Source organism: Psychrobacillus antarcticus, assembly GCF_029533155.1.
GTDB classification, from domain to species: Bacteria; Bacillota; Bacilli; order Bacillales_A; family Planococcaceae; genus Psychrobacillus; species Psychrobacillus antarcticus.
Window position 1 is genome coordinate 1 of record NZ_JAIZDB010000005.1, and the last position, 57,671, is coordinate 57,671.

Here is a 57,671-nt window from a genome sequence, read left to right on the forward strand (position 1 = left end):
GCATGCACTGACCCCCATTTTCTAGACACATGAATGGGGTGTTATAAAATGAGAAAACAATTTAGCGCGGAAGAAAAGTATCAAGCCGTTCTACTCTATTTATCGGGTCGCTATTCTTATCGAGAAGTTGCCGCTCAAACGAATGTAGACAAAAAATCAGTGATCTTGTGGGTAGGTCTGTATCAAACACATGGTAAAGAGGCATTAAATCCAAAAAGCAGTTTTACTTTCTATGAGACAGCGTTTAAACTAGATGTACTAAAATATCGTACAGAAACAAATGCCTCATACATTCAAACCGCTGTTCATTTTAATTTAACCTCCCCTTACACGGTTCAACGCTGGGAGGAAAAATTTGAAAAAGCAGGTAGTGATGCCTTTGTATCTTGGAAAGAAGGATCATCTACTATGCCCAAAAATATAAATTTTACAGATGGAAAAATGAAAGTATTAGAAGCGGAACTAGAACGCTTACGTATGGAAAATGCTTATTTAAAAAAGTTGAATGCCTTAGTTCAAAAAAAGGACAAATCACCAAACAACACAAAGCACAAGTAGTCTATGAACTAAGGCTTAAATTTCCTGTAAAGGCATTGGTAAAACTCGCTGGTATTCCACGCAGCACGTATTATGACTTGGTCAAACGAATGAATCAACCTGATCCAGACGCCGACTTAAAGGTTGAAATCCAAGAGATTTACGAGGAACACAAAGGCCGTTATGGATACCGCCGTATTGCCGATGAATTAACGAAACGTAAGCAAATAGTAAATCATAAAAAAGTGCAACGAATCATGACAGAATTAGGATTAAAATGCCTTGTCCGCATGAAGAAATACAAATCTTATAAAGGGAAAGTGGGTAAAATTGCACCAAATATTCTAGATCGCCAGTTTACAGCTGAACAACCAAACGAGAAATGGGTAACCGATATTACAGAGTTTAAATTATTCAGTGAAAAACTCTATTTATCACCAGTATTAGATTTATTTAATGGAGAAATTATTACGTATACAATTGGCTCTAGACCAACCTATTCACTCGTTTCAGGTATGTTAGATAAAGCTTTAGAATATTTACCCGAGAATCATTCCCTTTTAATACACTCTGATCAAGGCTGGCATTACCAAATGAAGCAGTATCGAGATGTCCTTAAAAAACGTGGGGTTATTCAAAGTATGTCACGCAAAGGAAACTGTTACGATAATTCAGTCATGGAGAATTTCTTTGGGATTTTGAAATCTGAGTTTCTCTACTTAACAGAATTTGAGAGTATCGATCATTTTAAACAAGAACTCCAAAATTATCTAGAGTATTATAATCATAAAAGATTGAAGTCTAAATTCAAAATGACTCCGGTAGAATACCGTACTGCTTTTGAGCAAACTGCTTAACAAAATAATCGTGTCTAACTTTTGGGGGTCACTACAGGAAGAAGCATAGCGCATGACTGAGGAGGCTCGGCCTCGCCCGCGGAAAGCGTCCACATGTAACGGAAATCAGTAGTATTATGCATTCTTAAAAGTTCTGTAAAACCAGTGTTCATGCTGTATTTTTATATACTTTCTTATCTTTTAAGAAAAACCGGAAAAAAAAACGCCCGGTCCTCTAGGATCTAAACCTGTTTCTACTGTTTTCGAAGGGCTTTGTACAGATTTATTGCTATATAATTACCACTTGATTTTTTAAAGATGCTGGTCGTGACTGAAGTCACAACCAGCATCTTTTTTTCTCGGTAATCTTATGGCTATTAACTGTCCGTCGCCCTTCTACAACTTTTAGAAACGGGTTAGTTCATTTCTTGGGTAACTAGAGAAAAGATACTATCCTAATAATGGAGGATAGATGATGACAGTCTAAGTACGCGACATCTTGGTGCTCCTGCGCAAAGCTCGTCGCAAAATAAAAAAACATTTCGCAACGACTGCCTGACCCGCATCGTGCGGGCCTGAAGATGCAATTTCGTTCGCTATTTCGCTTCTTTATTTAGTAAACACTTACTAATTCTCTTTTTACCACTATATAAAAGAAGATCTCATTTCTTCCTCATTTATTCAATAGTCTATTTTATCCCTATATTAACTTTGTCTACTCTTATCGTCTTAGCGATAAGCTCTGCTAATCTTCTTATCGAGTACTACTCACTTAATTGATTGGAGTGAAAGGTGGCGACTCCAGCGGGATGAGGGAGACAGATGAGACATCACATCGACGCGCAAGCGACGGTGATGGCTCATCGCTCACCCCGCGGAACGCGTCCACCTGAAACGGAAATCAGTAGTATTATTCATTCTTTAAAGTTCCATGAACCCAGTGTTCACATACAATTTTATTTACTTTCTTTAATAAAAACCAAGCAAAACAACGCTCGGTCCTTTAAAGCCAAATCTTATTTCTGTTACTCTTTATAGAATTTATCCAGAAAGGAAACAGTATCAAACATATTTGTTTTACTTGCGCCTTTTACTAGAATAGTATCATTCTTCTCCACTATCTCTTTTAAGAGCTCATGCATTTTATCCTTATCGGTAAAATGATACGTATTTTGTGTAGGAAAACCCCTTGAGTTAGCTTGAGCTCCAATTTCTTCTGTACGATATCCGTATGTGATTAACACATCAACTCCCTGCTCGTATATATAATCGCCAACTTTACGATATTCCTGCTCCCTTAAATCTCCCAATTCTCGCATTTGACCGATAATAGCTATGTTACGATTCTTCCCTATATTTATTAGTACATCAATGGCAGCCTTTACGCCTTGGGGATGTGAGTGAACCGTGTCATCAATTACGGTTATATTATCTTTGCAATCATATACTGTTAATCTTCTTGGTGGTTTTCTAAAAATTAGACCCGCTTTAATTTCCATTGGTGTAAACCCTAAGTAATCGGCGACCGCAATTGCATTCAACGCATTGTAAACATGATGCTCCCCTAAAATAGGTATAAACATCTCAATTTCTTGACTCTGTAGCTTTATCTTAAAGCTCATGCCATTGTCCACATATTTAACCCCGTATGCTCTATAATTGGCAGGTAATTTAATCCCAACGGTCATAATCTTCCCTTTAAATTGAGTTGTCTCCAAATGCTTCGAATTTTCATCATCTTTATTGATTATTAAAATACCTGTTTGATCCATTCCGTGAATTAGCTCAGACTTTGCATGTGCTACTTTTTTAATGTCCCCGTCAAAGTTTCCAACATGTGCAAGTCCAATATTCGTTACAACACTAATCGTTGGTTGGATAATACTACAATGCTCCGTAATAACACCTGGATAGGCCATCCCGTATTCGAGTACAACTGCTTCATGTGTTTCATTAATTTCCTCTGCATGTTTTTTTGTATGCTCCGTTGTATTCCAATAATCTTTTGACTCAAAAATGGTCCATTTTTTAGCCAATATAGATGCAAGAAATGCTTTAGATGTTGTTTTCCCAGCACTCCCTGTTATAGCAATAATCGGTAATTCCTTTTTGACCTTTTTATTTTTCTTTTGTGCAGCGACTATTTCTTTTTTTATTTTCACTTGATTTTCGGCTACATACTTAGCGTATTTTATCGAATTGATCACTACGTCTAATTCTAAATAGAAAGCTGGTGGGCATCCTGGACGCCAGTTCACCTCGTAGATCCAAGTTTTTAGGTTTTCATCTAATCCAATGTCTATTCCTATTTCGTCAATTACTTCCCCGTACTTTTCCATTTGAATTTGATCTAGATGATTAGCTAAAGACAAAGAAAAGTGCTCCAACAAGCGTCTAATATTAAAAGCTTCTTCCTTAAATTCTTGTTGTAAAAATGGGTCTAAGTAATTCGTAAATCCTCCATTATTTATATTTGCAATAATTGATCCACTAGGTGCAACTCTTGGATAAATAGTGGTGACTACCCATTTACCCTCTCCGTTCTTTTGAACATGTAGCCTGAAGTCAAATACTTGACCAGATTTTGTAGTGGAATTTATATATGGTTGGACTATAAAGGTTCCAGCTGACAACCTTCCGTCGAGTAAGTTATTTAACCTTTCTTTTGTATATGTTTGATCTTCTACGTCCTTTCTTACTACATAACTTTCCCCCACTTTACTGATGAAATAAATTCCCTTTCCCTTTCTTCCATCAATTGGTTTAAAGACTACCTTATGAAAGGAAGAGATGAATTTATGAAAACTCTCCACATTCTTGACAATTTCAGTGGGAATTAAGTAGCTAGAAAATTCCTTTGCCTGTTTAAGTCGTTCATTTATATTCCATTTGTTCCCTATCGAGTTGGTTGTAAATGGAATTTCACTTTTTAATTTGTTAATAATTTCTCTAGATTCCGCTAGTTTTTCAGGACTTCCGGCATTATAAATTACGTCTGGAAAAGGCATAACTCTCTCATGCCAGCTTCCATTTTCATACACTTGACCTCGTATTGTACGATTCACAAAATTAACTGTGCCTGGTGAAAAATAAAAAAATTTAACCCCCTCCGCCCTTGCAACGACCGCATAAGCATAAGACTTAATAACGGTTGTGGGATTCCTGCGATGATGTAGCATTCCTATTGTTGTCATTCAATTTCTCCTGTCTTTATAGAACTTTCGTTTTATAATTTTTTACATAGCTATATATGTATTAAATTCAACAACATAGCTCTGTACATGGACAAACGTTCAGTTTATATAAATTATCAACTAAAAATCCCTAAGATTTTTTCCTAGGGATCAGTTTCGTCACTACCATTTTGGCTCTATAATAATTTTTCTCTTGAGCATTTCGATTTCTAACAGTTGTATAGCACAGATACTAGTGACATCTATGACTTTGCAGATGGACGTTTTTTCTAATCTCACTACGTCACATGGGGCGTTAGTTAGATCGCCTTCCATATCTAAAGGACGTAGTAATGAAAGAGTTGCACTACAATTTTCTAAGTCCACAGACTCAATCCGAAAAAACTTTGTTTCAATGCCCTCCATAGCATTATGCAAACTCAAGAGGTCTCCCTTTTGTGTAACCAAGAGGAAGGGAATCGTATCGGTGCCTACTAACTTTTCAAGTAGGCTTCCAAAAAACTTTGTTTGTGAATTTTTCAGTAAATCCTGGAGTAATTTTAGTTCGAAAAGTGCATCACACATACAATGATTACTTTTTCTTTCACTGTTCAAGTAGTTACTCACTCCCTCCCTACCTTGGTATCCTTATCATATTAAAAATTTTCCAATAAGAGCGGGTAAAACTATCTACTTTTTATTAAAAGGGTTCGATATAAAACTTAATTTCCTTAGCAGCACGTAAAGCAATTTCTTCCGCTTGATCTTCTGATTCAGAAACTGCAATGATGCAAGCATATCGGTCTCCCATGGAATATGGTTTCTTTAGAACCGCCCCTGCGACTGGCTTTATATAAACATATTTTACTCCATCATGCTCTAACGCTCGTTCCTTCCCTTTGACTTTTAGTAGTTTCCCTCTCGATTGAACGGTTAAATATCTAGCGTTTACGTATTTGTTCCTTGTTTTTGTGAATTCAGGTTCTTTTCCTAAATAAGTATTTAATATTCCTTTCAATAGATTAATGCCTGTACCTTCTTCTATAATTTGGTTCATGACACCTCCGGACATTCTAGGATTTATTTCAATTAGCTTCCATTCATTTTGCACTAGCTTCATCTCCATATGACATGAGCCGCTTGAAAATCCTAGTTCTCCGACGATGGTTAAAATATGAGAAGTAAGGGCTTTATATAAAGTTTCTTCTAAAATTGCCGGGTACTTATAAGCACTGACAATAAATTTTCCATTGTAGTCGATGTCCTGCTCCATTACCTCCATAAGTTTTAGTTCATCATTTTGGATGACCAACTCAATGAGATACTGTGATCCTTCTAAAAACTCTTCTATTAGTAAGCTACTATTAGGATATTTATCCCTCAATTTGTGGATAGTATTCGTCAGCTTGACAGGCGTTTTGACCATTAATACATCCTTTGAGCCGTTTGAAACAGGTGCTTTTATGATTAAAGGAAGATGGGATTTACACTTTAAATTTTGCAGGGAATCCTCTGGGTGGATTATCCAATATGCAGGAGTTATCGGGAGATGCTTTAATGTTTCTCTTAACCTTATTTTATTTTCCATTATGCTTAATGGTCGCAAGGAGACTGGTTCTAATCCTAATGTTTTCGAAAGACAAGCTGCATAAGAAACATACGGATCAATGAAACTAACACAAGCACATATTTGTTTTCCAATTTTCTGTAGCAAGAAGATTTCATTCATGACTTGTTGCTCGTTTAATAAGTCATCGATAAAAATAACTTGATTTACCTCTAAGAAATCAAGTTGGCTATGCTTATTAGTGAATAAGATAACTTCGTATCCCATTTCCTTGGCAATCGTTAACGCCTCTTTACTTGTACCAAATTTATAAGTTCCAATAAATACAAGCGACTTCATCATGCTAACCACCAATTCATCTATATTCGTTGTGTAATAGGATATGACGAGAAAGCGCTGGAGTTACATTCTATTAAAAAAAGTGTGCATAAATTATGCACACTTTTGACTTATTTGATTGAATCCATTACAAGCATCGCTGCTCCTAGCATTCCTGCTTCATTGCCAAAAGTTGCACGTCTAACCTGGACTGGTTTAAGTTTCAATGGTTCTACTTTAGCAAGAAGCTCTTCCCACCAGAAATCTGCAGAATCGGCTACACCGCCCCCTATTACGACACATTCCATATCTAGTACTGCTTGAAGACTGGAGATGACAATTGCAAAGTCAGAAAGGAAACGTTCACGAACCGCTACTGCTCCAGCTTGGCCATTTGCAGCTAAACGGAATACATCACGAGGCTTCGCCAATTCATTGGTTTCTGCATTAATGACATTCCCCTCGTGGATAAGTCTATTGATAGCCGTTCCAGATACGTACTCTTCACTACAGCCAGGTCTGCCACACCCGCATACTATCCCATTTGGATATAATATTAAATGACCGACCTCACCACCGCCACCATTTGTTCCATTCATTATTTTTCCATCAAGCACTATGCCCCCACCAAGCTTTGTACCAACTGTTAGGCAAACGACATGTTTTAACCCTGCTGCCGCACCAAGTCTAGCCTCTGCTAGCGCAGCACAATTGGCATCGTTGTTTATTTCTACTGGAAGGCCAGTTGCCGCTTGAAGTAATGCTTTTACAGGCGTTCCTTGCCACCCGGGCATTTCTGTTTCAAATGTGATGACACCTGTTGCTGCATCTACCATGCCTCTTGTTCCAATGCCAATTCCTGCTATTTCTGGAACCTCGTTCTTCATCGCAAGAACCTGCTCTTCTAAATATGGATATAATGGCAATACAGTAGGTATCGTCTTATCTACTAGAACTTCACCCTGTTCGTTTACGACACCCAACCGTATTTTCGTTCCCCCAATGTCAACACCTAGTACTTTCTTCAATTCTCTATCCCCTTTTTAAAAGCGACCACAAAGGCTTCATATGGACGAATTTCTACTATTTCGTTTGTTTGTACTGTACCATAGTTCGATATGATAAGTTCTTGTGATTTCGATGCCACATCACAGTCTTTCCATTCTAGCTGTTCCGTTTGATCGGAGAAATTTGCAACTACTAACCACTCCTCATCAGCCGATACCCGTTTATAAACAAATAAGTTCGGATGATCAGCAAGTAAAAGTTGGAAGCTGCCGTGTGTAATAATGTCATGCTGCTTTCTGAGCTGTATTAGCCTTTGATACGTATAAAAAATAGAAGTGGAGTCATTTATGGCTTGTTCTACATTTATCTCGTCAGTATTAGGGTTCATTCGAATCCATGGAGTACCTGTCGTAAAGCCACCCTCGACGGTCCATTGCATAGGTGTTCTGGCATTATCTCGACCTTTTGCATAGATGCCGGTCATAATATCCTCATGTGAAATTCCCTGTTCAATTTTTTCCTTGTACATATTCAACGTCTCAATATCTCGATAATCCTCAAGCTTTTGGAATTCGACATTCGTCATTCCAAGCTCTTCCCCTTGGTAAATATACGGGGTACCTTGTAGCATATGAAGGCAGATGGCTAACATTTTTGCAGACAGTACTCGGTATTCACTATCATTACCAAAACGGGATACTACCCTTGGTTGATCGTGGTTGTTCCAATATAAGCTATTCCAGCCCACTTTATGAAGGGCATGCTGCCACTTTTCGAAATTTCTCTTTAAATCGATTAGCTTTAACGGCTGTACATTCCATTTTCCATTTGGTCCACTATCTAAATCCATATGCTCGAATGTGAAAACCATATTGACTTCTTTATTATCAGGATTTGTATACGTACGGGCATCATCGGTTGTCGCTCCAGGCATTTCACCTACTGTGACCACATCATATTTACTTAATACTTTTTCATTCATCTCTTGCAGGTAAGGGTGAATTTTTGGTCCATTAATAAAATATGGACTTCCATCCCCGTATATATTATTCGGATGCACGATACCATCTGGTAACTGCGTATCCTTTGATATAAAGTTGATGACATCCATGCGGAAGCCGCCAATCCCTTTTTCCAGCCAATACGTCATTAGTTGGTAAACTTCCTCCCTCAGAGGCTGATGCTCCCAATTCAAGTCTGGCTGCTTTTTGGAGAACAAATGTAAGTAATAAGAATCCATGTGCTCGTCTTTTTCCCAAGCTGATCCTGAGAAAACGGAGCCCCAATTATTAGGGGGATGCCCTTCCTTTCCATCTCTCCAAATATAGTAATCACGGTATATAGAATCCCTAGAAGACTTAGATTCCACAAACCACTCATGCTCATCTGAACTGTGATTAACAACTAAATCCATCACAATTCGTATGCCATGCTTTTTGGATTCCTCTATTAGCTGTTCCATATCTTCCATTGTTCCAAATTCCTGCATAATTGTTCGGTAATTTCGAATATCGTAGCCGTTGTCATCATTCGGAGAATCGTAGACTGGACTCAACCAAATAACATCAATACCTAATTTTTGAATGTAGTCTAACTTGGAAATAATCCCTTGGATATCTCCAATACCATCCCCATTCGAATCCATAAAGCTTCTTGGATATATTTGATACACGACACTTTTTTTCCACCAAGGATCCATTTGTTGCCCCATTTTTCCACCGTCCTAAATATAACTTAATAGAGTTATTTTAATCTTCCCACAACAATTATGCAAGCGCTTGCACACCTTAATATAATATGATTTACTGCAGGTCTACTCTAGTTCGAATTCCTCTATAAAAACGGCAAACTCGATATTTGTTTCTCCGTCTATGGAAGAACTTCTGTTTTCATGTCTTTCAGGAAATATTGGTTTATCTGAGCTATCATATGTGTTCCAATGAAAATTATACAATGGGACTTTTAGAGAGTCAGTTAATGAATTAATGACTGCTAGCCACTCTTTCGATAGTTTCATACTTCCAAATAAATTTTCTGACAGAGTAATAGTTTGCTCTAGTTGCAAACCTGGTTCGTAATGTTCTTTTACACCAGTAATATGAAACCCTCTTTTATTGATTAAGTAGAACTTCATATAGTCGACTTGATCCTGGGGTGGGTAGTTCCAAAGAGCATGGTAAGTTGTTGGGTCCTCACTTTTTATCTTCCAAACTTTTATATCACCACTTGTCGAAACAAGAACCGCATTCCATTTACGATTGTTCCGTTCCCATAAACTTAGCCCATAAATTTCACCCTCTGCAGTAAAAGGAACAAACACATGACGGTCATCTAAAAAAATTGTATCTTGGATTACACTGTTCGAAACATACGAAAAATGATTAGTCATCTCTTCAACTACCTGTTCATCTGTTGGAAATGATGCTGGACCTGAATTGTAATACCAGTAACTTGTGGAAAATAATATAACCCCGATTAGCATAGACGCAATCAATATAGACTTTTTCACTTATTTTCTCTCCTCGAACAGGGATTGCTCGGTTTGATAATAGAGCTGCTTTTCCTGTGAAGTTATTAATATTCCTTTTCCGTTGTTCTCTATATAAATAGTTGTACTAAGCCCACTTCCCCATTTCGGAAAAGTATTCGCTAGCATATAAGGAAAGCGTTCAGTTGTTTTATTTGGATCCATAAATGTCTCGTTGTACCAACTATCACTGTAGTAATCTTGTTGCTTAGCACTGTGTATGGAGGATATTAAGTTTGCCTTAATAAGAGAGATTTCGTTTGCCGTTGGATGCGTTTTAATAATATAGGCATCCTCCACATTAGAAATATATGTACTTGGGTCATCTCGAGGATAAAGTAGATAGTTTACCAGTATTCCTACCAATAGGAATATCATTAATATAAAATTAGCCCCAAAGCCTAACCAAGCAAATAGTCGGTACTTTTCCCAGGTTAATTTATTCTTTCTTAAAAGCCAGTACAAAATCCAAACACCAAGAGGAAGGATCGAAATCTGCACTACTTGGCCAAAAAAGTCCAAATTAATGGAAAATGTAAAAAGACCTATGAGAAGAACTACGATTATTTTCCATATCGCAGGCTTTTCCAATTGAGTTTTATATAGACGCGAAGCAATTATACCCGTTACAATCCATCCTAAAACAATCATTAGCTGTTCAACAATATCGCCACTCCACCAAATAATAACTCCCTCTTTTCTCGATTACATATATCCTTTAATTCTACATTGCTTCCAATATTTCCTTCAAAGATTTATCCACGATTATTGAACTAAATTGAAAGTACACCTACAAAATTATTGAATTTTGTAGGTGTTTAAAGGTTTAGTAATTTAATTTTTTCTTCCAGTTTAAAGAGAATAAACTAGAAGAAATCGTAATAATAAAGAGCACAATTACAATAATGAAACGATATAGTAAGAACCAGTCAAATCATATAGGTAACTGAATAATGTTGTACCTACTGCTACACCTAGCGTAGAAGCTGACATAATTTTTGTATAAATAGATGCATAATCACGTCCACCAAATACAGATCAAAATAGCAATAGAAAAAAGAGAGACAGCAAAGCCAGGCTGTCTCTCTTTTCATATGTTCAAATCGCTTTTTTAGTCGAAAACTGACTGTTATATAAATCTGCGTAGAAGCCTTCTTCTTTGATGAGCCCCTCGTGAGAACCTTGTTCAATTACTTTCCCTTCGTTCATCACCAATATTAAATCAGCATCTCTAATAGTAGAAAGACGATGGGCGATAACAAAACTAGTTCTTCCTTCCATTAAACGATTCATCGCTTGTTGGATAAGTAGTTCCGTTCGAGTATCTACACTCGATGTCGCTTCATCTAAAATCATAATAGGTGGATTTGCAAGAACAGCGCGAGCGATTGTTAATAATTGTTTTTGCCCTTGTGAAATATTGGATGCTTCTTCATTTAAAACAGTGTCATAGCCATCCGGTAAAGTACGGATAAAATGGTCGGCACGTGCCGTTTTTGCAGCCGCGAAGATTTCTTCATCTGTTGCTCCGTCTTTCCCAAATGCAATATTTTCTTTAATCGTCCCATTAAAGAGCCAAGTATCTTGAAGCACCATCCCAAATGTTGTACGAAGATCGGTTCGGGACATTTTTCTAGTATCGTGTCCATCAATTGTGATTTCCCCATTGTTTAGTTCATAAAATCGCATCAATAAATTAATCAAGGTTGTTTTACCAGCCCCAGTTGGTCCAACAATCGCTACAGTTTGACCTGGTAACACATCAATATTCATATCCTCGATTAATAGCTCATCTGCGTAACCAAAATCTACTTGTTTAAATGTAACTGCGCCTTTTGCTTTAGATAGACTCTCAGTTGTTACTTCTTTTTCTTCCTCTACTTCGTCCAGTAATTCAAAAACCCGTTCCGCTGCTGCAATGGTTGACTGGATGATGTTGGCGATATTGGCCGTTTGCATGACTGGCTGTGTGAACTGACGAGTATACGTAATAAAGGCCTGAATATCACCGATAGAAATGGCACGTTGGGTAACTAATATTCCTCCGACAACGCTAATTACGACATAACTTAAATTACCGATAAAAGACATCATCGGCATAATAATACCGGATATAAATTGTGCTCTGCGACCAGCATCATATAGTTGTTCATTCACTTCGTCGAACTCAGCGACCGCTTTTTTCTCGTGGCCGAAAACTTTCACTACTTGGTGCCCCGTATACATTTCTTCGATGTGTCCATTCAATTGACCAAGTGTTCGTTGTTGATCAGCAAAATGCTTTTGTGATCTTTTTAAAATTGGTTGAATGACGAACATCGATACTGGTAAACTTACAATGGAAATTAACGTTAATAGTGGGCTAATCGTTAACATCATAATGATAATACCTACGATGGTTACCACTGAAGTGATAAATTGCGTTAAGCTTTGCTGAAGTGTATTTCCGATTGTATCGAGATCGTTCGTAACACGGCTTAACGTTTCCCCATTTGGTCGACCATCATAATACTTAAGGGGAAGCCTTTCTAGTTTGCCGTTTACTTCTTCCCTTAAATCATAAACCGTTTTTTGTGCAACACTCGACATAATGTATTGCTGAATATACGTAAACAAGCTACTAATCACATACAAAGCTGCTAGTAGAAGGAGTAGTTTCCCAATTGCATCAAAATCAATTGCTGCTCCCGGTACACCTGTCATTTTGGCATATGCACCTTCGAATAATTCTGTAATTGCATTCCCCATAATTTTAGGGCCGACAACTGCGAATATGGTGCTTAAAATAGCGGCTATAAATACCGCTATTAATTGATTGCTGCGAGGTTTCAAGTAAGTTAGAAGGCGTCGTAAAGTACCTTTAAAGTTTTTAGCTTTTTGTCCGCCCATCATCATCATCATGTTTCCACCGCCGCCCCCCGCTTGATGTCCGCCTTGAGACTGCGACTTTTTATGCTTACTCATGCGATTTCCTCCTCTGAGAGCTGAGATTCAACAATTTCGCGATACACATCATTATTTTCTAAGAGATCCTCATGCTTACCGATTCCTGAAATTTCTCCTTTATCTAATACAATAATTTGATCTGCATCTGCTACGGTACTAACTCGTTGAGCAACGATGATAGTAGTTGCATTTTGGGTTTCGCCTTTTAATGCTTCACGCAAGTTTGCTTCTGTTTTGAAATCGAGCGCTGAAAAACTGTCATCGAAAATATAAATATCAGGTTTCCGAACGAGCGCTCTTGCAATCGACAGACGTTGTTTTTGCCCTCCAGATACATTCGAACCACCTTGCGAAATAACGGAGTTATATCCTTCATCCATTTTTCCTATAAAATCTTCTGCTTGAGCAATGCGCGCTGCAAGTTTTATTTCTTCTTCAGTTGCATCTTGTTTTCCAAAACGAATATTTTCTTTGATCGTTCCAGAAAAGAGAAGTGCTTTTTGGGGAACAAATCCTATTTTGGAGCGAACCTCGTCTTGAGAAGATTCACGAATATCGATGCCGTTTACACGAATCGTTCCGCTTGTCACATCATAAAAACGTGGAACTAAGTTCACAAGTGTAGATTTACCAGAGCCGGTCCCTCCGATAATTGCCGTAATTTCCCCAGATTTAGCTTGAAATGTAATATTGGATAATGCGGATTCTTCCGCTCCTGGGTAGCTAAAAGATACATGATCAAATTCAAGTGTGCCACGCTCTTTATTTGCTAATTTCGTACCTTCGTTTAAGGCGGTTGGTTTTGTGTTTAGTACTTCATTAATCCGGTTTGCTGAAACTGCAGCACGAGGTACCATAATGAACATCATGGAAGCCATCACAAGCGCGAACATGATTTGCATGACGTACTGGATAAATGCCATTAAATCACCGATCTGCATTGACCCTCCGTCAATGCGAATTCCACCGAACCAAATGATTAATACAACGGTAATATTCATTACAAGCATCATAACGGGCATTAAAAAAGCCATTACCTTGTTTACTTTAATAGAGACGTCGGTCAATTCCTTATTAGCTTTTTGAAGTCGAACTTTTTCTTGTTTTTCCCGATTAAAGGCACGGATAACACGAATTCCAGTTAAATTTTCACGCAATACAAGGTTTAACTGGTCTAATTTTGTTTGTACTGTTTTGAAAAGTGGTACACCTTTATACATGATTAATAACACAGCCCCAACTAACACAGGCATTGTAAGTACAATGACTAGTGATAATTTAGCATCTTTTGATACTGCCATAATAATCCCACCAACTAACATGATAGGAGCGCTAACGACCATACGTAGCATCATGATGACCACTTGTTGCACTTGTGTTATATCATTGGTCGTTCTTGTAATAAGCGATGCTGTGCCAAACTGATCGAAATCTTGAAGGGAAAATTGCTCTACATGTTTGAACACTTTATGGCGAATATCTCTACCAAACCCCATTGCAGCTTTGGAGGAGTAGAAGCTCGCTATGATTGATGCGACTGCTCCAAACGCCGCAACTAAAAGCATTATTCCGCCGATTTTCCAAATATAGGCTGTATCGCCGACTACTACTCCTTTATCGATAATATCTGCCATAAGAGTTGGTAAATAAAGGTCAGCCATTGATTGGATAAAAACTAATCCTAATACTGCTAGAACAATCCACTTATACACTGTTAAGCTTTTCAATAGTTTAATCATTTTGGTTGTTCTCCTTTGAAATAGTTTCATTTTCTAAAAAATCGGAGATATGGAGAAGCGTAGCTAGAAATTCATCGAATTGTTTTTCGGTAAGTGTACCCATAACGGATTCAATCGTTCGATGAACGCTTCCTTTCTGTTGAATTATTTTTTTAAACAAGGTATTTCCTTTTTCACTAAGTAATAATTGCATTTCCCGTCGATTGTCCGAAACCGGCTGTCTATGAATCCATCCGGTTTGGACAAGTCCATCGACGGCTTGACTTAACGTACTTTTAGGAATTTGTAATACCTCACCTAATTGTTTTTGCGTCATTTCTTTTCGTGGGGCAATTGTCATTAGGACAGAATATTGTGGAATCGAAAGATCATTATCTAGCGCAGTCTTATGTATAAAGCGCATCATATTTTGACTTAAACGCAGAAATGAATGTATAAATTTCGATGATTTGCTGTCAGTTAGGTTGTTACAATCCACTTTTCATCTCTCCGTTCTACGTAGAACTGTTCATTTGTGAACAGTTCTTTAATGCGTAATTTACTCTTGCTTTCAATAAATGTCAACTGGGAAGCCATGCCGGTGGAAACCAACAGGTCCATTAATTTAGCGGGCATAAAAAAGCTAGCCATATAAAAACGGCTAACTTATAAGATTTATATTATATCATTTTCAAAAGTGATGGATTCCAAAGGTGCATTAAGAAGATGTTCAATTGTTTTCACGCCTACTGCTCTTCATGCGAGCACTTCCGCTCTTTTAGTTTCTCGTTTAACAGTGCACCGCACACGATATACCCTTTATCATTCGATACGACAAATAAATTCGATTTTGGCAACTCGACCGAAATTGTTAAAAATGTATGTACTTCCATGTTGATAGGCTCCAAATTAATCTTCGGATTTCATTCCTCCTTTACCTCTACTTATAAGTTCTGTAAGAGAAAAAAAGGTTTCTTCTTTTCAAGTAAGGGAAAGATAAGTTAGTAATGCATTAAGTCGAAGAGGTGTTTTATGGTGTATAAACTATTTGCTGTTCTTGTCTTTGTAGGTGTTCCTTTAGTTTTTATAGGAGCATTTTTAAACTGGTCAGAAATGATGATGTTCTTTCTCTGCTGTGCAAGTATTATTGGAATTTCGGGATTTATAGGCAGAGCAACAGAAAGTTTAGCGATTGTAAGTGGTCCAAGAGTCGGGGGCTTGTTGAACGCCACTTTTGGCAATGCAGTCGAACTTATCATTTCCATATTCACATTGAAAGCTGGAATGGTTGGAATTGTATTAGCATCGCTAACTGGATCAGTTCTTGGTAACCTGCTACTTGTACTTGGATTATCATTTTTTGCTGGAGGTATTAAGTTTAAACGTCAAAAGTTTAGTCTGAACAGTGCAAGATACAATTCAGGATTACTTATTTTCGCTGTTATTGTAGCATTTGTCATTCCGGAAGTTTTTTCAATGACCATGAATTCCGAGAAAACATTGAACTTAAGTATTGGAATTGCCATCATATTAATCGCTTTGTATCTTGCGGGGCTATTTTTCAAACTTGTCACGCATCGAGGTGTATTCTCGTCTACTGACGAACCGGAAACGGAAACAGAAAAAGAACTACCAGAATGGACGAAAAGGAAATCGATATTAATTCTTTTCTTGGCAACCGTAGTAGTCGCTTTTGTATCGGAGCAATTAGTGCATACATTTGAAATGCTCGGGGCGAAGTTTGGATGGAGCGAGTTGTTTATAGGTGTCATTATCGTAGCGATTGTCGGGAATGCAGCAGAGCACGTTTCCGCTATTACGATGGCTGTCAAAAACAAAATGGAAGTGTCTGTTGAGATTGCGGTTGGTTCTACGCTACAAGTTGCCATGTTTGTAGGACCAATACTTGTTCTTGTTTCTTTGTTCATGCCTCAGTCGATGGCACTCGTTTTTACTTGGCCTGAGCTTGTCGCGATGGTTACTGCTGTACTTTTAGTTATTAATGTTTCCAATGATGGTGAATCGAATTGGTTTGAAGGGCTGACGCTGTTTGCGGCATATTTGATTATGGGAATTGGTTTTTATCTTCTTTAATTTTACAGAACAATAATGATAAGATAGAAAGTATATTAACGGAATGTTTGGTAGATTCTCTCTAAATATTAGAGAAAATCCTTCATTCAATTATTGATTTATTCTTAAACTAACGAGCGACCGCAACAAATTCTGTTATAAGCGCTTTTTAGCGTGAAAATACAGGAGATTTATAAAAATAAATTTTCACTTTACAACGGAGGATCGAATGATGCAGCCATGTTTCCTGATACCATTCTTATGGATAAAGTATGCTGAAGGATAGACCGCATGGCTGAACAACTATAATTTAAAGTAAAAACTACGTGGCCTGGAGAATGACCTGGTGTGAAATAAGGGGTAAGTTCTCCGATTTTCTTTAATTTTCTTGAGTCTTCTTCGTCGAAGGCTTTGGGCAGACTTTTGCTATATGATTACCGAGTGAATTTTAAGAATGCTGGTTGGTTGTGACGGACGTCACAACCAACCAGCATTCTTTTTTTAGGTAATCTTATGGCGTTTGTCTATCCGTCGCAATCCTACAACTCTTAGAAACAGGTTAGTGCATTTTTGGATAACTAGAGAAAAGATTCTTTTTATATATAGAGGAAGCTCTCAAAGATACAATTTCGTTCGCTCTTTCGCTTCTTAATTTATTAATCACTTACTATTTCTCTTTATTCCACTAGTAAAAAACGAAATCTACTTTCTTCATCTTTCATTGGATATTAGTATTTCTAATTCAAAAGCGATTACAAATAATTTTATCACTCTCTAAAATTTGACCAATCATATTATCTAAGCGATAAGGTTTGCTATATCTTTGAATGGAGTACTACACGGTATATTGATTGCAGTGGAAGGTGGCGACTCCAGCGGGAACAGCAAATGTTTTCTGCACCGAAAGCGAAGCGACAGGTGCACGAGCTGAAAGCCCCGCAGGAAAGACGTTGGTCAAACTTTATTTGACCAACGTCTTTGCGACGAGTAACCGCAGGAGCATATGTTTTCGTAGTGACGAGGAGATTGAAGCCGTGCCCACGGAGGCCAACAGGATGTTGGTCACAAAGGAGTTGAGGCCCACAGGAGGTGGGTTATGCAATCGTTGCCGCAGGACGCGGCGAACTTAGATTGCCTTCCTTTTACGATGTGGCGCTCTTAACCTTTGTACCCCACCTGAAACGCAAATCAGTAGTATCAATCATTCTTAAAAGCCCTGTAAAACTGGTGTTCATGCTGTATTTTTATATACTTTCTTATCTTTGAACAAAACACCTCCAACCATTTAAAAATAGTTGGAGGTGCTATTATTTTATATGCAGTTGGAATGGATTATGTGCTCGACTCCAGCTTTATTTATTATCGATATGGAATATGGGACAGCTTTATAGGAACTGTTGGATATCCTACATTTTTCAAATAATAATTAATGCTTCTGGCTGTGAATTCATTGGTACCAGAAGGTCCTATAATGATTTGATTGACCGGAAGTCTATTGTCATTTTGTAGTACTTTGTTATGTGTTTCTAGCTCGATATATGGCAGAAGAATATTATCTCTTGCACGGAACTTGAGCTCATGCTGATATGGCATACTCTTCGAGTTAGTCACAATAATTCTCCATTCCTTTTCCTCAGAAAAAGTAGCGTGTTTGAATAGTGGAAGAAAGTATCCAATGGTTCTTGCAACTTCCTTTGGAGTAAACTGCGGATTTTGACCGCCTTGCTCAAGGCTGAGGAGCGAGACGTTTATAATTCTGCGAATAATTCGTTCTTGCAACTTACGATTGTAAATCACCTTTCGAGGGAAAAAGTTTTCTTCACTTAAATGAAAAGACACATCAAATAAAGATGTAAAATCAAAGCCAATGGAGATGCCGTGTGGGCTCCTGCTATATCCTCTCCACTGGCTTAGTAGGTCTCCACTTTCACAAAATGAAACTACAAAAATATCTGTATCTTGTATTTCTAAAATGGCAAAAACCTCTTCCAAATATGCTCTTTTTGGATTTTCTACCGGTAATTCTTGAATAATTGTTTGTACGATACTTTCACATACCTCTAGGCCATGACTATATTCCTTCGAGTCATTCATAAACTTTATATGCGAAGCCCAAAAGGTTTTATTGCTAATTATTCCTTGTGCGCCTTCCAAATTCGTATAGTGATATAATGCTTTAATATTTTTCGTAAAGTATTTTCTAAATTCCTTACTGATTAACGGGATAAGAGCCTTCATATCAGCCCTTAATGAATGTGGTTTACTATCTTTACCTTCATCATAATCTGACATTTAAGGCACCTCTCTTTTTTCTTCTATCTATATGATAAATCTATGTAATTTATAGAGCAATTATTTAAAACCTTAGATGATAAGTTAGGGAAAAAGAAAAAGTGGTCCTTGTTTAATTAGGACCACTACTTAAGTATTAGTTAACTCGATTTTGAGGTTCTTTGTCTTCTAACACCGCTTCTATATCTTTTGCGTTCAATTGCATCATGGCAAGACGAGTTCGGATACTAGCACTGCCGATATGAGGCAGCATAGTTACATTAGGTAATGTAACTAGTGGATGATCTACCGGGACAGGTTCCTGTTCAAATACATCCAGTCCTGCAGCCCATATTTTTTTAGATACTAGCGCTTCGTAAAGAGCTTGTTCATCTACAATGCCACCTCGTGCGACATTAATGATTGCTGCAGTTTCCTTCATAAGATTTAGTTCACGTTCCCCTATAAGTCCCTTTGTTTCTGGTGTTAGTGGAGTTAACAGAACCACAAAATCAGATTGCTTTAGTAACTCTTCTAACTCAACATAAGTAAAGCCATACGTCTGTTCCGCATCAAGTTTTCTAGAGCGGTTATGATATAACACATTCATGTCAAAGCCTTTTGCCCGCCTAGCAACTGCTTCCCCTATGCGCCCCATTCCAATAATACCGAGCGTTGCACCGAAAATATCCATTCCTGTATATTGCATTGGTGACCAGGAAGTCCAATTGCCTGAACGAATTTCTTGTTCTACTTCCGTTATTCTTCGAGCTGTTGCTAATAGTAATGCAAATGTTAAGTCTGCTGTTGTCTCTGTTAATACACCAGGAGTATTTGTTACGGCGATACCATGTTCTTTTGCAGCCTCTATGTCTATATTGTTATAGCCAACACCAAAATTACTAATTACTTTTAGATTTGCAAGACTTTCTATTAATGCACGATCGATATTATCGGATAACATCGTCCATAGAGCATGTGCATCTTTAGCATTTGTTATTATTTCTTCATTTGTCATTCCAATCGTTTCACTATGCCACATTTGTACATCAAATTTTTTTCTTAAAGGCTCTACGATTTCCTCAGGTAGTTTACGTGTTATGTATATTTTTTTCAAAGATTCTTCCTCCTTTAATTTGTTCGTACGGGTGATTGTTTCGTGGATTCTCGTGATTCTCCGTAATTCGCCAAAAGTAGCGCTAAGTTAAGCATGGACGAAAGCACGAAATTTTGCAAACATATTTACAACTTTGAAATGCTACGTTATACTTTGGGCACATTAAAAAAACTACATACCGTTTTGCGCACTAGGGGTGCCCACTTTGGCTGAGATGCGAGCTTTTTGCTCCGATCCCTTAAAACTCGATCAGGATAATACCTGCGTGAGGAAGTGCGGTGACTTTCCTACTATTTTTGTATTGGATTAGTGACTGCATCTTCACGGATGTGGTCTTTTTTTATGAAAAAAAATAGGGAGGTTTTTAAATGGAATGTGGTTTGAGCCCAATTATCGGATTTCGTTTTTCGTTACATCCGATGACCAATGATTTTATCAAGGTGATTAAAGGAGCTTTAGAGGAGGCAGATACGACGAATGTGTGGATGCATACGGATGATGTGTCAACGGTCATTCGTGGGAAGCAAGTACATGTATTTAATGTGGCAAAGGCGATTGCTTTGAATGCCGCTAAAACGGGGGTGCACATTGCCCTATCCGGGACTTTTTCAGCCGGTTGTCCAGGTGACACTGCTGGAGATGTATATTTAGATAAAGGAGATATAGTTGCGAATACAGATACAACAAAGCAATATGTTTCATCCCAATTTGCACTTTACCCTATGAATAACCCAGATTATATGGACGTTATTTACCGGGAAGTAGATCGTGCTAAAGAACAAGGAGTTTTCAATGATTCCATGCATTATGCAAGCGGAATTCATGGTGATATTCATGATGTGTTTGCTTTTTATGAAGATTCCTTTACGCACGCTCGTTCCGACGAATATAAACATTTGGTCATGACGGTTTCTATGAGTATTAATAGTCCATCGCACGGAGGTATTTAATATGCTGAAGTCTTGGAAGTTAAAAGAGATTGTACTAATGTCTTTATTTGCAGTTGTCTTTGGCATTGTGTATTTATTGTTTTTGCATATCGGCAATATTTGGGCTGGATTTGTTGGCCCAATTGCATATGAATGGATTTTTGGAATTTGGTTTATCGTGTCGATTATTTGTATGTATATTATTCGAAAGCCCGGCGCTGCAGTTATTTCTGAAACAATCGCTGCAACTATCGAAGTGGTGTTAGGAAATGCGGTTGGACCTAGATTAATCTTATCCGGTGTCATTCAGGGGTTAGGGGCAGAAGCAGTGTTTGCTGCAACTCGCTATAAACGATTTGATCTATGGGTCCTGATGCTAGCAGGTGTTGGGTCTTCGGTATTTAGTTTTGCCTACGGATATTTGTTAGGTGGGTTTACGGTGTTCAGTACGGGATATGTTGCTTTAATGCTTGGTATTCGCATTTTAAGTGGTGCCCTTCTTGCCGGCGTTGGAGGTAAGGCGGTCGCGGATGGTTTACTTGCGACGGGTTCTCTTCGTGGTTATGCTATTTCACGTCCCAAAAAAGGTGATGTTCGTGCATGATGTTATTTTGTTTGAACAGGTAAACTTTCGATATCCAGATGAGGACAAGTGGATTCTAAATGACTTTTCATTTTCCGTACAGAAAGGGTCCAAGCTTGTGTTAACTGGTCCAAGTGGTTGTGGGAAAACGACACTGCTTTACTTGTGCAATCGTCTATATCCAGACAATTGCGATGGTGTTTTGACAGGTAACATTAAGCTATTTGGAAAGGAGTGTTCTTCGTTCATTCCGGGGGAAATAAATCATCGCATTGCCACTGTTTTTCAGGATCCAGATGCGCAGTTTTGTATGCAAACGGTGGAAGAGGAGCTCGCTTTCACATTGGAAAATTTGCATGTGAAGCGTGAAGAGATGGATAAACGAATAACCGAGGTGCTTGCTCTCACCAATTTGAGTGAGTTTCGATACTCTATTATTCAACAGCTTTCAGGTGGTCAGAAGCAACAAATCGCTACTGCATGCGCTCTAATTATGGAGCCAGAGGTTTTGTTGCTAGACGAACCAATCGCTCATTTAGATCCTTATACCGCTAAAAAGTATGTGCAATGGCTGAACCTGCTACAGAAAAAACGTCAAATGACGATTGTTGCGATTGAACATCGTTTAGACTTATGGGGAGATTTTTTCGATAGAAATATTTCCTTGAATAAAAGCGACATAGCTTTCCCTATTCCACAAAGGTTGACTTCCATGCAGCTAGATACTTCATTTGAAGTTACTAAAGTGGAGACGAAAACTTTTTTAAAGCCTACCTCCTTTTCTTTACAGCGAGGAGAAATTGCAATTCTTGCTGGTCCGAATGGTAGTGGTAAATCGACTTTATTAAAAGCTTTATGTCAATTGATTCCTAATAGTGGGGTAGTGGAACCTGCTTTTCTAGGCTATGTTCCGCAATCACCTGAGTTTTTATTTTTAACGAAGGCTGTACAAGATGAAGTTACATACGGCGGTGGATATGATGTGGATAACTTGATGGATCGACTAAAGCTAGTGGAGATTGCCGGTTCACATCCTTTCTCTATAAGTCATGGGCAAAAACGTAGAGTAGCCATAGCTGCGATGTTATGTGATGGAAGAGAAGTAATTTTAATGGACGAACCTACTTCCGGTCAGGATGCTGCCGCATTGTATGAGTTATTCCAACTAATTGATGAGCGTGCTCGCGCTGGAACTACGTTTTTAATCGTCACACACGATATGGAGTTCGCCTACCGTTTAGCAGATTCAATTTTATTGATGGAGGGTGGCAGTTTAACCGGGAAGTTTCCTGCAGCGGATGTTTGGGAAAATGAACAATTATTACTTGATCATCATTTACTTCCTCCGAAAGGATTGATGCGACATGAGAAGTCTTTTGCATAGGATGAATCCTTCCGTGAAGTTTCTTTTAATCACTGTTTGCATGTTCACGATGGCCTTTTTCTTTGACCCATGGACACCTCTTATATTTTGCGTTGGTGTGCTTTTGCTGCAAGTGCTGTTCAGTCAAGTTGACTGGAAGAAGTGGACATTATTTATGATTCCATTTTTTATCACAGCATTCGGTTATTTTTGGACGACACTTGTATTTGCAAAGGAATCGTCTGGTCCTATCATTTGGTCAATTGGATCTGTTGGTGTGACAGAAATTCAGCTAGATCATGCACTTTCCTTAAGCTTTCGCGTTTTAGCTTTTTCTAGCTTGTCTATGTTATTTGCGTTAACAACTAATCCCGTTACTTTCATATTGAGTTTAATGCAGCAATTGAAACTATCTCCTAAAATTGCTTATGGCATTTTAGTAGGCTTTCAGTTTTTGCCTGTGATAAAGGACGAGTTTATACAAATACAGCAAGCACAACGGTTGAGAGGAATGTTCCAGAAGAAAAATGCTTTGCAGAGGTTACTTGCATCTCGTCTAGTGCTTATCCCCTTGCTTGCGGGTGCTGTTCGTAAAGCAGAGCGATCTGCGTTTGCCATGGAAGCAAGGGGCTTTACCGGTGAGCCAAGAAGTAGTTTCTTTCGTGTGATTACAGTAGGTAAAGTGGATGCTTTGTTAGTAGCGCTGTTTTTATTCGTTTTAGTATTAAGCTGTACGAACACCTTCTGGCTTAGTTAATATAGAGATATAGAAAAATTAAGATTTTAGCCGAATGTTGAGATGTAGTGCAGTACTAGGAAATGATTGAGAGAGGAAAGGAGCGTACTTAGGTATGTGACTGACCGAACGAATGAAATTGACGACGTAATGTGCTGCATATCGACATTAGGAGGGAGTGGTGTTGGGGATGTCGTCAGTAATATTGCTTCGAGGAATTAATCTTGGTGCTAAAAATAAGGTAGATATGAAATCCTTAAAATCTCTTTTTGAAGAGATCGGCTATGAAAATGTGCAAACCTATATTCAGACTGGAAACGTAATTGTTGAACAAACTGTTATTAATGTCCCTGCTATAGAGGTAGCTCTTCGAGAGTCGTATGGATTTGAAATACCTGTAGTGGTACGCTCTAAAGAAGAATTTGACGGAATCGTCCAGCTACCAATTTTCTTCAGGGAGCAGGTATATGTCATGTTTTTAACCCAGGAAATTTCAGTGGAGCAACAAGAGATGCTAGCAGGTTTAATAGATGATGAGTTTGTTGTTTGGAAGAAACGAAATGTGATTATTAGTCTTTCGAAAAGTTATCATCAAACAAAATTTACGAATGCTTTTTTTGAGCGGAAACTAGGTATTCCCTCAACAGCTCGCAATAAAAATACTGTTAACAAAATATTGGCAAAAATGTCATAAGAATTCCTTATGCTTATTGATGACTTTTATCAATTATCTTTATCGCTTACTTTCCAATAGAATGAACGTATAGGGAGGGATTAATGATGTCATTTGTATTTCAATCAATTGATCACGTTCAATTAGCTGCTCCAAAGGGTTCAGAAGCAATTGCAAGAACATTTTACGGGGAAATTTTAGGATTTACAGAAGTAGATAAACCAGAACTTCTAAAAAAACGGGGCGGCATTTGGTTTTCATTTAGCTCTTATCAAATTCATATTGGCATTGAAGAACCATTTGCGCCTGCTAAAAAAGCTCATCCCGCATTTCTAATAGAAAACTTAGATGCTTTAAAGGCACATTTAACTAAAAGTGATGTGAGCTTTTTAGTCGATACTGACTTACCTGGAGCCGATCGAATATATGTACATGACCCATTTGGCAATCGGATTGAGATATTAGAGTGGATTTCTTAATTTAGGACGCTTAAAGACTGTATTTCATCTTACTGAAATACGGTCTTTTTGTTGCTCACTTATGAATGTATTTATGCTTAATGAAATGTCCGAAGGTTTTAAGATTTAACGCTTAACATTAATGAAGAAGAATTTCTTTGGAAAATTTGGACAGAGAATGCTGAAGCAAAAGAAGCTGGTGGTATCTATCTATTTAAAACAAAAGAAACTGCACAAAGCTATTTAACAATGCATTCTGCAAGCTTAGAAAGCTTCGGTATTACAGATATCCGTGGCAAAATATTTGAAATTAATGAAGCCCTTTCTACTATTAACAATGGTCCTATCCAAAAATAATAATAACCGGTCCGTCTTGGGTGAAACTCAGACATCCTTGAGTGGAGCTCGAACTACCTCGGGTGGAACTCGAGCTACCCCGGGTGGAACTCGCTGTCTTGGGTGGAACTCAAACATCCTTGAGTGGAGCTCGAACTACCTCGGGTGAAACTCGAGCTACCCCGGGTGGAACTCGCTGTCTTGAGTGGAACTCGAGCTACCCCGGGTGGAACTCGAGCTACCCCGGGTGGAACTCAGACATCCTCGCTTTCCTTTTTTATAGATACACTTGTCCAAGAGCAATGTGAGCTCTGTAGTCGACACCGACTTACTAGGAGCCAATAGAATTTATATACACGACCCCTTTGGTAATCGTATCGAAATATTAGAGTGGACTTCATAATTTAACATGCTTAAAGACCGTATTTCATTATAATGAAATACGGTCTTTTTATTTCTCCCTTATAAAGCGCAATAGCCTACTTTAAAATACAAAGCGCAGAATAAGTTTATTTGTAAAGAAAAAGGGAAACTCATCTATATATTATGAAGGAGGAATTTCTCATGACAAATACACCTGAAACTTTAGAATCCTTAAGATCAATTATCAAAAGTGCCAAGGTTGCGATGCTAGTCACACATAGTCAAGAAAACCGCTTAGTAGCACGTCCGATGCAATTACAAGAGGTAGAATTTAACGGTGATTTATGGTTTTTAACACGAACGGATACAGATAAATATGAAGAAATCAAAACGAATGATGACGTCAACGTTATCATCTCGGATAAATCGTATGCGTCGATTAGTGGAACAGCTGAAATTGTCGATGACCTTAATAAGAAAAAAGAATTTTGGAATAAAGCCTATGAAATTATGTTTGATATGGACTATACAGACCCTCATCTAATACTCATCAAAATAAAAGCTGAAACAGCCGAATATTGGGAAACAGGATCAACAATAAAGTCCGCATATAATTTCATGAAAAAAGTAGTAGGTAAAGAAGAACCCGTAGAATCCGGTAAAAGTACCAACGAAACCTTAGAACTTTAATATGTTAGGAATGTAATTCGCATGATTTTCTAATGTCAATTACCAGCCTTCTATACTATTAAAAATAGCAATTGCTTTATCGAACATATCTAATCGTTCGATAAAGCAATTTTTCACTTACTTTTATAGATCATCAAAGCCATTATCAATAGCATTTACTTTTACGTATTGGCGCGATTTTTGTTCAAAGAAATCTGTTTTTGTTCCATCGATATTATCTGCATATGCACGTATCCACTTCATCGGATTTTCTACATACTCAGGATATATTTCCTCCAAACCAATTAGACGCAACATTTTGTTGGCACGGTATTTAATATACCCATGCATTTCTTCTAATTCGATTCCCTCAATATCCGCTAATACATATTCTGACCACTCTATTTCTAATTCAACGGATTCTTTAAATTGTTCATAAACCCATTCAATTAGCTCATCGTTATTCAGTTCTGGGTTTTCAGAAAGAGTCGCTCTAAACAGTTCCGATATAAATCGACCATGCTCTAGTTCGTCTCGGTTAATATAGCTAATCATTGTAGAAGTCCCAACCATCTTGTTATAGCGAGCAAGATTATAGAAATAGGCAAACCCTGAATAGAAGAATAATCCTTCTAGCAAAGTTGTATACGTTAACGTTTTTAATATATTTTCTGTCGTAGGGTTTTCTACGAAGTCATTATAATACTTGGCAATATTTTTGTTTCGCTTCAGTAACGTTTCGTCCATTCTCCCAAATTCAAAGGCCTTATTTTGTTGATCAAGCGATACGATGGAAGATAATACATATGAATAACTTTCATTATGTACAGCTTCCTGCTGTGCAATGACCGCCATGATTGATTGAACCGAGGGGTCAGTTGCATAAAGTGACAATAACAGTGCTGTACGTGTTTGTGGTGCATCTAATGTTGCTAGCAAGCCAATAATTTTCAGGTAAGCATCCTGCTCCTGCTGACTAAGGCTTGCGAACTGTTTAATATCATTGGACATATTGATCTCATCTGCCTGCCAGTAGTTACCTAATAAGCGCTTGTACATCTTATGCCAGTGTGGATATGCAATATCGTTCCAATTTAATATTCCACTGGATTTGCCATTGAAAATTCCTGTCGATTTGTTTGGATTTCTAGGTTCTAACGTTTTTGCCTTCTGCATGCTCCAAAACTCCTTCTAACCATTTACTTACCAACTTCTCCTGGCTACCTCTCGGTGATTGCTCAATTTTCAAACCCGGATAACCACTGTTATAAAAACGTGCTAATTTGTCTACTGCCCTACAGTACAGCTCGTCTCCGCCAAACTGTGTATCACCTGAGCCAAATACATAGACATTATTTGGTTTGCCTTCAACTTCTCTTGCAAACTCCTTCATTTCCTCTGGTGTACTTCCCTTATCCCAAGTAAAAGTTCCGAGAAAAACAAGGTCATATTCAAACAAATTTGGCATTACTCCATAGCCAATGCAATACATATCTACGTCGATATCATCGGCTTCCAATTGCACTTTCAATAGCTCTGCTATTTCCTCGGTATTTCCGCTATAACTTAAATAACAAATGACGACTTTCATTAGCTGGAACAAGACTCACATTCTATTAACTCTACGGATGTAGAACGAACGTAATAGGTAGTTTTCAACCCACTATTCCATGCATCTAAATGTAAATCTAGTAATTCTTTTGCTTTGATCGTATTTTGTACGTATAAATTTAATGAAACACCCTGGTCGATATGGCGTTGGCGTGCAGCGTTTTGTTTAAGTGTCCAATGCTGATCAATGAAATATGCAGATTTGTAATACCATGTAGTTTCCGAATTTAAATCCGGTACAGTGACTGGGATTTTATAATCCTTTTTCTCTTCCGAGTACGACTTTTGGAAAATAGGATCAATGCTTGCAGTACTTCCAGCTAAGATGGATGTCGAAGAGTTCGGAGCAACTGCCATTAAATAACCGTTCCGTATTCCACTTTCGCTAACTTGCTTACGTAATTCATTCCACGATTCGCTGTCGTATTGACGATTGTCAAAATAGACTCCCGTTTGCCAATCTGATCCTTCGAATAATGGATATACCCCTTTTTCCTTCGCAAGCTCTGCAGAGGCTTTAATCGTTAAGTAAGCTATTTTTTCGTATAGTGTATCCGCAAGCTTTACTGCTTCATCTGATTCCCAACGAATACTCTTTAGTGCAAGTAAATGATGCCACCCAAATGTACCAAGTCCAATCCCACGGTATCTAGAATTCGTACGTTCTGCCTGAGGAACTGGAATCATATTAAGATCAATCACATTATCGAGCATTCGAACCTGAATTTTTATAAGTTTTTCTAATACATCTGCTGGGACTGCTTTCCCTAAATTTATAGACGATAGATTACATACGACAAAGTCTCCTGGTTTACGACGAGTGACAATAATATCATCCTCGATTTGAATCGACTCAAATGTTGTTGCGCTTTGATTTTGGAAAATTTCTGTACAAAGATTACTACTATAAACCATCCCAGCATGCTTGTTTGGGTTGCTACGATTAACTTCATCACGGTAAAACATATACGGCACACCTGTCTCTAGCTGCGATCGCATGATTCGCTTCATCAAATCGATAGCAGGAACTGTTTCACGAGACAAGCGATAATCACTTACGCATTCCTCGTACTTTTTGCGGAACGAACCATCTCCACGTTTTTCATCGTAATAGTCTTCTAGTGAGTAACCTTTTAGCTGACGAACTTCATGTGGATCAAATAAATGCCATTCTTCTCTAGCATCTACCTTCTCCATAAATAAATCTGGCAAGCATACACCTGTAAATATATCGTGAGCACGTAGGCGATCATCTCCGTTATTTAAACGTAGATCTAAAAATGTAAAAATATCTTTATGCCAAACGTCTAAGTAAACAGCAACTGCTCCTTGGCGTTGCCCAAGCTGATCCACACTTACCGCCGTATTATTAAGCTGTTTTATCCAAGGCAATACACCACTGGAAGCTCCAACAAAGCCTCTAATAGAAGACCCTCGGCTACGCACCTTGCCCATATAAACTCCAATACCACCACCAAATTTTGAAAGCGTTGCTACGTCCGTATTGCTATCGTAGATTCCTTGAAGACTATCGTCTACGGTGTCGATAAAACAACTAGAAAGCTGTCCATGAGGCTTCCCTGCATTAGAAAGTGTTGGTGTTGCTACTGTCATATACAGATTACTCATTGCCCAGTAAGATTCTTTTATTTTCTCTAAACGATTTTCTTGTTCATCCTTCATAAGTGTCATCGCAATAATAAGCCAACGCTCCTGAGGCAGTTCGACTATAGTTTTATCAAAGTCCTTCGCTACATAGCGATCCAATAACGTTTTAAGGCCGATATATGTAAACAAATAATCTCGTTCCTGTACGAGAATTTCAGATAGCTGCTCTAGTTCCTGTAGGGAATATGCTTGCTTAAGACGTTTATCATAAATACCCTTTTCACTTAATAGTTGGACATTACTTGCAAACTTGGTATACACAGCATCCACAGTTGTGTTTCTTCTCTCAGCTACTTGTTCGTAAACCTCCGCTAAATGTACACGGGCGGCTACAAAGGTCCAGTACGTTTCTTGTTCATCTAAAAAGCTTAATGCTTCCAGTGATATCGACTTCGACCAAGCAGCTATTGTACCTTCCGGGTGCTTTTGTAGCCACTTTTCATGTGTTTTTATAAGAGGAGCAATTTTTTCCTCCCCAAATTCCATTATTAGATTATGTAAGACTTCTTGTTTAGTTGTATTCGAGATAATTGTCATTTGAATTCCTCCTATTTTTTAATTGAAATACAACACAAAAAAGCGATGACTCAGCCATCTTCGGCTGAGCATCGCTCAAAATTAAAAGTGTAGGATACAACAAGACATATCAATCGTTCGAGATAGAGGCCTTCGCTCCCACCTCTCAACCCCCGAAGAAAGTGTTGCTCACCGATGAAGAGGCAGGTCTACTGGCTCGTGTTTCACTCGCCTGCTGGCCTTCCCACGATTGCTCGCAGTGGCTATTTCAACAGTCGTCCACACTTACAGTTGCGGGGACAGCTTCGGCATTTTCCGAATTCCCTTTTAAACCATAAAGGTACCTTTTCATCGTTAACATACTATATATTGTGTTTAGTTCATTTGTATAATCTAACATATTGTGTTTGAGTGAGCAACACTAAAATTTAAACTAATTAAGAAAAGCAGACATTTTCAACAAAATGTCTGCCTCTATTTTTTTACATGAACACGATGATTGCAAGAATTAACGCTAAAATAATACGATAAATTGGAAATGGCATTAATTTAACCCGTGAGATTAATTTCAAGAAGAATTTAATAGAAATAAATGCGCTTATAAGTGTTATTTAAATCTGTTTTCGATCAGTTCGGCAATTTGTTTTGAATTTGGAATTCCTTCATTTTTTAATTTACTAATGATGTTAGTAATATCCGTTTCATTTCTGTTCTGACTTAATTTATATGCAGCCTGGATGTCCCCTACCTTGATCTTAAATCCGACTATTCCTTTTAGTTCTTTTTCTAATAACTGGGGAGAAAGCTTATCCCATAAAACAGGATTTACACGATTTCCTTCATATTTCTCCAACATTATAGTTAATTCTTCGATTAATTCATCTTTCTCCATAACACTTGCTTTACCATATACATGCACAGCTTGATAGTTCCAAGTCGGTACATTTTCATCTTCATACCAGGAAGATGAGATATAAGCGTGTGGTCCTTGGAACATAACTAACACATCTTCACATGTTTCGAATGTCTTCCACTGAGGATTTCCATAAGCCATATGCCCAGTAATATAGGTATCACCATCTTTTTTATTCAACCCTAAAGGCAGGTGAGAGGCAATTGGTTTTCCTTCTTTTGTTGTGACAATCGTGCCGAATGAGTTAGTTTGAACAAAATCCCAAATTTCATCAATATTTGTAACCTTAAAGTATTTAGGAATATACATAGTAATTCACCTCTCCAAAATAGTTATAAGTGTTTTGGCCATGATTAAGTCTATTTGTTCCTCATCGCCCATATAAAAAGAGTGCGCTCCAGTTTGAACAAACCCCATTTTCTTATAAAAAGCAATCGCATTTTCATTTTGATCCCATACACCTAACCAGATTTTCACTTTATTGGATTCCAACGTAATTTCCATAGCTTTGTTTAGCAAATATTTACCTAGTCCATGTTTTTGAAATTGGTTCTTTATATAAATCCTCTCAATTTCAAGTGATTCATCACCCATTTTTTCAGATTGAGCATCATCGGTATTGACCTTCAAGTATCCTGCGATTTCATTGTTAAGATAAACAAAATAGAAATGTGAAGAAGTATTGAGTAATTCTTTTTCCAATTGTTTTAAGTTAAAGGCCCTTTCCAAATAAGCATTCATATTTTCGGGTGAATTCTGATCCTTAAATGTTTCATTAAATGTTTCATAACTAACTTCTTGAAGTTTACACGAATCTTCGAGCGTACACTTTTTTATCTTTATATTCATTAAATAAGTTGCCCCTTTAAACAATCAATAATTTCTCTTGTTTCCCTTTTTTACAAATTCCCAATCTTTTTCTATATTTTTTCTAACTCTATAAAGCAGATTGGAAATGGTTTCTACTTCTCTCTCGGAAAATCCCTCTAATGCAACGTTATTGGAATAATCATTTTCTCTTTTAATCAGAGGGTAAACATCTCTCCCTTTATCAGTTGGAAAAAGCTTTTTAATTTTTTTGTTATGTTTATCATCTTTCTTTTCAATAAAACCGTTAATTTCAAGTTTTTTTATAGCGCGAGCTGCTGTTGTTCGATCTACTTTTATCATCTCAGCTAACTTTTCTTGAATGATTCCCGGGTATTCACATATTCGCACAAGATACAAATATTGCCCTTTTGTAAGGTCGTATTCTTTAAATTCAATATTACTTACAGAATCTAATGCTCGTGCTATCATTCCAATTTCACGAAGTATTTCCTTCATAATAAACTCCTTAGTTCATATTTTATTGCAAATGCAATAAAAATGGTATGCGTTAAATATAGCTTAATTATGTTGCATTTGCAACAAAAAGTAAACAACTCCTGATAAAAAACATCCATTATTGAATAAGAGATAAAAATGTGTGTATTATAAATTAATTACATGCTTAAAATGTTTTCTATTGTAACTAATTTCAATCCAATTACACCTGCTAATAAAAGTAAAATCAAGAGTACTTTTTCTACTTTAAATGGTTCACCAAAGAATAGAAATTCTGAAAAGACAGTTCCTGACAAAGTTCAGGAAGGGGATGAATCCTAATGGCATGGATTTCTTTAATAATTGCAGGTTTGTGTGAAATGTTTGGTGTTGTTATGATAAATAAGTTGCATAAAGACCGTAATTGGCAAGCATTAGTGCTTTTGATTCTCGGGTTTGGAGCAAGTTTTATTTTTCTTGCCTATTCCATGAAAACACTTCCTATGGGTACAGCTTATGCTATTTGGACAGGAATTGGTGCGTCTGGCGGAGCAATTTTAGGTATGCTTTTATATGATGAATCAAAAGACTGGAAAAGACTTGTTTTTATTGGCATGGTTTTAGGTGCCTCAGTAGGTCTGAAGCTCGTCTCATAGCTTAGTAAAGAACTGCATTTTACAAGTGGCAGCTGAAAAATTAGGTATTTCACAATCAACTTTGAGCCATCAAATTAAGAAGCGTGAACAAGAGATAGGATATGCCCTTCTCAACCGCATTCATAAGAAGACATCATTTAAACAATCACTCTCTAGCGGATGTCAAATCGAATTCATATTGGCCAAAAACATCTTCATACCCTTTTACCCTGAACAATAGTTTATCATTATGATCAGTACCGGTTATTTCTAAAATAACTACCACTTTACTCGGTTTGTAAGAGGCTACATAAGCAAGGCTATCAACTTGTCTTTCAGTTTTGTTAATTTGGATATTGTAAATATCAACTTCGATCACTACCAGTTCCTTTTATGTGATGACTATATATACTAGTAGTTTCTCCCGGTTCTAGTTTGTCGATATCCCCTAAATCCTGGTACACATCATAAGTGCTAAAAGAAAAAAAGAAGTTTAAATCAGTTACTTCTTGTTCACTTGAATTATTACGCTTTAGTTCAATAAGAAAAATCAATTCTTCATATTCAGTAACAGTTTAACTACCTTTCTTTTGAGTGTGCCTTGTGACTTTCTAATTTCACTATATATACCCATATTCTAATATAACTTTGTTTTTAAAAAAGCACTGCCAAAGGCAATGCTTTTTTCCACACAACGGAGTACTGTATAAAATTTGCTGTTTTATTTAAAGAAATACGATAACCGCAAGAATTGCCGCTAAAATAATGCGATAAATTGCGAATGGAACTAACTTAATCCGTGATATTAATTTTAAGAAGAATTTAATAGAAATAAGTGCGAATACAAATGCACTAATAAATCCTACTGCATAAAAACTAAGATGGTTCATATCAATGTCTTCCCAGTTTTTTAAAACAGATATTAGGCTTGCTCCAGCCATGATCGGCACAGCCATAATGAAAGTAAAGTCCGCTGCAGTTTTATGACTCATTCCGAATAATACCCCACCAGAAATGGTTGCTCCTGAACGAGAGAACCCCGGCCACAACGATAGACATTGAACTAATCCTACTTTAAAAGCTTGTGCATATGTAATTTGATCCAAGCTTACGATAGAAGGGTTTTTAGGTCCAAATTTATCTGCAAAAATCATTAAAATAGAGCCTGCTACCAGACTAAATATCACTGTTTCTACTCCAAATAAATTTTTATCAATAAAATCTTCTAATAATACTCCTAGTACTCCCGCTGGAATAATACCAACAATAACATGGAGTAAATTAAACTGTTTGCTCGATTCTTCCGTATCTATTTTGTACAACCCTACTAAGCTAAATAATCTTTTCCACATGACCATAACTACCGCTAAAATAGACCCTAATTGGATAACGATTTTAAACGTATTAGCGGAATATTTCCCTAAAAAATCTTCTGTTCTCAACCACATATCATCGACAATAATCATATGTCCCGTGGAAGAAACAGGTGCAAACTCTGTCATTCCTTCAACAAATCCAAGTATAAGTGCTTTTAATAACTCTATAATTTCCATATAATCTCCTTAGTCCCGTTTTTTAAAGTACCAAATAAGAAATACAATACCGCCGATAGCTATGAGCGCGTACACGATGTTCGAGTATATATCCATATATCCAACAATTTCATCCCAGTTATCTCCTACCGCCGCTCCTACTGAAACTAATACCGTATTCCATATTAATGTTCCTAGCGTCGTAAATAGAAGAAATAGCCCAAACTTCATATTCGACATCCCAGCAGGAATCGAAATAAGACTTCTGACAAGAGGTATTAGCCTCCCAAAAAACACTGCCCAGACTCCGTATTTATCGAACCAAGCATCTGCTTTGTGAATATCTTTCATCGTTAACCGAAGATATTTTCCGTATTTCCCTATTATTTTCTCCAAACGTCCTACGTCTAAAAATAACCCGATACCATACAAAATTGCAGCCCCAATGACAGAACCTGCCGTGGATGCAATAATAATACCAAGCTTCGTCATGCTAGTAGTCGTCGTCATATATCCTCCAAGTGTCAAAATCACTTCAGAAGGAATTGGCGGGAAAATGTTTTCTGCCAAAATTAATAAAAATACTCCTAGATACCCAAACTGATTCATCCAGTCTGTAATCCATGCTTCCATTATACTTCCCCATCCTCTAACTTAATGTTTACTGACCATAGCTCCGATTGGCTCCCTAACCTAATAGGTGGTCCCCAAAACCCAAACCCAGAAGATACAATTGCGTGTAAACTCCCTTTTTTTCTATACCCATAATCTAATTCAAATATCCTTCTAGTCAATAAATGATTTGGCCACATTTGTCCGAGATGCGTATGTCCGGACACATGAAAGTCTACTTTTTCCTTCTCAGGTATCAATAAATTAGAAGGTATATGATCCATTACAAACCACGGTAAATCTTTTTCTTCTGGAGCTAACTCGGATAAATGCTTTCTGTTTTTATTCGTTAAGTCTTCTCGCCCTGTCAAATAGAACGAATCCGCTACTAAAATAGTTTCATCTAATAACATGCGGACGTTTGATGCTTCCATCTCTTCTACTAATAGAGGAATTTTCTTTCCGTAATATTCATGATTTCCAAGCACCCCATATATACCATACGTAGAAGTGAGCTGTTTCATCACCTCGGACATACCTTTTTGAACAAACCAAATAGGATCGTCATCCACTAAATCCCCAACTAACAATACTAAATCTGGTTTTTCGGCATTCGATTTTTTCACAAATCGATTTAAATGCGCCCTATTGGATAATAAACCAAGATGGAAATCAGATGCAACTACAACTTTTAGAGATTCTACATTTGAACCCTTCTTCGGCATTACAATAGAAAGTTCTCGCACAACTGGTGTGTATGCGTTATACGTACCGAATATGATTATAACGAGAAAAACCATGAAAACTATCCAACCTATTATGCTTAATTGAGCAGGGTAAATCCATGTCAGAATCGTCGCTAGTGGAAAAAGGATAATTCCATATTGCATGACGATAAACCAGTAAGATCCTATAATACTAAATAGCCGTAGCTTATGACTGAATCTCCCAATGATAAACCCAAAAGCAATTAGTCCCCAGACAATACCGAATAGCCAATTATTTATAGGAAGGTAAAGTTCTAACCAAGTGGCAACGCTCCCGCCAAAGTAAAATACAATTGCAGAATATAAGAGGATTGCTACTGCAGCTCCAGCGATTTTTTTCATGTATCATTTCTCCAATGTATGTATTTTGTCATGTGTTTTTCTCGTATTTGTGTTCGTCGCTATTGGACAATTATACACTTTTTCATAGTATATCAGAAATTGTCCTAGTACCCCTAAGCCTCTAGACCGAGATGAAAATCAATTCTAAGCCCGTTATGATTCATTTCTAAAATTGGTAAGCTTGTAATACAAACGAGAGGAGGAACAAACATATGAAAAAATTTGGTTTATTAACACTAGGAATTATCGCTGGGATTGTAGCACTAGCTAACTTAGGTTCGCTTTTAGCTCTTGGGGTTTCCGCAGCGATCGTTTTTGCAGGGGTACATTTTTACTTAAAGAGTGACTCAACTTTCTTGAAAATCTTTTGGGTAACCCTAGGAATCATTGGTTTGATCAGTGCAGTTGTAAACGTACCTGGATTCTTCGGTATTTTAGCAATTCTAGCAGTTTGGTATGTAGTGAAAAAATGGAACAACGAAAAGGTTAGTCTTTCATCGTCAATTATTAAATCAGATGACCCTTTTGTAAACTTTGAAAAACAATGGAGCGAGCTTTCAAAATAAGGAGGAAACGGACATGACATCATTATTAAACAGATTAAAATACTCAATTGAAGCAGACTTACACAAGCTATTTGACAAAAGAGAAGAGAAAAACCCGATTGCAATGCTAAACCAATATATTCGTGAAGCAGAAAAACAAACAGAGCAAACTGGTAAATGGTTAGAGCGCCAAGGGAACCTAAAACAAGAACTAGAAAAAGAACTAGCTGAAACGATGCAAATGGTTGAGAAACGTAAAAACCAAGCTGAACTTGCAACTGCTAGCGGTGAGGAAGACCTAGCTACCTTTGCTTTGGCAGAAGTAAAAGCATATGAGGAACGTGCCACTGTATTACAAAACAGCATTCACCAAACAACAGAAGAGCTTTTTGGCTTAGAGCGCAAATACGAAGAGATGAAACATAAAATAAAAGACATGAAAGTTCGTCAATTACAATTGATGGGCAAAGAAAATGTAACTCGCGCACATCATCAAATGGATCGGATTCTACAACCAGAACAAAAAGAAAAGAATTTCGGCACATTCGAAGACATGGAACAATACATCGAACGCCTTGGCCAAAAAATCGAAAAAGAGCATGAAGTCACTTCAATGGAACAACGTTTAGAATTGTTAGAAAAAAACGCACAAACTAAAGTCGAGATTGTGTAGAATAAGATTAGCTGTACAATTAGTAGGAGAAGGCTTTTGCCTTCTCCTACTAATCCTAATGTGAAGAAGGAGGAATACTTATTATGAAAGAAAACCAAACAAACAGATTAGCGTTTATACTCATTTGTTTTGTTTTCCTTATGTTCATAGAGGCTACAATTTTTGGAAATGGCAGTATTGTATTAGTTCTTCTTGGCATCGGGATGATGTATTTTAGCACTCGAAAACGTATTCGATTTTTATTTTGGACCGGATTTACTCTTCTGATCATCGCTATTTTTTCTATGTGGAGTTTGCGACTTTTACTACTCGCTATTATGGGTTATATCCTGTATAAACTATGGAAAAATGAACCTATTCAAAAAGTGATTCGCCCATTTGACACGGTATATAAAGAAACTCCTAATAGTATTATTCAAAATAAGTTATTTTCTTCTCAAACAACTCCATTTAATTCGTATGAGTGGCAAGATGTTCATGTCCAAAGCTTTTATGGAGAACAAGTGATTGATGTAACACAAACGGTATTGCCAAAAGGCACATCCTTTATTTCCATTCGGCAGTCTCTCGGGAAAGTAACCATTTATGTACCATACGAAATTCCGGTAAGGCTACATTTCGCAACTATTATTGGAGAGGCGGAAATCTTTGGTCGTGGAGTACAGCGGCTATGGAACCAATCTGTCCTAGTAACAGATGGTTATTTAGAGGATGTCACGTATACCTCGGAGTTAGTCATTACTGTATCCACCTGGATTGGTGACATAGAGGTGATCCGCAAATGAAGATCATTTTCGGGCAAGGCCTCTCTATTTTCATCACTTTATTGTCACTGGCAGCAATTTTACTTTATGCACTATGGGGTTGGCCAAATGAAGATGCTTGGTGGTCCTTATTAGAAGTAAAATACGCGGAAGTTCCTTTTGGAGCTTGGATTATTATCATTCTGGCCATTATGAGTTTTAGTTTTTCATTGAACACATTACAAAAGGTTCGAGATCAGGAAAAGAAGATTGATATTAGCCTGCGTCCTTTGCTTGAGGCAGAAACATTTGTACCAGCAAAGAAAAAGTATAGCTACTCAAAGCGTCTACATGTTACAACAAATCAATTAGAACAACTTATTATGACACAAAGGAAGACATTACAACGCATAACGAATGAAAAGGCAGAGGCACAAGATCAGGTTATTCAGGAGCGAATCGTTCAAGAAAGACAGCGACTTGCGAGAGAGCTCCATGATTCTGTATCCCAGCAATTGTTTGCTGCATCCATGCTTCTTTCCGCTATGGTAGAAATAGAGGAAACACAGCATGAAAAAGTCCCCAAAACATTGTTGCAAGCCGAAAAAATTGTACAGCAGGCCCAATTAGAAATGCGCGCATTATTACTACATCTCCGTCCGGCAGCCCTTCATGACCAAACACTAAAGGAAGGTTTAGAAGAGTTACTTATGGAATTACAAGATAAGGTATTTTTCACGATTCGTTATCGCCTGGAAGACGTTCCTTTGTCAAAAGGGGCCGAGGATCATTTATTCCGAATTGCACAAGAAACGTTATCCAATACTCTACGACATGCAAAAGCTACGGAAGTTGATATATTATTCGTTGAACGAGATAATCTTGCTATTTTCCGGGTGCAGGATAACGGTGTCGGATTTGAACAGGTCGATTCCAAAAACGGCTCATATGGGTTACAAAGTGTACAGGAACGAGCAGTTGAAATCGGCGCTACATGTAAAATTGTTTCCGTTCCCTCTCAAGGTACAATAGTCGAAGTGAAACTACCAATTGAGATAATAGATATTGAAACAATCCAGATGGAGAAAGGAGAGTTAGAAAATGATTCGAATCTTATTAGCGGATGACCATGAAATGGTGCGTATCGGTGTTTCCGCATACTTGCAGGCACAACCCGATATGGAAGTAGTCGCTGAGGCGATTAATGGCAAAGAAGCGGTGGATTTGGCCCTTAAGCATAAACCAGATATTATTTTAATGGATATGGTTATGCCAATTATGAATGGTGCTGAGGCAACACGTGAAATTGTTAAACAATGGCCAGAAGCGAAAGTAATGATAGTCACTAGCTTTATAGATGATGACAAGGTGTATCCAGCACTCGAAGCTGGAGCTATCAGTTATTTGTTAAAAACGTCAAAAGCCTCTCATATCGCAGACTCCATTCGCAAAACATTAAATGGTGATGCCGTATTAGAGCCTGAAGTAACAAATAAAATGATGAAGCGTATGCGTCAAGGCTCGGACCATGCTCTCCATGAAGATTTAACAGACCGAGAGCATGAAGTACTACTACTTATGGCAGAAGGCAAAACAAATCAAGATATAGCTGACACTCTCTTTATAGCATTGAAAACAGCCAAAACACATGTCAGCAATATTTTATCGAAGCTCGAAGTAAGTGATCGTACACAAGCCGTGATTTATGCATTTGAACATAAAATGGTTCCCGCTAAAAAATAACTTATTCGTTCCCGTCAACATATGCTAACAAGAAAAGTGCAAGCACTTATGTCAGTCCTGACAACGTTCTTCTGCGACGAGCTTTTCGCAGGAGCAAGCGCTGGAAGAATTTCACGTAAAGGCCGTCCTTTGCTGAAGGGAAGTCAGTCTAAATTCGTGACGTCGTGTCACAACGACTAACTGACCCGCATCGTGAGGTCTCGAAATTCTGAAGCGACCCGAGGGGCTAGGCGCTGGACAATAAAGATAAAAAGATAGCATAAAGGATGTTAGTGCGCATGAACCCACTAGACCCTGTTGAGCCGGAGAATGAGGAAACGACTAACCTTGCCGACAAGGTTGGATTTTTAGGTACTGTTATTGTAACAATTGGATACATTATTGAAACCATAGGTGAAGGCATCGCCCTTGCCGAACTGGAAAAGGAAGAAAAGAATGTCCAACAAAATAAGCAAGAAAATCAGCAGCAATTATCCGATATACAAAGTAAATTGGACTATTTAATAAAAGAAATAGAGACGTTGAAAAAAAAGGATGACCATTTTAGAAGATGGTGATCCTTTTATGTTGAACTCCTTTAACCAGCCGCTTCTTCCACCGAGAGCTGTTGCAACCAATTTTCGACATCTTCATTTGTATGAAGGCAATGTACTTTTACACCGTAGACTTCAAATTTTTCCAAGAATAAAGGTTTCATTTGTTCCTCGAAGTATGTATTCCATCCAAACATCTTCCGAAATATAGTAAAGGTCGGTTTATAGTTTACCTTTTCTATTTTTAGAATCTGACGAATGTATCGCCCAATTATGCGCCATGTTCTTTTATTCACAGGAATGTCTAAGAAAACAATTTCGTTGGCAGCTAATAATGCCTTGTCTGTCCAATCGATATGAACACCTTCTATGACCCACTCTTCCAGTTTTACTGCATCATTAAATAATTGGTTTCTGACTTCAATTTCATTTCGATTGTCACCTGTTGGTTTATGGTTCCATACAAAATTATCCGTTTCGAAATGTGGTATATGGAGGTTAGCTGCAACTTGACGAGCAAGTGTAGTTTTACCACTTCCCACCGATCCTACAATGTAAATTTTCATCGTTACTCCTTACTCGTAGCATGATTCAATGCGTGGATAATTCCTGCATGCACCCCTTCATGCCAAACCATAAATTGTACCAGTGCCTCTACTGTCTTCATTTCGTGGAGGTTACCTATGGACTTTGACTCTATTAAAGTATTTGATAGTTTGTTGCCTAGTACCGCTTTTATCCGTTCCGTTTGTTCCTGCAAAGCACTTATTAGTTCCTCCGATGTTGGAGGTTCCAGAGCCCAATCATTTGGTTTTGTTCCACGGTCAAATAGTGGGACCCATTCCGGATATACAACTTCATAGGAAGGAATTGCCTGTTGCGTTAGCATCTCTGTATTCACGTAAATATGACCTACATTCCAGCGAATCGTATTATTGAAACCAGGTGGTTGTGTATCCCATGCGACTTCGTTTACTTGGCTAATTCTCCCTAATGTATAAATTCTAGCAAAATTCAATTGATTTAACGTTTCCATATTTCCATCCCCTTTGTTATATGTTTGTAAAAATGGTATTTTCAATGAAAAGGAGGAATGTATCATCGACATACCACGTAAACCACCAAAATCGATTCTAATCTACAAGTGGATCTTGCAACGCTTACCTAACTATCACCCTATGTATCTAGAGATAGAGTAACGAATGAAAGCAACTGAATCCGGGTTTCACGGAGAATGCTATGTGGACAATCTCCTCAAGCAGGTGGACTTCCCTAGAAACTATGCCATCCTCAAAGACCTTCACATCCAAGTCGATTCCAACCGCTATCTCCAGATGGACACGGTTATTCTCACAAAGAAATATATAGCCCTGTTAGAAATAAAAAACATTCGTGGCAAAATCGCCTTCCAAAGAAATCCTGACCAACTTATACGTGAGTTTGACGGAGAAATTACCTCCTTTAAATGCCCCGAGCAGCAAATAATCCGACAAACGAAAAGACTCCAGTTACTACTACAGGAATTCAAAATAAATCTCCCAATAAAAAAACTCATTGTTCTTGCATATAGCAAAACGCATGTAGTACTCCCCCCAAAATATACCACAATTGTCATGGGTTGCGACATCTCCATCTATATCGATGAATATAATCAGTTACCCGATGTGCTATCAACAACGGAATTTAATCAGTTATCGAGAGAGCTCGTCTCCAAATCATTTGAATTTATCCCAACTCCCATAGCACAAACTTATCCGGTGAACCTATCTGATGTAAAAACTGGTCTGATCTGTCCTTCATGCTCCAAGAAGACGCGCGGTCAATTGAAATGTAGCATGTGCAAAACACTTAAACTTGTTATGCAGAACCAAGCAGTGGAAGACTGGTTTTATCTAGTGAAAAGCTCCATTTCGAACAGTGAATGTGTCCACTTTCTTGAGCTGAAGGACAAGTATGCCGGAAACTATTTGTTAAATAAGTTACCACTACACCCAGTCAGCAACCATAAATCACGGCATTACATTTTATCATGCGACCGCTAATTATTGGCGGTTGTTTTTGTTTAGGAAATTTTTACTATTCCAACTAACATGCTCATTATTCCAACTAAGCCATTCAAAATTCCAACTAGAGCCTCTTTCCAACTCAACTGCCCAAAATTCCAACTAACGCACTTTTCCACGGCAAAAGAGAGAAACCCCACTGGGATTTCTCTCTTTTTTTATACTATTACTGCAATTTTCACGGTTACTTTGAACAGATCTCCGTCTACTTCCATTCGTAAGCTACCTCCGTGTAAATCCACTATGGATTGTGCGATGGCAAGGCCTAGTCCGGAACCTTCTGTATGACGAGATGTGTCTGTTCGTTTGAATCGCTCAGCTAATTCATTCACATCGTTGCCTAACTCATACTTCGCTATATTTTTGATGACGAAAACGGCTTCTCCGTTGATTTGATCCAAATTGATATATACTCGAGTATTCGGTAGGGCATACTTCAGTGTATTGATGATGAGGTTATCCAGGACTCTCCACCACTTTTGTCCATCTACAAATGACATGATTGGTTTTGTACCAATGGCTACACGATAATCTAATCCTGATTTATCAATGTCTTCCTGATGCTCAGCGATTGCTTGCTGCAGTAGTTGGGTTAAATCCACTTTTCGTTTATCTAATTCGATATTTCCTGTCGCCATTTTAGAAACTTCAAACAAGTCTTCAATTAGCGTTTTCAAACGCATCGACTTTTTATCCAAAATCGCAATATAGGATGATCGCTCTTCATCCGTAATGCTTGGATTTTTTAACAAATCGGTATACGTAATGATGGATGTTAAAGGTGTACGCAGATCATGACTAACGTTTGTGATAAGCTCTGTTTTCAAGCGTTCACTTTTTGCTTGCTCAGAGTGCGATGATTTAATCCGATCACGAAGTCCGTTTAAGCTAGCCGCATGCTCAGCAATTGGCGACTTCCCTCTCACTTCGATTTCATTGCCAATAACGCCTCTTGCCATTTCTTCGGTTTTCATAATAATCCGGTTCAAGTATGACATTCTAGACAATAAAAACACGAGTACTGGTATACCGATTAAAACCGTTGCTGGAATCCATACGATTAGCGCAATTGGTTGAATTAATGTCAGCAACGTGCCAAATCCCCAAAAGAAAATGACTATAAGCATGATCAATGTTTGTACCCCAATAGTGCGTTTCAAGAAAAAGCCTTCTAATGATTTAATCCAACTATAAACTAGACTACCTTTCCAGTCGATTGTCCCAAGGCCCGTACGCAACCATTTCCATTGATACAGCGTTAATGCTGTAAAAATAACTGCAAAAATAAACGTATATACTTGCATGTCATAGTCACTATATATGACAAACCCTACCAAAAACCTCGTGGTAGTAACAACCAATAAAATACTAAGAAGAAATGATACTAATTTCACATCAATTGGCAACTTACGAAACTTTTCTTCCCAACTCCCATGTCGAAAAGTTTCGCTATTTTTTCTCCACAATAAAGTAAATGCTATCGCTGCTAAAATTCCCACTACGAGTATTCCATAAAACTTGCGTTGGCTTGTTATAAAGTATTTATATTCATTAGCTCTATGCCCGCTTAAAATACTAGATTCCGGAATAGCAATGGTCCCTTCAAATCGTGCAAATGGGTTTCCCATTATATCAGTGACTAACGAGCTATTATCTACATTCTGATAGACAGTACGTTCTTTTAAGTAACCATATCTACCGGAGTACTCTTTTTTGAATACGTTTTTCGAACTCGTTTCTCCGTTTGAATAATGCTCTTTTGTTTCGACATTCACTAAGTCATATACAAAGTCCTCTTTTTGACTTAATAGATCATTTTTTGCATGTTCAATAGATTTGTAATAAGCATCGACCTGTGCTTCTTTTTCTGCGCGAATCTTTTTTTCTACGTAGCTATCATCTGAGAAGTTTTTCGTAATATCTTCTATCTTTTTATCACGTTCTGCAATTGATACTTGTTCTGTTACCGTAGCTGTTTCTGTTGTAGTCTCACCTGTTTCTGATGTAGCTGTATTTCCTTCATATTGATTTCTGATCGAAACTAATTGGCTTTGGAGGTCTCCGTAACGATATCGGTATTCCTCTATTTCCTCTAGCGTTACCGTAATTTTTTTCTTTACCTCTTCTTTATCTGGTACTGCTAAAACTACTGGTACGATAGACGTTTCAAATTCAGCAAGCTGCCAACTAAAATCATCACTATCGAAATAGTTTGTACCAATAAATTTTCTACCTTGGTCTGTTAGTGTAAATAGTGAACATACTGTGAGTACTACCAATACACTTAGTAAGATATTTCTTCCTATTGAATGCTTCACCCAGCTACTCCCCCTTTCATATTTCGGATGATTTCTGCAAAATTCTCTCTGATTTCTACTAAAGGTACTAAGTTGGTTATACAATAAAACAAACATAGTGTTCCACAGACAATTGCTACTATGGATAAAAGAAAACTCATTTTACTTGTCGATTTTATAGCCAACTCCCCACACCACCTTTAAATATCTAGGATTTTTAGGATCTGTTTCTATTTTTTCTCGAATTTTTCGGATATGAACGGCTACTATATTTTCCGCGTTATAGGCTGGTTCTTTCCAAACTCGTTCGTATATTTCATTGATGGAAAAAACGCGTCCCGCATTAGCCATCAGTAGCTCTGTAATTTTAAATTCAATTGGCGTTAGTTTAACAGACTCCCCCTCTACAGAAAGGTCCTTCGCCTCTTTATTCAAAATTAGTCCATCGATTTCAATCACTTGCTGCTGCCCTTGATAGTTCCCTAACTTCGTATATCTTCTCAGCTGTGACTTCACACGTGCGACCAATTCCATCGGATGAAAAGGCTTCGTCACATAATCATCTGCGCCAACAGATAGCCCGTGAATTTTATCGGAGTCCTCTGCTTTTGCACTTAGCATAATAATCGGGATATTTTTTTGCTCTCTAATTTTAAATGTTGCGGATATTCCATCCATTTTCGGCATCATTATATCTAACACGATGACGTGAACTTCGTTTTCTTCTATTAACTGCAATGCTTCTAGCCCATCTGCAGCTTTTAAAACCCGATAGCCTTCATTTTTCAAATAAATTTCGATACCATCTCGAATATCTTGGTCATCATCTGTTACAAGTACTGTAAACTCTGTCATTTACTTACCTCCTCGGCCCGCTCGGTGCGGTTTTTATATCCTTATCGCTCTTATGTTACTTATTGTACCCCTCATTCCTTAACATTCCAGTAGGGAAAATATGAAGAAATTCTTAAGAAAAAGGATTTTGCTAAAATGTAACTTTCTGCGTGTTGAACTGTCTAATGATGTAAAGGAGTGATTAAGTTGAAAAAAGTAATCTGGAGTGCATTTTCCATCTTCATTATTTTAATGCTCGCAAGTTGCGGAACAAATAATTCAGATACTACTACGGGAAACGATCCAGAACCTCAGGAAGATAAAAATGTCACAACTAAATTAGAAGTTAAAGAGGATGGTAATGCTTCATTTACGATAAAAAATGAAACAGCAGAAGAAACCACTTTAACGTATCCAAGTGGCCAGGAAATAGAATACCAGCTTTTAGACGAGGAAGATAATATCGTATTCACTTATTCTGCTAATAAAGTATTTATCCTGAAAATTTCTGAAAAAGTGCTCCAACCTAACGAAGAAATTGTTATACTTCTTGATTTACAAACAGAATTGGTAGGAGTACCTGCTGGTTCTTACAAGCTTGTAGCTTGGTCAACTGCGGAAGAATTGAGTGAGCAGAAACAAGAGGAAGCATATGAATGGATGGGAAATGAAATAGCGGGAGAAAGTAATGAAACAATTACTGTCTATAGAGGAGACGCAAATGCGGAATTTGTTGAACCATATGAAGTAACTATTGATCCTACCGAGGATTTAGTCCCTCAAATATTCGAAGAAATTATGGTGCTTGAGGTAGGGTTAATTGATTATCGTTTGGAGAACAATAACACGGAGCTCTTCTTGAATATGGATAGTGGATTAGATAATGTACAAGGAAGTGCAGGGGAAAATATATTCATTGGGACAATTGTTCGTTCTTATTTTGAAAACTTTCCAGATTTAGAGGAAATATATTTTGAAGAAGAAGGTAATTCTCCAGTTGAACTTGCACATATAGTGGTGACGGACCCATTCACGCGAGATAAGGTCTACACTAATCCTAATAACTAAAAAAGTGCTATTCTAACCATAGTCTGCAAGTTGTTATACATGTACACTTGTTAGAAGTAGTAAAATTTTAAACAAGGTGGACTGCAGATGACAAATCACGAAGAAACAAATTTACCTCCAAAGACTTGTTCCGTTGAAAGATTAGTAACAATGGAATCAGATGTTGTTTTAGTATTACAAGGAAAAAAAACTGCTACACGACGTAATGGTCGCTATGCAGATGTAGGCGAAATGATGGAGCTCCAAGGACATTCCTTCGTTGTAGACCGAGTATATGTTCAAACACTTGGTGATTTGACAGATGCACATGCAAAACAAGAAGGCTTTGAATCAGTAGAAGATTATAAACAGTCAATTCTGTCTTATCATCCTGGTATGCCCTGGTTACCTCATATGACTGTATGGGTTCATGAATTTAGTCCTGTAAAAGGGTAAGAATTACTTCTCTGTGTTTAACACAGAGAAGCTTTTTTATTAGAAGGACCTGTAATACTGAGTAAAACTACAACCGTATTATATGGAGATATATGAAAGCCTCGCATATGTAATTCTCGGCAAATGCTACCTCCAGACCGACCCAATCCAATGACAGCAAATTGCTTATCCTATTTTGTCATTTCATCCACACCTCTCTCTACTTATCCAGTAAATACTTGTGAGGAAAAAATTATTTCTTAAAGTGATAAGGAACTGTAGTCACCACTACATCTCTACGGTAAAGTAAGATGGCCCTGATTAATAAACTCGATTGGTTGTGAAGAATATTATGCCACCCCTTTTTAGGAATAAATTGAGGAATCAAGACAGTTACACGATAGTCTGATTCATTCGCTTTATACTCCACAGAACTGATGAATTTTGCTAAAGGTTGAATAATACTTCTATATTGGGAATGTAATATTACCAGTCGAATGTTGGGCTGCCATTTATTCCACTTTTCTTCAAAAATACGTTCATCTTTTCTCTCGAAAGTCACATGTACTGCAATAATTTGAGCCGGATTAAGTGATTTTGCGTAGTTTAATGAGTTTTCTACTACATTTGTAATACCTGCTACTGGAACAATAATAACATTCCCTTTAATTGTTAATGCAGGTTCAGAGGTAGATATGCTTAATTGTTCACCTACGGCAACATAGTGTTTTTTAATTTTATGAAAACCCAAAATAAGTAAAGGTAAAAAAATTAGTACCATCCAAACCTTCCCAAACTTTGTAATAAAGAATATCATCATTACTGCAAAACTGATGAAAGCCCCAACAAAATTAGTTAATAATTTGATGACCCACCCCTTCGGCTTTTCTCTCATCCATTTAACCAACATACCAGTCTGAGATAAGGTAAATGGTATAAATACCCCGACAGCATATAGAGGGATAAGTTGTTCGGTTTGCCCTTGAAATACAATAATGAGAAGAATGGAAGTAATCCCTAAAGTAATGATTCCATTAGAATAACCTAATCTATCTCCTCTCATTTTAAACATACTAGGAATATATTTGTCGTTAGAAAGACTAAATGCTAAAAGTGGGAATGCTGAATATCCCTTCACAGATGGCTTCTGAGATTTTCGGACGTAACTATATGTATTATTTTATACAGGGAACGACCGCTATGATTCTTGTACTCGCAGCAAACACGGTTCCGAAAGAGGCTTCTATTGCTATAGCAGCCGGGGATCAGTATATATATTATCAAGCAAGGGGACATGATCTTCATATAAAAAAGGGACAAAAAATACAACCTAATAGTATTGCTGATCTAGTTTTACAAAACGGATGTAGAACAGAAGCTGTTCTGATGGACACATTATTTCAAGTACCTTATTACGGAATTGGTTATCCTATAGAGATTAATGGTGAGAAAGCTGCACTAGTTGTTATACTCCCCCCTCATCATGCAGTACCAATTACATCTCCATATAAGTTTTTGACTGGGAAGCAAGAGGATGAGTGGAAACCTATTCCAATCGAAAAAGTGTCTCATATAGAAAGTCTTCAAAAAAAGACCTGGTTCTATGCTAATAAGGAACCGTATAAAACAAGTATCCCCTTGAAGGATTTACAACTACGACTACCAGATAACTTTATACGTATCCATCGCTCTTATATTATAAATATTTCGTATATCGACCGGATTGTACGCGATTTTTCTTCTAATTTATTAGTACAGTTACTGGACGGCACTGAGTTACCTGTAAGTCAGTCTTATATTACGGATGTTCGTAGTGCTTTGGGTTTTTAAAACACGGAGAATAACCAATTTTTTCTAATTATGCTATAGTTTTAGATAAAGGAGGAGAGCACTATATGAGTAATTTAATTGCCCTTATTCCCATACTTATATTCTTGGTTTTTTGGGCCTTTATTATTTGGTTTGTAATATCGCTAGTTAAATCTAGTAATGAACGCAATGTGCTTTTGAGAGAGATTTCTAGAAAGCTAGACGGTATAAAGAACAAAGATTAGCACTTTAGGAGGGCATGACTCAAGTCATGCCCTCCTTTTTTGATGTAATTCAGTTATCATTCTCACCTATAGATAGCAATTATTCACATAAGCTATCCTTTAACATAGATAACTATTGAGATAAGGAAAATTAAGGCTATCACTACCAGACTAATTAAAGATGCAACTTTTGTGTATCGAATTGCACCTTCCGATAATTCAGGCTCTTCCTTGTACATCCAACGTTTTCCGAACAACAAACTTTCTTCGGGATAGAAATAACTCCAAATCAGTACTGCGTTTAACGGTATAAATAGTAGAAAATAAAAGATTATTTCAACGATGGTAGTCACCCCTCAAGATTAATTTGCACCCTATACGTTTTTCTTTTACTACCCCTTTATAAATAACTAAACCAACCAAAAGCATATGGCAGCAGATTTAAACTTTTGTGATACTAATATGACTGCAAAAACTACGCTACTATTTTTACGGAAGTATTTTCAAAAGGTTTCAATCTAATAATTATTATGGAAGTAATTTCACCTACTTTAATCCGGGAATAGGAAGTATCCCTTCCTCTACATGGCTTTCACTCTGTTCCATAATATCCGTATCATACACATGTTTCTTATAAGTGAATGTACCATCTCTGTTAACTTTAACAGACATAATCTCTTCTCTCAGTGATAGGTCTGTAATAACGGGAGTCACGATATTATCTTTAATGTCTAGCATATATAGCTTCCCACCCACTGTTACCATTCCATGTGCATAGCCTATAATGACGAACAATCTCTCATCATCAACCCACTCTACTTTCTTAGGAGTATATTGACTTTCCTTATTGTCTTTCAATTTAAAAATAGTAAATTTGTCTGTGTTCAAGTTTTCTATAACTAATATTCCTTCTCCTTCTTCCCCTGCCTGTTCGCCTTTTCCTTCAATTGTTACTTGCTGGTTGCCACTTGGTGAAGGCTGCCAGGGAGTATGAAAAGAAGGTTTAAAATCTTTTTCAATTTTCACTTCAAAATGAGCAGGGGTTATTAAATCTACTTTTTCTCCCGTTAATGTAAATGTAACTAAGTCGGTGGTAATCATCGGTTCGTATTCACCGCTTTCCTTGTTCAAAGAAGCTCCTTCTAATATCACTTCACCAAAACCTGGGGCATAGTATCCTCTCATCCGATAATCATCCTTTATGCTTTCGAGTATCAATACATTTGTAAATTCACCATAAGCCGTGGTCACCTGTCCTGAAGTATTCACAACAGTCCAGTCACCATACTCATCTCCTATTTCCAAAGGAGCTTCTAAAAAAAGCTCTCCTTCGGGAAGTCTGTTCAATTCCTCACTTGACCATTGCAATCGACCTGATCCATCAGCTACCATCTCTTCATAAACAACCTCAATCTGATTCCCCTTCAAGCGATAAATACGTTCTACACTTCCACCATCAGTACTAATAACCTGTTGGACATAATGATCACCTAACCAATATGTTTGAGTAGTGCTCCCACCATTTTCGTAACCACCTAAAAATACAGCTTCTGCACCATGAGGAGGAAGATATTTTTTTAATTCCTCGAAATAATCTCCTTTTTCTAAGACGATTTCAGTGTCCTCGTCTTCTGTTGGGACGACTAATCCTGGTTCTGTTAGTTGAACATTTTCATCTGTTAATTTGTAGGGTAATAAATATACGCTAAATGCGAGTAACCCGATAAATGTAACGAATATTCCATAGTACGCCCATCGTTCCTTATTTACGGTAGGTTTATTAGATTTTTTCAAGTTAACCTGCCGTTGAACCCGATGCACTCGTTCTGATGTATCACCCATTTTGGTGAGCAGTTGTTTTTTAATTTCATTCATGGATTAGCACCTCCCAATCATCCTCTTTCAAGTGAACCTTTAAAAGTGCTCGCGCTTTTCTGAGCCTTGTCTTGACTGTATTGTCTGGGATTGACAGTAGTTGAGAAATCTCTAAAACGGATAATTCTTCAAAGTAATAATAGATAGTAACTTCTCGATACTTTACTTGTAGTTGTAACACTGCATCTGCAAGTTCTAGTTTTTCATCCTCTTCTATGATTCGATTTCTACTCTTTATGGCAGGATGTATAAAGTTATTCGTTAACACTTGCTTACGATATCGCCAACTTTTTAAGTAATCTTTACATTTGTTAATCGTAATTCTTGCTAAATAAGTTTTTAATGAGGACCTCTCCTCAAATTGCTCAGATTTTTGATAATAGGTTAAAAAGACATCCTGTACAATATCCTCAGCAGCCGACCAATCTTTTATATATAAATAGGTAAGTTTTAATAAATAATCCGTATGCTCTTGCATAACCTGATGAAATTGTTGCCCTGCCATAAAACGATTCATCTCACTCTCCCCTAACCTTACCTTTAACTAATAGACGATACTCACTGACATCACGTTTTCAAATGTTAAAAACAATTTTTATGTACAAGAAAGGCTGCTCCGATTTATCTCGAAACAGCCTTTTGTATTTAATAAGTTCTATTAAACAGTTACTTTACCTTCTTTTTCAATTTTTTCGATAGCGGCTTTACCACTAAAAGTTAAAATAGCAATACTCCCAAGTAATAAACCTATCCCTACCCAAGATGTTGCACTAAGAATTTCCCCCACCACAACAACCCCAAGTAAGGCAGCGGTTGTCGGCTCTGCCAATGATAAAGTAAGCGCGGAAGAAGCAGGGATTTTACGAAGCCCCCAACCGTATAATACATAAGCAATGCTAGTTGTTGCTATGCCTAGATAAAATATGATTCCTATGTTTCCAGCATCCTTCAACCAACTTACGTCAAATATAAAAAAGAAAGGGGTTAACAATAACGCGCTAAGCGAGAAGGTCATTGCAACTACTGACATTGCCTCTTCTTTTTGCAACATAGATTTACTTGTCATTGTATATAATGCAAAAATAACACCAGCGACTAAGGAATACAAAATCCCTAATGGATTAATGCTCACTTCACCTTTTGTAACAAATAAAAACATACACCCAATAATGGCTAGTCCAGTGGAGATTCCCCAAATTTTCGTAGGGCGCATCTTTAAAAATATCCATTCAATCAACCCAGAAAATACTGGAGCACTTCCGATAGCAACCACACTCGCTATCGCTACCCCTGTCAAACGCACCGATGAAAAGAATAAGAGCTGAAACAATGAAATACAAATAGCGGCATAGAGTGTTTGTTTCCAAGGCCATGAACGGAATTTAATTTTTTTTAATAAAACCATAATGAGTAGAAGGAATAATCCCCCTGTTGCAGATCGTCCAGCACTAATGATAAATGGGTGTGCACTGTCTGGTAAGAATGTTTGTGCAGTGCCTGTTGTCCCCCACAAAATAGCACCAAGTAGAACAAATATGTATGGTAATACGGTCAATTTTTCTCCCTACCTTTCCACATCATCTAACTTCCAATATAGCACATATTGAGTTACCACCAATCGTATCTTATACTAATGAGGATAGGAGGCATTTTACATGTATATGACAGTAGAAGTAACTGCGAATTATTTATCAATGCCTATTGATCAAGTAAAACGATATATTTCAGAGAAGAAGATTCGTGCCATTTTTGATGGTGAAGAGTATTACGTAAATAGCGCCCAATTTGAAACACACTTATTGCAGATTGAGGACTTAAAGCGACAAATCGACGAATGGAGAAATACTCCGATTCCAGATGATATTGACGTAAAGGACGAAGATTAATACAAAGGAAAAGGACGCTCTCCAAATGAGGAGAATGTCCTTTTTTATTAAACAATATAAGTCGCTGTCGTATTTCTATATTGTCCAGCTTCAGCGCCTAGCCCCTAGAGTCGTTTCCATACGTTGTCGCCTTAGACTGTCTTCCAAAACATATGCGCTTACGCATTTTTATATCGTAATAAAGAATCCTGCTCTTTTGCCGATTATTTCTGCGTAATCCTCTACCATTACACTTGCCGTTGGATACATGCCTGCGCCTGGACCGACTAATGTTAATGTCCCAATATAATTTGTATCTAGTGCAACCGCATTGTTTACTCCCTCTATTGAGTATAGGGGATGATCTGGTCCTACAAGTTGCGGGCCAACCGAAGCGTATAGTTCTCCATTTTCGTCTTGCTCTATTGCTGCTACATGACGGTAACGTAGTCCCTGTTCCTTCGCTTTACGGACGTCTTCTAATGAGATTTCGTCAATACCAACTACTCGAACATCGTTCCAATTCGGCTGTTTTTTAAATGCTAATGCACTTAAAATCATTAGTTTGCGGAATGCATCTTGCCCAGATACGTCATTATATGGATCTGCTTCAGCATAACCAAGGTCCTGCGCCTCTTTTAATGCATCATCAAATTGACTTTCTTCCTGTCTCATTTGTGTCAAAATGTAGTTCGATGTACCGTTCAAGATACCTTGAATTCTTTTTACTGAGTTAACTTGTAATAAGTTTTTCAATGTCTTAATAACAGGAACTCCACCCGCCGTAGTTGCTTCATATCCTATAAATACTCCACGAGACTTCGCACGTTCATGCAATGGAATACTATACTTGGAGAACATCACTTTATTTGCTGTGATTACGTGACAGCCTTTATCAATCGCTCTACATAGGTAGTTATATGCTGGTTCCTCATTTACAATTGCCTCGAATACTACTTGAAGCCCAGGAATATTAATAATATCCTCGAAGTTATCCGTAACTAAAACACCTGGTGTAACCATTCTTTCTTTTCCAACGTTGTTTACGAGAATAGCACTAATTTCTAAGTCTAATCCTAAAGATTTTTTAAGATCTTCTCTTTTTTCGTTTACAATGTGGTAAATCCCTTGCCCGACTGTTCCGAAACCTAGGATTGCTGCTTTTATCGTCGCCATGCTATCTCCTCCAAATGAATTCACACAATTGAGTTCCAATTTTGCTACTATTAGTAAAATTCCTAATCGCAATAATATACGAAGAACTATTTTACATATTGTAGCCCATTATTACTCAATTATCAATAAAATTCTATCTAGAGAGGACACTTGTTTCCCCCACGAGTACTTTTTCGAGTGCAGCCTTTAAATCTTCGACTGCCTCAAGACCAACTGAGAGGCGTATTAAGTCTTCCGTAACACCTGATTTCACTAAGTCCTCTGGAGTTAACTGCTGATGTGTAGTAGATGCTGGGTGGATTATTAGTGATTTAGCATCGCCAACGTTTGCTACATGCGACCAAATTTCAATATTATCTATAATATTGCGACCTGCTTCTTTACCACCTTTTACTCCGAAAGTTAGGATGGAACCAAAACCATTTTGTAAGTATTTTTTTGCAAGCTCATGAGAAGGGTGACTTTCTAAACCTAAGTAGTTAACCCAAGTCACTTCTTCGTTACTTTCTAAGTACTCTGCGATTTTCTGTGCATTTTCATTGTGCTTTGGTATACGTAGATGAAGTGTTTCTAATCCTTGTAAAAACGAGAAAGCAGCTTCAGGACTTAAAGTTGGACCAAAATCACGAAGTAATTGAACGCGTAATTTCACTGCGAATGCTACGTTCGGAACATCTATTCCGTATCTTAAACCATGATAAGTCACATCTGGCTGTGTGAATCCAGGGAATTTCTCTGAATCCCAATTAAAGTTTCCTCCATCTACCACTACTCCACCAATAGTAGTACCATGACCGCCAATCCACTTAGTTGCCGAGTGAATTACCACATGTGCACCGTTTTGAATCGGATTTGAACCATATGGAGTAGCAAATGTGCTATCAACTAATAGTGGAACCCCTACTTCGTTAGCAATGGCCGCCACGTTTTCTACATCTAGAACATTTAAGCTTGGGTTTCCGATAATTTCACCAAAAAATGCTTTTGTTTTATCAGTTACAGCTGCTCGGAAATTTTCTGGATCTGTAGAATCTACAAACTTCACTGTAATACCATATCTCGGCAATGTATGAGCAAATAAATTGAATGTACCACCGTATAAATTTTCAGCAGCAATGATTTCATCCCCTGCTCCTGCAATGTTTAAAATAGAAAATGCGATAGCTGCCATCCCAGAAGAAAATGCAACCGCCGCTGTTCCACCTTCTAATAATGCAATTCGTTGTTCAAAAACATCCACAGTTGGATTCGTAATACGGGAATAAATATTACCTGTTTCCGCAAGAGCAAATAGATTTTGCGCATGCTCTGTATTTTTGAATACGAACGATGTTGTCTTGTGAATAGGGACTGCTCGTGAACCTGTCACTGGATCTGGTTGTTGGCCACCGTGTAAAAGTAGTGTTTCTTTTTGAAGATTTGTCATTTGAATTCCTCCTAGAATGTAGTTTAGATGGACACTTATGGAGGCGTGAGAGGATTAGAACAAACAAAAAACCCTCTTCAATTAAGAAGAGGGTGCGATTTCGCATGTTCCTCCTCTTATCTTCCAAATTCGTTTAGAATTTGTAGGATTTAGCACCTTTCCAAGTTGAGAACTTGTCGGTTGCCGGGCATCGTAGGGCCTATTCCCTCCGCCACTCTTGATAAGAGTATAAAATTTAGTTTTCCATCTTGTTACACAGTATAGAATTTTACCAATCTGTTTGTCAACACCTTTTTGAATAATTAAAAAACTATCCTCGTTAAAATTCTGAAACTTCTTAACTTTTCTTTCGTTTAATATATTGAAGTTAGTTGGAGGTGAGAAAATGATTGTTCCAATGATTACTATACTTGTTATTAGTTATCTAATAGGATCCATTCATGGTTCTAAAATAGCGCAGTCTCTTAGTGGCGTGAATATAAAAAAAGAAGGTTTAAAGAATTCTGGCGCTTCAAATGCCGCAGTTGTTTTAGGAGCAAAATACGGTGTATTAGTTGCAATTATTGATATTTTAAAAGGAGTTTTAATCGTAATCGGGACGCGTTTCTGGATTCTACAGTACGCGGACTTTTCATCGGTTGACCAGGATATACTTCTTTATGGTGCTAGTGCTGCTGTAATACTTGGTCATAATTTCCCTCTTTATACTAAATTTAAAGGTGGAAAAGGCACCGCAACCCTTATTGGAGTACTACTTGCTCTTAGCTGGCCGCTTGGTTTAATCGGACTTATATTATTAATAGGAACTGCATTATTAACGGACTATTTATTAATTGGCGTGTTTGTTTTTTACTTTGTTTTTCTCGGGGCTTCTATTTGGTTTGCGGAAGGAGTAGGACCAATGGCTATTGCCGGGTTTCTATTTTTGATGGCCGTTGTTTTACATATCGAAAACTTCCGTCGTTTAATGAGTCAAGAAGAGATGAGAATCTCCACTTTCTTAAGTAAGAAGAAACCATCTGTATGAAATGAGTGAATATCATGAAGAAGAAAATGAGGTGGATCGTGCTTATCCCATTAGTAGTGATTGTTTCTAGTGGAATTGGGATATGGGTTCTCACGAGTAATTGGCTTGAGAGTGGTCAAAATCCAAAAGCAGATGGCACCAATCAATATGCTATTGTGCTTGGTGCCAAAGTGAAAAAAGGGAATATTCCCTCCCTTTCTTTACAGTATAGATTGGATACGGCTCTTGCCTACGCCCAAAAATACCCCCATGTAAAATTCGTGCTTTCAGGTGGACAAGGACATGATGAAGATATCGAAGAGGCTGTCGTAATGAGAGATTTTCTGTTGGAGAATGGAATAGATGAAAGTAGGCTCATTTTAGAAAATAAATCCACTTCGACTTATGAAAATCTATTGTTATCTCAAGAATTATTACCTAGTGATATTGACTCCGTCACGCTTATTACAAGCGACTACCATTTACAACGTGCCAAAATACTAGCTAGCAAGCTAGGTTGGGAGTCGGACGTAGTGGCTGCTAAAACGCCAAAAGTTGTCGAATTCAAGGTTCGTACCCGAGAACGTGCTGCGTTGTTAAAGGCGTATATTTTAGGGAATTGATTATTACAAATAGATGGGTATCAAGTAATTATTGCGTTACTTTCTTGATACCCATCTTTTTACTAATCCATAAAATTCATTTTAGCTATGATATCCTTTTTCACCGTAAGGTTGTAGCTTTTCTAACCATTTCTCCAATAACTTTTCTAATTCTTTTTTGCCTACTCTACTTTCAGTTTCCTCTTTTTTAATAATCTCCATATGCTCTATGTCAAAATTATCTTTGCCGAACTGAGTCCAGTCCTTTTGCAGATTTTTATTTGAATGGAGTCCGTTTTCTAATGTAAATTTAACTCCATTCAACGTTTTAAAATTAGGTGTAGAAGCTACATACTTTTTACCGTTTCGTTTGTTTGTGATGACGTAAATTCCGCCCTCGATTTTAATTTCTTTATATTCTTGTTTTAATTCTTTTTTGCGATCCATTTATATTCCATCCTTCTATTTAGTTTTTCACCCAATACGCACTACCATCGTCTTGTCTGTCCAAAAATCCATACTCTATTAAGTAACGTCTTAATGTTACGAAATCCTCATAAGCATTCTTTAGTACATGATTTATTTCTTTCTCTGTGTAGGTTTTTCCTTTTTCAAATCTTTGGATCAGAACTCTTAAGGTTGCTAGTTTTTGCTTTTCTTTCCTAGGAAATTT

Annotated in this window: 59 protein-coding genes, 4 pseudogenes and 3 riboswitches (1 of these 66 running past the window's edge); of the genes and pseudogenes, 25 read left to right on the top strand and 38 right to left on the bottom strand. The window is 37.5% G+C overall.

What is annotated here, in order from left to right:
- Nucleotides 1-48 precede the first annotated feature (48 nt).
- Nucleotides 49-1,394 (top strand): IS3 family transposase gene (locus LDK52_RS03395; protein ID WP_277584548.1). Its coding sequence is split into 2 segments (ribosomal slippage): nt 49-493 and nt 493-1,394, totalling 1,347 coding nucleotides; the frame shifts between segments, so codons are not numbered across the junction.
- Between the two features lie 1,004 nt (nt 1,395-2,398).
- On the opposite strand, the gene LDK52_RS03400 is transcribed toward LDK52_RS03395, so the two are convergent.
- The 11 genes and pseudogenes from LDK52_RS03400 to LDK52_RS03450 form a co-directional block, all read right to left on the bottom strand.
- The gene (locus LDK52_RS03400; protein WP_277584549.1) at nt 2,399-4,567 is read right to left on the bottom strand and encodes a YheC/YheD family protein; all 2,169 of its coding nucleotides are present in this window, start codon (nt 4,565-4,567) and stop codon (nt 2,399-2,401) included.
- Nucleotides 4,568-4,729: 162 nt separating this feature from the next.
- A complete protein-coding gene (locus LDK52_RS03405; protein ID WP_277584550.1) occupies nt 4,730-5,161 on the bottom strand; it encodes a CotY/CotZ family spore coat protein in 432 nt (143 codons plus the stop codon).
- A gap of 85 nt (nt 5,162-5,246) precedes the next feature.
- Nucleotides 5,247-6,452 carry an ATP-grasp domain-containing protein gene (locus LDK52_RS03410; RefSeq protein ID WP_277584551.1) on the bottom strand — a complete coding sequence of 402 codons (1,206 nt, stop codon included), beginning with the start codon at nt 6,450-6,452 and terminating at the stop codon, nt 5,247-5,249.
- 110 nt (nt 6,453-6,562) lie between these two features.
- Entirely contained in the window at nt 6,563-7,459 is an 897-nt protein-coding gene (locus tag LDK52_RS03415; protein WP_277584552.1) for an ROK family protein, read from the bottom strand.
- Nucleotides 7,456-9,150: a glycoside hydrolase family 13 protein gene (locus tag LDK52_RS03420; protein ID WP_277584553.1), complete on the bottom strand. Its 1,695-nt coding sequence runs from the start codon at nt 9,148-9,150 to the stop codon at nt 7,456-7,458. Before LDK52_RS03420 ends, LDK52_RS03415 begins: the two co-directional genes overlap by 4 nt.
- A 102-nt stretch (nt 9,151-9,252) precedes the next feature.
- Entirely contained in the window at nt 9,253-9,948 is a 696-nt protein-coding gene (locus LDK52_RS03425; RefSeq protein ID WP_277584554.1) for a hypothetical protein, read from the bottom strand.
- Nucleotides 9,949-10,617: a hypothetical protein gene (locus tag LDK52_RS03430; RefSeq protein WP_277584555.1), complete on the bottom strand. Its 669-nt coding sequence runs from the start codon at nt 10,615-10,617 to the stop codon at nt 9,949-9,951.
- Between the two features lie 447 nt (nt 10,618-11,064).
- Complete coding sequence (locus LDK52_RS03435; protein ID WP_277584556.1) at nt 11,065-12,930, bottom strand: ABC transporter ATP-binding protein; 1,866 nt, start codon at nt 12,928-12,930, stop codon at nt 11,065-11,067.
- Nucleotides 12,927-14,651 (bottom strand): ABC transporter ATP-binding protein, encoded by a 1,725-nt coding sequence (locus LDK52_RS03440; RefSeq protein ID WP_277584557.1) that lies wholly within the window; start codon nt 14,649-14,651, stop codon nt 12,927-12,929. Before LDK52_RS03440 ends, LDK52_RS03435 begins: the two co-directional genes overlap by 4 nt.
- The gene (locus LDK52_RS03445) at nt 14,644-15,129 is read right to left on the bottom strand and encodes a MarR family winged helix-turn-helix transcriptional regulator (protein WP_277584558.1); all 486 of its coding nucleotides are present in this window, start codon (nt 15,127-15,129) and stop codon (nt 14,644-14,646) included. The genes LDK52_RS03440 and LDK52_RS03445 overlap by 8 nt, the downstream gene beginning before the upstream one ends.
- A 176-nt stretch (nt 15,130-15,305) precedes the next feature.
- Nucleotides 15,306-15,523: pseudogene (locus tag LDK52_RS03450) on the bottom strand (YunC family protein).
- Nucleotides 15,524-15,662: 139 nt separating this feature from the next.
- On the opposite strand from LDK52_RS03450, the gene cax reads away from it, so the two are divergent.
- Nucleotides 15,663-16,724: a calcium/proton exchanger gene (gene cax / locus LDK52_RS03455; RefSeq protein WP_277584559.1), complete on the top strand. Its 1,062-nt coding sequence runs from the start codon at nt 15,663-15,665 to the stop codon at nt 16,722-16,724.
- 1,338 nt (nt 16,725-18,062) lie between these two features.
- On the opposite strand, the gene LDK52_RS03460 is transcribed toward cax, so the two are convergent.
- Together LDK52_RS03460 and LDK52_RS03465 are read right to left on the bottom strand one after the other, a co-directional pair.
- Nucleotides 18,063-18,995: a DUF2971 domain-containing protein gene (locus LDK52_RS03460; RefSeq protein WP_277584560.1), complete on the bottom strand. Its 933-nt coding sequence runs from the start codon at nt 18,993-18,995 to the stop codon at nt 18,063-18,065.
- A 136-nt stretch (nt 18,996-19,131) separates the two neighbouring features.
- A complete protein-coding gene (locus LDK52_RS03465; protein WP_277584561.1) occupies nt 19,132-20,091 on the bottom strand; it encodes a 2-hydroxyacid dehydrogenase in 960 nt (319 codons plus the stop codon).
- Nucleotides 20,092-20,273: 182 nt separating this feature from the next.
- Nucleotides 20,274-20,380, top strand: a riboswitch (TPP riboswitch).
- A 79-nt stretch (nt 20,381-20,459) separates the two neighbouring features.
- Between LDK52_RS03465 and LDK52_RS03470 the strand changes: the two genes are divergently transcribed.
- The 8 genes from LDK52_RS03470 to LDK52_RS03505 all read left to right on the top strand — a co-directional run bounded on the left by LDK52_RS03470 (nt 20,460) and on the right by LDK52_RS03505 (nt 26,222).
- Nucleotides 20,460-21,041: a YkoF family thiamine/hydroxymethylpyrimidine-binding protein gene (locus LDK52_RS03470; RefSeq protein ID WP_277584562.1), complete on the top strand. Its 582-nt coding sequence runs from the start codon at nt 20,460-20,462 to the stop codon at nt 21,039-21,041.
- Nucleotide 21,042: 1 nt separating this feature from the next.
- Entirely contained in the window at nt 21,043-21,624 is a 582-nt protein-coding gene (locus LDK52_RS03475) for an ECF transporter S component (RefSeq protein WP_277584563.1), read from the top strand.
- Nucleotides 21,611-22,987 carry an ABC transporter ATP-binding protein gene (locus tag LDK52_RS03480; RefSeq protein ID WP_277584661.1) on the top strand — a complete coding sequence of 459 codons (1,377 nt, stop codon included), beginning with the start codon at nt 21,611-21,613 and terminating at the stop codon, nt 22,985-22,987. The genes LDK52_RS03475 and LDK52_RS03480 overlap by 14 nt, the downstream gene beginning before the upstream one ends.
- A 13-nt stretch (nt 22,988-23,000) precedes the next feature.
- Complete coding sequence (locus LDK52_RS03485) at nt 23,001-23,723, top strand: energy-coupling factor transporter transmembrane component T family protein (RefSeq protein WP_320415336.1); 723 nt, start codon at nt 23,001-23,003, stop codon at nt 23,721-23,723.
- Nucleotides 23,724-23,892: 169 nt separating this feature from the next.
- Nucleotides 23,893-24,396 carry a DUF1697 domain-containing protein gene (locus LDK52_RS03490; RefSeq protein ID WP_277584662.1) on the top strand — a complete coding sequence of 168 codons (504 nt, stop codon included), beginning with the start codon at nt 23,893-23,895 and terminating at the stop codon, nt 24,394-24,396.
- Between the two features lie 86 nt (nt 24,397-24,482).
- Nucleotides 24,483-24,854 carry a VOC family protein gene (locus LDK52_RS03495; RefSeq protein WP_277584565.1) on the top strand — a complete coding sequence of 124 codons (372 nt, stop codon included), beginning with the start codon at nt 24,483-24,485 and terminating at the stop codon, nt 24,852-24,854.
- 144 nt (nt 24,855-24,998) lie between these two features.
- Nucleotides 24,999-25,190 (top strand): YdhR family protein, encoded by a 192-nt coding sequence (locus LDK52_RS03500; RefSeq protein WP_277584663.1) that lies wholly within the window; start codon nt 24,999-25,001, stop codon nt 25,188-25,190.
- A gap of 543 nt (nt 25,191-25,733) precedes the next feature.
- A complete protein-coding gene (locus LDK52_RS03505; RefSeq protein ID WP_277584566.1) occupies nt 25,734-26,222 on the top strand; it encodes a pyridoxamine 5'-phosphate oxidase family protein in 489 nt (162 codons plus the stop codon).
- A gap of 123 nt (nt 26,223-26,345) precedes the next feature.
- Here the strand turns inward: LDK52_RS03505 and LDK52_RS03510 are convergent, their stop codons facing one another.
- The 8 genes and pseudogenes from LDK52_RS03510 to LDK52_RS03545 form a co-directional block, all read right to left on the bottom strand.
- Complete coding sequence (locus tag LDK52_RS03510; protein WP_277584567.1) at nt 26,346-27,377, bottom strand: ribonucleotide-diphosphate reductase subunit beta; 1,032 nt, start codon at nt 27,375-27,377, stop codon at nt 26,346-26,348.
- Entirely contained in the window at nt 27,349-27,804 is a 456-nt protein-coding gene (locus tag LDK52_RS03515; protein ID WP_277584568.1) for a flavodoxin, read from the bottom strand. Before LDK52_RS03515 ends, LDK52_RS03510 begins: the two co-directional genes overlap by 29 nt.
- Nucleotides 27,792-30,017 carry a ribonucleoside-diphosphate reductase subunit alpha gene (locus tag LDK52_RS03520; RefSeq protein ID WP_277584569.1) on the bottom strand — a complete coding sequence of 742 codons (2,226 nt, stop codon included), beginning with the start codon at nt 30,015-30,017 and terminating at the stop codon, nt 27,792-27,794. Before LDK52_RS03520 ends, LDK52_RS03515 begins: the two co-directional genes overlap by 13 nt.
- Nucleotides 30,018-30,181: 164 nt before the next feature.
- Nucleotides 30,182-30,359, bottom strand: a riboswitch (cobalamin riboswitch).
- Between the two features lie 119 nt (nt 30,360-30,478).
- A pseudogene (locus tag LDK52_RS03525) lies at nt 30,479-30,598 on the bottom strand (undecaprenyl-diphosphatase); the annotation flags it as partial.
- A gap of 5 nt (nt 30,599-30,603) precedes the next feature.
- On the bottom strand, nt 30,604-31,218 hold the full coding sequence (locus tag LDK52_RS03530) for an FMN-binding negative transcriptional regulator (RefSeq protein WP_277584570.1): 615 nt from the start codon (nt 31,216-31,218) through the stop codon (nt 30,604-30,606).
- A gap of 6 nt (nt 31,219-31,224) precedes the next feature.
- Nucleotides 31,225-31,758: a spermidine/spermine N(1)-acetyltransferase gene (paiA, locus tag LDK52_RS03535; RefSeq protein ID WP_277584571.1), complete on the bottom strand. Its 534-nt coding sequence runs from the start codon at nt 31,756-31,758 to the stop codon at nt 31,225-31,227.
- Between the two features lie 24 nt (nt 31,759-31,782).
- Entirely contained in the window at nt 31,783-32,235 is a 453-nt protein-coding gene (locus LDK52_RS03540; protein WP_277584572.1) for a MarR family winged helix-turn-helix transcriptional regulator, read from the bottom strand.
- Nucleotides 32,236-32,393: 158 nt separating this feature from the next.
- A pseudogene (locus LDK52_RS03545) lies at nt 32,394-32,528 on the bottom strand (QacE family quaternary ammonium compound efflux SMR transporter); the annotation flags it as partial.
- A gap of 27 nt (nt 32,529-32,555) precedes the next feature.
- Here LDK52_RS03545 and LDK52_RS03550 point away from each other — a divergent pair.
- Nucleotides 32,556-32,870, top strand: a complete 315-nt coding sequence (locus LDK52_RS03550) for a DMT family transporter (RefSeq protein ID WP_277584573.1) — start codon at nt 32,556-32,558, stop codon at nt 32,868-32,870.
- Nucleotides 32,871-32,895: 25 nt separating this feature from the next.
- Entirely contained in the window at nt 32,896-33,090 is a 195-nt protein-coding gene (locus tag LDK52_RS20060) for a helix-turn-helix domain-containing protein (protein ID WP_407081776.1), read from the top strand.
- Here LDK52_RS20060 and LDK52_RS03560 read toward each other — a convergent pair.
- From LDK52_RS03560 to LDK52_RS03575, 4 genes are all read right to left on the bottom strand, one after another.
- Nucleotides 33,016-33,228 (bottom strand): hypothetical protein, encoded by a 213-nt coding sequence (locus tag LDK52_RS03560; RefSeq protein ID WP_277584574.1) that lies wholly within the window; start codon nt 33,226-33,228, stop codon nt 33,016-33,018. The two genes, LDK52_RS20060 and LDK52_RS03560, sit on opposite strands and share 75 nt — an antisense overlap.
- Before the next feature lie 346 nt (nt 33,229-33,574).
- Nucleotides 33,575-34,402 carry an undecaprenyl-diphosphate phosphatase gene (locus LDK52_RS03565; protein ID WP_277584575.1) on the bottom strand — a complete coding sequence of 276 codons (828 nt, stop codon included), beginning with the start codon at nt 34,400-34,402 and terminating at the stop codon, nt 33,575-33,577.
- 9 nt (nt 34,403-34,411) lie between these two features.
- Entirely contained in the window at nt 34,412-35,014 is a 603-nt protein-coding gene (locus LDK52_RS03570; protein ID WP_277584576.1) for a DedA family protein, read from the bottom strand.
- A complete protein-coding gene (locus LDK52_RS03575) occupies nt 35,014-36,102 on the bottom strand; it encodes a metallophosphoesterase (protein ID WP_277584577.1) in 1,089 nt (362 codons plus the stop codon). The genes LDK52_RS03570 and LDK52_RS03575 overlap by 1 nt, the downstream gene beginning before the upstream one ends.
- A 212-nt stretch (nt 36,103-36,314) precedes the next feature.
- Between LDK52_RS03575 and LDK52_RS03580 the strand changes: the two genes are divergently transcribed.
- The 6 genes from LDK52_RS03580 (at nt 36,315) to LDK52_RS03605 (ending at nt 40,363) form a co-directional block, all read left to right on the top strand.
- Nucleotides 36,315-36,668 carry a lmo0954 family membrane protein gene (locus LDK52_RS03580; RefSeq protein WP_277584578.1) on the top strand — a complete coding sequence of 118 codons (354 nt, stop codon included), beginning with the start codon at nt 36,315-36,317 and terminating at the stop codon, nt 36,666-36,668.
- Between the two features lie 13 nt (nt 36,669-36,681).
- Nucleotides 36,682-37,320: a PspA/IM30 family protein gene (locus LDK52_RS03585; RefSeq protein WP_277584579.1), complete on the top strand. Its 639-nt coding sequence runs from the start codon at nt 36,682-36,684 to the stop codon at nt 37,318-37,320.
- An 83-nt stretch (nt 37,321-37,403) separates the two neighbouring features.
- Nucleotides 37,404-38,105: a cell wall-active antibiotics response protein LiaF gene (gene liaF, locus LDK52_RS03590; RefSeq protein WP_277584580.1), complete on the top strand. Its 702-nt coding sequence runs from the start codon at nt 37,404-37,406 to the stop codon at nt 38,103-38,105.
- Nucleotides 38,102-39,190 carry a sensor histidine kinase gene (locus tag LDK52_RS03595; protein WP_277584581.1) on the top strand — a complete coding sequence of 363 codons (1,089 nt, stop codon included), beginning with the start codon at nt 38,102-38,104 and terminating at the stop codon, nt 39,188-39,190. Before liaF ends, LDK52_RS03595 begins: the two co-directional genes overlap by 4 nt.
- Nucleotides 39,165-39,806, top strand: a complete 642-nt coding sequence (locus tag LDK52_RS03600; RefSeq protein ID WP_277584582.1) for a response regulator transcription factor — start codon at nt 39,165-39,167, stop codon at nt 39,804-39,806. The genes LDK52_RS03595 and LDK52_RS03600 overlap by 26 nt, the downstream gene beginning before the upstream one ends.
- 278 nt (nt 39,807-40,084) lie before the next feature.
- Nucleotides 40,085-40,363: a hypothetical protein gene (locus LDK52_RS03605; RefSeq protein WP_277584583.1), complete on the top strand. Its 279-nt coding sequence runs from the start codon at nt 40,085-40,087 to the stop codon at nt 40,361-40,363.
- 20 nt (nt 40,364-40,383) lie between these two features.
- Here the strand turns inward: LDK52_RS03605 and LDK52_RS03610 are convergent, their stop codons facing one another.
- Both LDK52_RS03610 and LDK52_RS03615 read right to left on the bottom strand, forming a co-directional pair.
- Nucleotides 40,384-40,905 (bottom strand): P-loop NTPase family protein, encoded by a 522-nt coding sequence (locus tag LDK52_RS03610; RefSeq protein WP_277584584.1) that lies wholly within the window; start codon nt 40,903-40,905, stop codon nt 40,384-40,386.
- Between the two features lie 2 nt (nt 40,906-40,907).
- A complete protein-coding gene (locus tag LDK52_RS03615) occupies nt 40,908-41,447 on the bottom strand; it encodes a DinB family protein (protein ID WP_277584585.1) in 540 nt (179 codons plus the stop codon).
- 94 nt (nt 41,448-41,541) lie between these two features.
- Here LDK52_RS03615 and LDK52_RS03620 point away from each other — a divergent pair, with 94 nt between their 5' ends.
- Nucleotides 41,542-42,381: a nuclease-related domain-containing protein gene (locus tag LDK52_RS03620; protein WP_277584586.1), complete on the top strand. Its 840-nt coding sequence runs from the start codon at nt 41,542-41,544 to the stop codon at nt 42,379-42,381.
- A 179-nt stretch (nt 42,382-42,560) separates the two neighbouring features.
- Here LDK52_RS03620 and LDK52_RS03625 read toward each other — a convergent pair whose 3' ends face one another.
- Together LDK52_RS03625 and LDK52_RS03630 are read right to left on the bottom strand one after the other, a co-directional pair.
- Nucleotides 42,561-44,720 (bottom strand): histidine kinase dimerization/phospho-acceptor domain-containing protein, encoded by a 2,160-nt coding sequence (locus tag LDK52_RS03625; protein WP_277584587.1) that lies wholly within the window; start codon nt 44,718-44,720, stop codon nt 42,561-42,563.
- 141 nt (nt 44,721-44,861) lie between these two features.
- On the bottom strand, nt 44,862-45,554 hold the full coding sequence (locus tag LDK52_RS03630; protein ID WP_277584588.1) for a response regulator transcription factor: 693 nt from the start codon (nt 45,552-45,554) through the stop codon (nt 44,862-44,864).
- A gap of 186 nt (nt 45,555-45,740) precedes the next feature.
- Between LDK52_RS03630 and LDK52_RS03635 the strand changes: the two genes are divergently transcribed.
- Entirely contained in the window at nt 45,741-46,601 is an 861-nt protein-coding gene (locus tag LDK52_RS03635) for a BsuPI-related putative proteinase inhibitor (protein WP_277584589.1), read from the top strand.
- 87 nt (nt 46,602-46,688) lie between these two features.
- Nucleotides 46,689-47,036, top strand: a complete 348-nt coding sequence (locus LDK52_RS03640; protein ID WP_277584590.1) for an ASCH domain-containing protein — start codon at nt 46,689-46,691, stop codon at nt 47,034-47,036.
- Between the two features lie 232 nt (nt 47,037-47,268).
- Here the strand turns inward: LDK52_RS03640 and LDK52_RS03645 are convergent.
- Nucleotides 47,269-48,147, bottom strand: a pseudogene (locus LDK52_RS03645) (amino acid permease); the annotation flags it as partial.
- Between the two features lie 71 nt (nt 48,148-48,218).
- Between LDK52_RS03645 and LDK52_RS03650 the strand changes: the two are divergent.
- Nucleotides 48,219-48,845: a LytTR family transcriptional regulator DNA-binding domain-containing protein gene (locus LDK52_RS03650; protein ID WP_407081779.1), complete on the top strand. Its 627-nt coding sequence runs from the start codon at nt 48,219-48,221 to the stop codon at nt 48,843-48,845.
- A 316-nt stretch (nt 48,846-49,161) separates the two neighbouring features.
- Here LDK52_RS03650 and LDK52_RS20195 read toward each other — a convergent pair whose 3' ends face one another.
- The 4 genes from LDK52_RS20195 to LDK52_RS03665 form a co-directional block, all read right to left on the bottom strand.
- Complete coding sequence (locus tag LDK52_RS20195; protein WP_479687884.1) at nt 49,162-49,401, bottom strand: DUF6199 family natural product biosynthesis protein; 240 nt, start codon at nt 49,399-49,401, stop codon at nt 49,162-49,164.
- A gap of 193 nt (nt 49,402-49,594) precedes the next feature.
- Nucleotides 49,595-50,923 (bottom strand): DUF4652 domain-containing protein, encoded by a 1,329-nt coding sequence (locus LDK52_RS03655; protein WP_277584592.1) that lies wholly within the window; start codon nt 50,921-50,923, stop codon nt 49,595-49,597.
- Nucleotides 50,916-51,440, bottom strand: coding sequence for a sigma-70 family RNA polymerase sigma factor (locus tag LDK52_RS03660; RefSeq protein WP_277584593.1), 525 nt, complete (start codon nt 51,438-51,440; stop codon nt 50,916-50,918). Before LDK52_RS03660 ends, LDK52_RS03655 begins: the two co-directional genes overlap by 8 nt.
- 141 nt (nt 51,441-51,581) lie before the next feature.
- Nucleotides 51,582-52,478, bottom strand: coding sequence for a DMT family transporter (locus LDK52_RS03665; protein ID WP_277584594.1), 897 nt, complete (start codon nt 52,476-52,478; stop codon nt 51,582-51,584).
- Nucleotides 52,479-52,578: 100 nt separating this feature from the next.
- Here LDK52_RS03665 and LDK52_RS03670 point away from each other — a divergent pair, with 100 nt between their 5' ends.
- Complete coding sequence (locus LDK52_RS03670; RefSeq protein ID WP_277584595.1) at nt 52,579-52,809, top strand: MerR family transcriptional regulator; 231 nt, start codon at nt 52,579-52,581, stop codon at nt 52,807-52,809.
- 168 nt (nt 52,810-52,977) lie between these two features.
- Here LDK52_RS03670 and LDK52_RS03675 read toward each other — a convergent pair whose 3' ends face one another.
- Together LDK52_RS03675 and LDK52_RS03680 are read right to left on the bottom strand one after the other, a co-directional pair.
- Complete coding sequence (locus LDK52_RS03675; RefSeq protein WP_277584596.1) at nt 52,978-53,964, bottom strand: homoserine dehydrogenase; 987 nt, start codon at nt 53,962-53,964, stop codon at nt 52,978-52,980.
- A gap of 133 nt (nt 53,965-54,097) precedes the next feature.
- Nucleotides 54,098-55,390 (bottom strand): O-acetylhomoserine aminocarboxypropyltransferase/cysteine synthase family protein, encoded by a 1,293-nt coding sequence (locus LDK52_RS03680; RefSeq protein ID WP_277584597.1) that lies wholly within the window; start codon nt 55,388-55,390, stop codon nt 54,098-54,100.
- Nucleotides 55,391-55,503: 113 nt separating this feature from the next.
- Nucleotides 55,504-55,617: riboswitch (SAM riboswitch) on the bottom strand.
- 158 nt (nt 55,618-55,775) lie between these two features.
- Between LDK52_RS03680 and LDK52_RS03685 the strand changes: the two genes are divergently transcribed.
- Together LDK52_RS03685 and LDK52_RS03690 are read left to right on the top strand one after the other, a co-directional pair.
- On the top strand, nt 55,776-56,417 hold the full coding sequence (locus LDK52_RS03685; protein WP_277584598.1) for a glycerol-3-phosphate acyltransferase: 642 nt from the start codon (nt 55,776-55,778) through the stop codon (nt 56,415-56,417).
- Between the two features lie 14 nt (nt 56,418-56,431).
- The gene (locus LDK52_RS03690; protein ID WP_277584599.1) at nt 56,432-57,019 is read left to right on the top strand and encodes a YdcF family protein; all 588 of its coding nucleotides are present in this window, start codon (nt 56,432-56,434) and stop codon (nt 57,017-57,019) included.
- Between the two features lie 81 nt (nt 57,020-57,100).
- Here LDK52_RS03690 and LDK52_RS03695 read toward each other — a convergent pair whose 3' ends face one another.
- Entirely contained in the window at nt 57,101-57,445 is a 345-nt protein-coding gene (locus LDK52_RS03695; protein ID WP_277584600.1) for a GIY-YIG nuclease family protein, read from the bottom strand.
- A gap of 19 nt (nt 57,446-57,464) precedes the next feature.
- A protein-coding gene (locus tag LDK52_RS03700; RefSeq protein WP_277584601.1) for a DUF2087 domain-containing protein crosses the window boundary here: on the bottom strand, nt 57,465-57,671 show its 3' portion. It continues 549 nt past the right edge of the window; only the last 207 of its 756 coding nucleotides appear in the window; its start codon lies beyond the right edge, outside the window; its stop codon occupies nt 57,465-57,467.

Excerpts from the sequence above, each read along its gene's own strand:
- LDK52_RS03400 (WP_277584549.1), bottom strand. The coding sequence starts at position 4,567 with ATGACAACAATAGGAATGCTACATCATCGCAGGAATCCCACAACCGTT.
- LDK52_RS03410 (WP_277584551.1), bottom strand. The coding sequence starts at position 6,452 with ATGAAGTCGCTTGTATTTATTGGAACTTATAAATTTGGTACAAGTAAA.
- LDK52_RS03420 (WP_277584553.1), bottom strand. The coding sequence starts at position 9,150 with ATGGGGCAACAAATGGATCCTTGGTGGAAAAAAAGTGTCGTGTATCAA.
- LDK52_RS03430 (WP_277584555.1), bottom strand. The coding sequence starts at position 10,617 with ATGATTGTTTTAGGATGGATTGTAACGGGTATAATTGCTTCGCGTCTA.
- LDK52_RS03435 (WP_277584556.1), bottom strand. The coding sequence starts at position 12,930 with ATGAGTAAGCATAAAAAGTCGCAGTCTCAAGGCGGACATCAAGCGGGG.
- LDK52_RS03440 (WP_277584557.1), bottom strand. The coding sequence starts at position 14,651 with ATGATTAAACTATTGAAAAGCTTAACAGTGTATAAGTGGATTGTTCTA.
- cax (WP_277584559.1), top strand. The coding sequence starts at position 15,663 with ATGGTGTATAAACTATTTGCTGTTCTTGTCTTTGTAGGTGTTCCTTTA.
- LDK52_RS03460 (WP_277584560.1), bottom strand. The coding sequence starts at position 18,995 with ATGTCAGATTATGATGAAGGTAAAGATAGTAAACCACATTCATTAAGG.
- LDK52_RS03470 (WP_277584562.1), top strand. The coding sequence starts at position 20,460 with ATGGAATGTGGTTTGAGCCCAATTATCGGATTTCGTTTTTCGTTACAT.
- LDK52_RS03475 (WP_277584563.1), top strand. The coding sequence starts at position 21,043 with ATGCTGAAGTCTTGGAAGTTAAAAGAGATTGTACTAATGTCTTTATTT.
- LDK52_RS03480 (WP_277584661.1), top strand. The coding sequence starts at position 21,611 with ATGTTCGTGCATGATGTTATTTTGTTTGAACAGGTAAACTTTCGATAT.
- LDK52_RS03490 (WP_277584662.1), top strand. The coding sequence starts at position 23,893 with ATGTCGTCAGTAATATTGCTTCGAGGAATTAATCTTGGTGCTAAAAAT.
- LDK52_RS03495 (WP_277584565.1), top strand. The coding sequence starts at position 24,483 with ATGTCATTTGTATTTCAATCAATTGATCACGTTCAATTAGCTGCTCCA.
- LDK52_RS03505 (WP_277584566.1), top strand. The coding sequence starts at position 25,734 with ATGACAAATACACCTGAAACTTTAGAATCCTTAAGATCAATTATCAAA.
- LDK52_RS03510 (WP_277584567.1), bottom strand. The coding sequence starts at position 27,377 with ATGCAGAAGGCAAAAACGTTAGAACCTAGAAATCCAAACAAATCGACA.
- LDK52_RS03520 (WP_277584569.1), bottom strand. The coding sequence starts at position 30,017 with ATGACAATTATCTCGAATACAACTAAACAAGAAGTCTTACATAATCTA.
- LDK52_RS03530 (WP_277584570.1), bottom strand. The coding sequence starts at position 31,218 with ATGTATATTCCTAAATACTTTAAGGTTACAAATATTGATGAAATTTGG.
- paiA (WP_277584571.1), bottom strand. The coding sequence starts at position 31,758 with ATGAATATAAAGATAAAAAAGTGTACGCTCGAAGATTCGTGTAAACTT.
- LDK52_RS03540 (WP_277584572.1), bottom strand. The coding sequence starts at position 32,235 with ATGAAGGAAATACTTCGTGAAATTGGAATGATAGCACGAGCATTAGAT.
- LDK52_RS03550 (WP_277584573.1), top strand. The coding sequence starts at position 32,556 with ATGGCATGGATTTCTTTAATAATTGCAGGTTTGTGTGAAATGTTTGGT.
- LDK52_RS03565 (WP_277584575.1), bottom strand. The coding sequence starts at position 34,402 with ATGGAAATTATAGAGTTATTAAAAGCACTTATACTTGGATTTGTTGAA.
- LDK52_RS03570 (WP_277584576.1), bottom strand. The coding sequence starts at position 35,014 with ATGGAAGCATGGATTACAGACTGGATGAATCAGTTTGGGTATCTAGGA.
- LDK52_RS03575 (WP_277584577.1), bottom strand. The coding sequence starts at position 36,102 with ATGAAAAAAATCGCTGGAGCTGCAGTAGCAATCCTCTTATATTCTGCA.
- LDK52_RS03580 (WP_277584578.1), top strand. The coding sequence starts at position 36,315 with ATGAAAAAATTTGGTTTATTAACACTAGGAATTATCGCTGGGATTGTA.
- LDK52_RS03585 (WP_277584579.1), top strand. The coding sequence starts at position 36,682 with ATGACATCATTATTAAACAGATTAAAATACTCAATTGAAGCAGACTTA.
- liaF (WP_277584580.1), top strand. The coding sequence starts at position 37,404 with ATGAAAGAAAACCAAACAAACAGATTAGCGTTTATACTCATTTGTTTT.
- LDK52_RS03595 (WP_277584581.1), top strand. The coding sequence starts at position 38,102 with ATGAAGATCATTTTCGGGCAAGGCCTCTCTATTTTCATCACTTTATTG.
- LDK52_RS03600 (WP_277584582.1), top strand. The coding sequence starts at position 39,165 with ATGATTCGAATCTTATTAGCGGATGACCATGAAATGGTGCGTATCGGT.
- LDK52_RS03605 (WP_277584583.1), top strand. The coding sequence starts at position 40,085 with ATGAACCCACTAGACCCTGTTGAGCCGGAGAATGAGGAAACGACTAAC.
- LDK52_RS03610 (WP_277584584.1), bottom strand. The coding sequence starts at position 40,905 with ATGAAAATTTACATTGTAGGATCGGTGGGAAGTGGTAAAACTACACTT.
- LDK52_RS03615 (WP_277584585.1), bottom strand. The coding sequence starts at position 41,447 with ATGTCGATGATACATTCCTCCTTTTCATTGAAAATACCATTTTTACAA.
- LDK52_RS03620 (WP_277584586.1), top strand. The coding sequence starts at position 41,542 with ATGAAAGCAACTGAATCCGGGTTTCACGGAGAATGCTATGTGGACAAT.
- LDK52_RS03630 (WP_277584588.1), bottom strand. The coding sequence starts at position 45,554 with ATGACAGAGTTTACAGTACTTGTAACAGATGATGACCAAGATATTCGA.
- LDK52_RS03640 (WP_277584590.1), top strand. The coding sequence starts at position 46,689 with ATGACAAATCACGAAGAAACAAATTTACCTCCAAAGACTTGTTCCGTT.
- LDK52_RS03655 (WP_277584592.1), bottom strand. The coding sequence starts at position 50,923 with ATGAATGAAATTAAAAAACAACTGCTCACCAAAATGGGTGATACATCA.
- LDK52_RS03660 (WP_277584593.1), bottom strand. The coding sequence starts at position 51,440 with ATGAATCGTTTTATGGCAGGGCAACAATTTCATCAGGTTATGCAAGAG.
- LDK52_RS03670 (WP_277584595.1), top strand. The coding sequence starts at position 52,579 with ATGTATATGACAGTAGAAGTAACTGCGAATTATTTATCAATGCCTATT.
- LDK52_RS03675 (WP_277584596.1), bottom strand. The coding sequence starts at position 53,964 with ATGGCGACGATAAAAGCAGCAATCCTAGGTTTCGGAACAGTCGGGCAA.
- LDK52_RS03680 (WP_277584597.1), bottom strand. The coding sequence starts at position 55,390 with ATGACAAATCTTCAAAAAGAAACACTACTTTTACACGGTGGCCAACAA.
- LDK52_RS03685 (WP_277584598.1), top strand. The coding sequence starts at position 55,776 with ATGATTGTTCCAATGATTACTATACTTGTTATTAGTTATCTAATAGGA.
- LDK52_RS03690 (WP_277584599.1), top strand. The coding sequence starts at position 56,432 with ATGAAGAAGAAAATGAGGTGGATCGTGCTTATCCCATTAGTAGTGATT.
- LDK52_RS03695 (WP_277584600.1), bottom strand. The coding sequence starts at position 57,445 with ATGGATCGCAAAAAAGAATTAAAACAAGAATATAAAGAAATTAAAATC.